This is a genomic window from Klebsiella sp. WP3-W18-ESBL-02 (assembly GCF_014168815.1).
Classification (GTDB): Bacteria; Pseudomonadota; Gammaproteobacteria; order Enterobacterales; family Enterobacteriaceae; genus Kluyvera; species Kluyvera ascorbata_B.
This window is the reverse complement of sequence record NZ_AP021972.1, coordinates 5,051,159-5,107,898: the sequence shown is the minus strand read 5'-3', so window position 1 is coordinate 5,107,898 and position 56,740 is coordinate 5,051,159. Positions and strand designations below refer to the sequence as shown.

General features: G+C 53.4%; 54 protein-coding genes and 3 rRNA genes (2 of these 57 cut by a window edge). 33 read left to right on the top strand and 24 right to left on the bottom strand.

Annotation, left to right across the window (positions count from 1 at the left end; genetic code table 11):
• On the bottom strand, window positions 1-419 hold the 5' portion of the coding sequence (locus H7R56_RS24515; protein WP_106930073.1) for a FadR/GntR family transcriptional regulator. It extends 286 nt beyond the left edge of the window; the window shows 419 of its 705 coding nt (coding positions 1-419); it begins with the start codon at window positions 417-419; its stop codon lies off the left edge, out of view.
• A gap of 474 nt (window positions 420-893) precedes the next feature.
• Here H7R56_RS24515 and H7R56_RS24510 point away from each other — a divergent pair.
• The 3 genes from H7R56_RS24510 to rrf all read left to right on the top strand — a co-directional run bounded on the left by H7R56_RS24510 (window position 894) and on the right by rrf (window position 5,783).
• Window positions 894-2,433: ribosomal RNA gene (locus tag H7R56_RS24510) — 16S ribosomal RNA — on the top strand.
• Window positions 2,434-2,666: 233 nt separating this feature from the next.
• A 23S ribosomal RNA gene (locus H7R56_RS24505) occupies window positions 2,667-5,572 on the top strand.
• Window positions 5,573-5,667: 95 nt separating this feature from the next.
• Window positions 5,668-5,783: ribosomal RNA gene (gene rrf / locus H7R56_RS24500) — 5S ribosomal RNA — on the top strand.
• Together the 16S, 23S and 5S rRNA genes form the textbook arrangement of a ribosomal RNA operon.
• A 148-nt stretch (window positions 5,784-5,931) precedes the next feature.
• Here the strand turns inward: rrf and mobB are convergent.
• The gene (mobB, locus tag H7R56_RS24495) at window positions 5,932-6,441 is read right to left on the bottom strand and encodes a molybdopterin-guanine dinucleotide biosynthesis protein MobB (protein WP_106929242.1); all 510 of its coding nucleotides are present in this window, start codon (window positions 6,439-6,441) and stop codon (window positions 5,932-5,934) included.
• Complete coding sequence (gene mobA / locus H7R56_RS24490) at window positions 6,438-6,965, bottom strand: molybdenum cofactor guanylyltransferase MobA (protein WP_374956753.1); 528 nt, start codon at window positions 6,963-6,965, stop codon at window positions 6,438-6,440. The genes mobB and mobA overlap by 4 nt, the downstream gene beginning before the upstream one ends.
• A gap of 126 nt (window positions 6,966-7,091) precedes the next feature.
• Between mobA and H7R56_RS24485 the strand changes: the two genes are divergently transcribed.
• The 3 genes from H7R56_RS24485 (at window position 7,092) to dsbA (ending at window position 9,074) form a co-directional block, all read left to right on the top strand.
• Complete coding sequence (locus H7R56_RS24485) at window positions 7,092-7,361, top strand: YihD family protein (RefSeq protein ID WP_035892297.1); 270 nt, start codon at window positions 7,092-7,094, stop codon at window positions 7,359-7,361.
• A 75-nt stretch (window positions 7,362-7,436) separates the two neighbouring features.
• Window positions 7,437-8,423, top strand: a complete 987-nt coding sequence (locus tag H7R56_RS24480) for a serine/threonine protein kinase (RefSeq protein ID WP_106929246.1) — start codon at window positions 7,437-7,439, stop codon at window positions 8,421-8,423.
• A 27-nt stretch (window positions 8,424-8,450) separates the two neighbouring features.
• Complete coding sequence (dsbA, locus tag H7R56_RS24475; protein ID WP_106929248.1) at window positions 8,451-9,074, top strand: thiol:disulfide interchange protein DsbA; 624 nt, start codon at window positions 8,451-8,453, stop codon at window positions 9,072-9,074.
• A gap of 15 nt (window positions 9,075-9,089) precedes the next feature.
• On the opposite strand, the gene H7R56_RS24470 is transcribed toward dsbA, so the two are convergent.
• Window positions 9,090-9,998 (bottom strand): acyltransferase, encoded by a 909-nt coding sequence (locus H7R56_RS24470; RefSeq protein WP_106929250.1) that lies wholly within the window; start codon window positions 9,996-9,998, stop codon window positions 9,090-9,092.
• A 396-nt stretch (window positions 9,999-10,394) separates the two neighbouring features.
• Between H7R56_RS24470 and polA the strand changes: the two genes are divergently transcribed.
• The gene (polA, locus tag H7R56_RS24465) at window positions 10,395-13,190 is read left to right on the top strand and encodes a DNA polymerase I (RefSeq protein ID WP_106929252.1); all 2,796 of its coding nucleotides are present in this window, start codon (window positions 10,395-10,397) and stop codon (window positions 13,188-13,190) included.
• A 372-nt stretch (window positions 13,191-13,562) separates the two neighbouring features.
• On the opposite strand, the gene yihA is transcribed toward polA, so the two are convergent.
• Complete coding sequence (gene yihA / locus H7R56_RS24460) at window positions 13,563-14,198, bottom strand: ribosome biogenesis GTP-binding protein YihA/YsxC (protein WP_106929254.1); 636 nt, start codon at window positions 14,196-14,198, stop codon at window positions 13,563-13,565.
• Window positions 14,199-14,790: 592 nt separating this feature from the next.
• Between yihA and yihI the strand changes: the two genes are divergently transcribed.
• On the top strand, window positions 14,791-15,309 hold the full coding sequence (gene yihI, locus H7R56_RS24455) for a Der GTPase-activating protein YihI (protein ID WP_106929256.1): 519 nt from the start codon (window positions 14,791-14,793) through the stop codon (window positions 15,307-15,309).
• Window positions 15,310-15,497: 188 nt separating this feature from the next.
• Window positions 15,498-16,871: an oxygen-independent coproporphyrinogen III oxidase gene (hemN, locus tag H7R56_RS24450; RefSeq protein WP_106929260.1), complete on the top strand. Its 1,374-nt coding sequence runs from the start codon at window positions 15,498-15,500 to the stop codon at window positions 16,869-16,871.
• Between the two features lie 69 nt (window positions 16,872-16,940).
• Here hemN and H7R56_RS24445 read toward each other — a convergent pair whose 3' ends face one another.
• The 4 genes from H7R56_RS24445 to glnA all read right to left on the bottom strand — a co-directional run bounded on the left by H7R56_RS24445 (window position 16,941) and on the right by glnA (window position 21,249).
• Entirely contained in the window at window positions 16,941-17,048 is a 108-nt protein-coding gene (locus H7R56_RS24445) for a YshB family small membrane protein (protein ID WP_106929262.1), read from the bottom strand.
• A 113-nt stretch (window positions 17,049-17,161) separates the two neighbouring features.
• Window positions 17,162-18,574 carry a nitrogen regulation protein NR(I) gene (glnG, locus tag H7R56_RS24440; RefSeq protein ID WP_106929264.1) on the bottom strand — a complete coding sequence of 471 codons (1,413 nt, stop codon included), beginning with the start codon at window positions 18,572-18,574 and terminating at the stop codon, window positions 17,162-17,164.
• A gap of 9 nt (window positions 18,575-18,583) precedes the next feature.
• Window positions 18,584-19,633 (bottom strand): nitrogen regulation protein NR(II), encoded by a 1,050-nt coding sequence (gene glnL, locus H7R56_RS24435; RefSeq protein WP_106929266.1) that lies wholly within the window; start codon window positions 19,631-19,633, stop codon window positions 18,584-18,586.
• 206 nt (window positions 19,634-19,839) lie between these two features.
• Window positions 19,840-21,249 (bottom strand): glutamate--ammonia ligase, encoded by a 1,410-nt coding sequence (gene glnA, locus H7R56_RS24430; protein ID WP_064540489.1) that lies wholly within the window; start codon window positions 21,247-21,249, stop codon window positions 19,840-19,842.
• Window positions 21,250-21,629: 380 nt separating this feature from the next.
• Between glnA and typA the strand changes: the two genes are divergently transcribed.
• The 5 genes from typA to fabY all read left to right on the top strand — a co-directional run bounded on the left by typA (window position 21,630) and on the right by fabY (window position 26,466).
• Window positions 21,630-23,453: a ribosome-dependent GTPase TypA gene (gene typA / locus H7R56_RS24425; RefSeq protein WP_106929270.1), complete on the top strand. Its 1,824-nt coding sequence runs from the start codon at window positions 21,630-21,632 to the stop codon at window positions 23,451-23,453.
• 133 nt (window positions 23,454-23,586) lie between these two features.
• Window positions 23,587-24,186: a glucose-1-phosphatase gene (gene yihX / locus H7R56_RS24420; protein ID WP_106929272.1), complete on the top strand. Its 600-nt coding sequence runs from the start codon at window positions 23,587-23,589 to the stop codon at window positions 24,184-24,186.
• Window positions 24,180-25,046 carry a virulence factor BrkB family protein gene (locus H7R56_RS24415; protein WP_106929274.1) on the top strand — a complete coding sequence of 289 codons (867 nt, stop codon included), beginning with the start codon at window positions 24,180-24,182 and terminating at the stop codon, window positions 25,044-25,046. The genes yihX and H7R56_RS24415 overlap by 7 nt, the downstream gene beginning before the upstream one ends.
• On the top strand, window positions 25,043-25,480 hold the full coding sequence (dtd, locus tag H7R56_RS24410; RefSeq protein ID WP_106929276.1) for a D-aminoacyl-tRNA deacylase: 438 nt from the start codon (window positions 25,043-25,045) through the stop codon (window positions 25,478-25,480). The genes H7R56_RS24415 and dtd overlap by 4 nt, the downstream gene beginning before the upstream one ends.
• Window positions 25,481-25,524: 44 nt before the next feature.
• Window positions 25,525-26,466: a fatty acid biosynthesis protein FabY gene (gene fabY / locus H7R56_RS24405; protein ID WP_181358030.1), complete on the top strand. Its 942-nt coding sequence runs from the start codon at window positions 25,525-25,527 to the stop codon at window positions 26,464-26,466.
• Window positions 26,467-26,489: 23 nt separating this feature from the next.
• On the opposite strand, the gene H7R56_RS24400 is transcribed toward fabY, so the two are convergent.
• Window positions 26,490-27,401: an alpha/beta hydrolase gene (locus H7R56_RS24400; protein WP_106929280.1), complete on the bottom strand. Its 912-nt coding sequence runs from the start codon at window positions 27,399-27,401 to the stop codon at window positions 26,490-26,492.
• 205 nt (window positions 27,402-27,606) lie between these two features.
• On the opposite strand from H7R56_RS24400, the gene H7R56_RS24395 reads away from it, so the two are divergent.
• Complete coding sequence (locus H7R56_RS24395; RefSeq protein ID WP_181358031.1) at window positions 27,607-27,855, top strand: ribbon-helix-helix domain-containing protein; 249 nt, start codon at window positions 27,607-27,609, stop codon at window positions 27,853-27,855.
• Entirely contained in the window at window positions 27,852-28,223 is a 372-nt protein-coding gene (locus H7R56_RS24390) for a type II toxin-antitoxin system VapC family toxin (RefSeq protein WP_106929282.1), read from the top strand. The genes H7R56_RS24395 and H7R56_RS24390 overlap by 4 nt, the downstream gene beginning before the upstream one ends.
• A gap of 35 nt (window positions 28,224-28,258) precedes the next feature.
• On the opposite strand, the gene fdhE is transcribed toward H7R56_RS24390, so the two are convergent.
• From fdhE to fdnG, 4 genes are read right to left on the bottom strand one after another with little or no spacing between them, the layout of a single operon-like run.
• Window positions 28,259-29,188, bottom strand: coding sequence for a formate dehydrogenase accessory protein FdhE (gene fdhE / locus H7R56_RS24385; protein ID WP_106929284.1), 930 nt, complete (start codon window positions 29,186-29,188; stop codon window positions 28,259-28,261).
• Window positions 29,185-29,820, bottom strand: a complete 636-nt coding sequence (gene fdoI / locus H7R56_RS24380) for a formate dehydrogenase cytochrome b556 subunit (RefSeq protein WP_006179126.1) — start codon at window positions 29,818-29,820, stop codon at window positions 29,185-29,187. Before fdoI ends, fdhE begins: the two co-directional genes overlap by 4 nt.
• The gene (gene fdxH / locus H7R56_RS24375) at window positions 29,817-30,719 is read right to left on the bottom strand and encodes a formate dehydrogenase subunit beta (RefSeq protein ID WP_106929286.1); all 903 of its coding nucleotides are present in this window, start codon (window positions 30,717-30,719) and stop codon (window positions 29,817-29,819) included. The genes fdoI and fdxH overlap by 4 nt, the downstream gene beginning before the upstream one ends.
• A gap of 12 nt (window positions 30,720-30,731) precedes the next feature.
• On the bottom strand, window positions 30,732-33,782 hold the full coding sequence (gene fdnG / locus H7R56_RS24370) for a formate dehydrogenase-N subunit alpha (protein ID WP_106929288.1): 3,051 nt from the start codon (window positions 33,780-33,782) through the stop codon (window positions 30,732-30,734).
• A 458-nt stretch (window positions 33,783-34,240) separates the two neighbouring features.
• Between fdnG and fdhD the strand changes: the two genes are divergently transcribed.
• From fdhD to H7R56_RS24315, 11 genes are all read left to right on the top strand, one after another.
• On the top strand, window positions 34,241-35,035 hold the full coding sequence (fdhD, locus tag H7R56_RS24365) for a formate dehydrogenase accessory sulfurtransferase FdhD (RefSeq protein ID WP_374956754.1): 795 nt from the start codon (window positions 34,241-34,243) through the stop codon (window positions 35,033-35,035).
• 128 nt (window positions 35,036-35,163) lie between these two features.
• Complete coding sequence (locus tag H7R56_RS24360; protein ID WP_106929291.1) at window positions 35,164-35,376, top strand: YdgH/BhsA/McbA family protein; 213 nt, start codon at window positions 35,164-35,166, stop codon at window positions 35,374-35,376.
• Between the two features lie 322 nt (window positions 35,377-35,698).
• Complete coding sequence (locus tag H7R56_RS24355; protein ID WP_106929291.1) at window positions 35,699-35,911, top strand: YdgH/BhsA/McbA family protein; 213 nt, start codon at window positions 35,699-35,701, stop codon at window positions 35,909-35,911.
• A gap of 389 nt (window positions 35,912-36,300) precedes the next feature.
• Entirely contained in the window at window positions 36,301-37,281 is a 981-nt protein-coding gene (locus tag H7R56_RS24350; RefSeq protein WP_106929292.1) for a 6-phosphofructokinase, read from the top strand.
• 11 nt (window positions 37,282-37,292) lie between these two features.
• Window positions 37,293-37,607: a PTS sugar transporter subunit IIB gene (locus tag H7R56_RS24345; protein WP_106929294.1), complete on the top strand. Its 315-nt coding sequence runs from the start codon at window positions 37,293-37,295 to the stop codon at window positions 37,605-37,607.
• Window positions 37,600-38,967 (top strand): PTS sugar transporter subunit IIC, encoded by a 1,368-nt coding sequence (locus tag H7R56_RS24340; RefSeq protein ID WP_106929296.1) that lies wholly within the window; start codon window positions 37,600-37,602, stop codon window positions 38,965-38,967. Before H7R56_RS24345 ends, H7R56_RS24340 begins: the two co-directional genes overlap by 8 nt.
• A complete protein-coding gene (locus H7R56_RS24335) occupies window positions 38,954-39,796 on the top strand; it encodes a class II fructose-bisphosphate aldolase (protein ID WP_106929298.1) in 843 nt (280 codons plus the stop codon). Before H7R56_RS24340 ends, H7R56_RS24335 begins: the two co-directional genes overlap by 14 nt.
• Before the next feature lie 60 nt (window positions 39,797-39,856).
• Window positions 39,857-40,126, top strand: a complete 270-nt coding sequence (locus H7R56_RS24330) for a hypothetical protein (protein WP_106929300.1) — start codon at window positions 39,857-39,859, stop codon at window positions 40,124-40,126.
• A 9-nt stretch (window positions 40,127-40,135) separates the two neighbouring features.
• Window positions 40,136-40,573 carry a PTS sugar transporter subunit IIA gene (locus tag H7R56_RS24325; protein ID WP_106929302.1) on the top strand — a complete coding sequence of 146 codons (438 nt, stop codon included), beginning with the start codon at window positions 40,136-40,138 and terminating at the stop codon, window positions 40,571-40,573.
• Window positions 40,570-41,130 (top strand): P-loop nucleotide/nucleoside kinase family protein, encoded by a 561-nt coding sequence (locus H7R56_RS24320; protein WP_106929304.1) that lies wholly within the window; start codon window positions 40,570-40,572, stop codon window positions 41,128-41,130. The genes H7R56_RS24325 and H7R56_RS24320 overlap by 4 nt, the downstream gene beginning before the upstream one ends.
• 120 nt (window positions 41,131-41,250) lie before the next feature.
• A complete protein-coding gene (locus H7R56_RS24315) occupies window positions 41,251-41,463 on the top strand; it encodes a YdgH/BhsA/McbA family protein (RefSeq protein ID WP_106929291.1) in 213 nt (70 codons plus the stop codon).
• 41 nt (window positions 41,464-41,504) lie between these two features.
• Here the strand turns inward: H7R56_RS24315 and H7R56_RS24310 are convergent, their stop codons facing one another.
• Both H7R56_RS24310 and H7R56_RS24305 read right to left on the bottom strand, forming a co-directional pair.
• Window positions 41,505-41,828: an AzlD domain-containing protein gene (locus H7R56_RS24310; protein WP_106929306.1), complete on the bottom strand. Its 324-nt coding sequence runs from the start codon at window positions 41,826-41,828 to the stop codon at window positions 41,505-41,507.
• The gene (locus H7R56_RS24305; RefSeq protein ID WP_374956755.1) at window positions 41,828-42,478 is read right to left on the bottom strand and encodes an AzlC family ABC transporter permease; all 651 of its coding nucleotides are present in this window, start codon (window positions 42,476-42,478) and stop codon (window positions 41,828-41,830) included. Before H7R56_RS24305 ends, H7R56_RS24310 begins: the two co-directional genes overlap by 1 nt.
• Before the next feature lie 114 nt (window positions 42,479-42,592).
• On the opposite strand from H7R56_RS24305, the gene H7R56_RS24300 reads away from it, so the two are divergent.
• On the top strand, window positions 42,593-43,141 hold the full coding sequence (locus tag H7R56_RS24300) for a helix-turn-helix domain-containing protein (protein ID WP_106929309.1): 549 nt from the start codon (window positions 42,593-42,595) through the stop codon (window positions 43,139-43,141).
• 354 nt (window positions 43,142-43,495) lie between these two features.
• Complete coding sequence (locus H7R56_RS24295; protein ID WP_106929311.1) at window positions 43,496-44,893, top strand: carbohydrate porin; 1,398 nt, start codon at window positions 43,496-43,498, stop codon at window positions 44,891-44,893.
• A 162-nt stretch (window positions 44,894-45,055) separates the two neighbouring features.
• On the opposite strand, the gene rhaM is transcribed toward H7R56_RS24295, so the two are convergent.
• The 5 genes from rhaM to rhaB form a co-directional block, all read right to left on the bottom strand.
• Window positions 45,056-45,370: an L-rhamnose mutarotase gene (rhaM, locus tag H7R56_RS24290; protein ID WP_106929315.1), complete on the bottom strand. Its 315-nt coding sequence runs from the start codon at window positions 45,368-45,370 to the stop codon at window positions 45,056-45,058.
• The gene (gene fucO / locus H7R56_RS24285) at window positions 45,367-46,515 is read right to left on the bottom strand and encodes a lactaldehyde reductase (protein ID WP_106929317.1); all 1,149 of its coding nucleotides are present in this window, start codon (window positions 46,513-46,515) and stop codon (window positions 45,367-45,369) included. Before fucO ends, rhaM begins: the two co-directional genes overlap by 4 nt.
• A gap of 197 nt (window positions 46,516-46,712) precedes the next feature.
• Entirely contained in the window at window positions 46,713-47,543 is an 831-nt protein-coding gene (rhaD, locus tag H7R56_RS24280; protein ID WP_106929319.1) for a rhamnulose-1-phosphate aldolase, read from the bottom strand.
• Between the two features lie 115 nt (window positions 47,544-47,658).
• On the bottom strand, window positions 47,659-48,918 hold the full coding sequence (gene rhaA / locus H7R56_RS24275; protein ID WP_106929321.1) for an L-rhamnose isomerase: 1,260 nt from the start codon (window positions 48,916-48,918) through the stop codon (window positions 47,659-47,661).
• Window positions 48,915-50,384: a rhamnulokinase gene (rhaB, locus tag H7R56_RS24270; RefSeq protein WP_106929323.1), complete on the bottom strand. Its 1,470-nt coding sequence runs from the start codon at window positions 50,382-50,384 to the stop codon at window positions 48,915-48,917. Before rhaB ends, rhaA begins: the two co-directional genes overlap by 4 nt.
• 304 nt (window positions 50,385-50,688) lie before the next feature.
• Here rhaB and rhaS point away from each other — a divergent pair, with 304 nt between their 5' ends.
• Window positions 50,689-51,525 (top strand): HTH-type transcriptional activator RhaS, encoded by an 837-nt coding sequence (gene rhaS / locus H7R56_RS24265; RefSeq protein ID WP_106929326.1) that lies wholly within the window; start codon window positions 50,689-50,691, stop codon window positions 51,523-51,525.
• Between the two features lie 72 nt (window positions 51,526-51,597).
• The gene (gene rhaR, locus H7R56_RS24260) at window positions 51,598-52,446 is read left to right on the top strand and encodes an HTH-type transcriptional activator RhaR (RefSeq protein ID WP_106929328.1); all 849 of its coding nucleotides are present in this window, start codon (window positions 51,598-51,600) and stop codon (window positions 52,444-52,446) included.
• 42 nt (window positions 52,447-52,488) lie between these two features.
• Here the strand turns inward: rhaR and H7R56_RS24255 are convergent, their stop codons facing one another.
• Genes H7R56_RS24255 through H7R56_RS24245 form a run of 3 tightly spaced genes read right to left on the bottom strand, consistent with a single transcriptional unit; the run spans window position 52,489 to window position 55,292 of the window.
• Window positions 52,489-53,796: a TRAP transporter large permease gene (locus H7R56_RS24255; RefSeq protein WP_106929329.1), complete on the bottom strand. Its 1,308-nt coding sequence runs from the start codon at window positions 53,794-53,796 to the stop codon at window positions 52,489-52,491.
• 1 nt (window position 53,797) lies between these two features.
• Window positions 53,798-54,295, bottom strand: a complete 498-nt coding sequence (locus tag H7R56_RS24250) for a TRAP transporter small permease (RefSeq protein ID WP_106929331.1) — start codon at window positions 54,293-54,295, stop codon at window positions 53,798-53,800.
• Between the two features lie 16 nt (window positions 54,296-54,311).
• Window positions 54,312-55,292: a TRAP transporter substrate-binding protein gene (locus H7R56_RS24245; RefSeq protein ID WP_106929333.1), complete on the bottom strand. Its 981-nt coding sequence runs from the start codon at window positions 55,290-55,292 to the stop codon at window positions 54,312-54,314.
• Window positions 55,293-55,610: 318 nt separating this feature from the next.
• Between H7R56_RS24245 and sodA the strand changes: the two genes are divergently transcribed.
• Both sodA and yiiM read left to right on the top strand, forming a co-directional pair.
• Complete coding sequence (gene sodA, locus H7R56_RS24240) at window positions 55,611-56,231, top strand: superoxide dismutase [Mn] (RefSeq protein ID WP_106929335.1); 621 nt, start codon at window positions 55,611-55,613, stop codon at window positions 56,229-56,231.
• A gap of 6 nt (window positions 56,232-56,237) precedes the next feature.
• A protein-coding gene (gene yiiM / locus H7R56_RS24235; RefSeq protein ID WP_106929337.1) for a 6-hydroxyaminopurine reductase crosses the window boundary here: on the top strand, window positions 56,238-56,740 show its 5' portion. The gene runs 241 nt beyond the window's last position; the window shows 503 of its 744 coding nt (coding positions 1-503); its start codon is at window positions 56,238-56,240; its stop codon lies off the right edge, out of view.

Here is a 56,740-nt window from a genome sequence, read left to right as displayed (position 1 = left end):
TCCGCCATTAAGGTGTTCAGCTGCGCTTTCTGTTCGGCGGTGCCGAGCGTGGCGGCCAGCATACACGCCTGTGGTTCCAGGCTGCGGCGCAGCACCAGGAAGTGCTTCATGACGGCCTGGAAGTTATCGGTGGTTAGCCACCAGGAGATTAGCTCGGTATCAAGGAAGTTCCAGTGCGCCTGAGGCATTACGCGTGTGCCGATGCGCGGGCGCGGAAGCAGCATACCTTTTGCCGAGAGCGTTTTTACCGCCTCACGGACGGCGGTGCGGCTTACGCCGAATATCTCACCCAGCTCCATTTCACCGGGGAGGATGCTTTCCGGTGGATATTCACCGGTTAATATCTTCTGGGCTATTTTTTCCGCCAGGACCCAGGAGATGTTTTTTTGGGCTGCAAGTTGCTGTGCGCTAAGAGACATAAAGGCCATTCCTATTATTTATCTTTCTTTAGTATGCCATTTGACGTACTGGATCGGTGTTAAAAACAGCAGTCTGGGCTTTTTACGCTGTATTGATACACAATTTGGTGAAAAAAAAAGCGAGCGATAAATTATTTTGAATTTACGCTTGTCAGCCAGAATAAACTCCCTATAATGCGCCTCCACTGACACGGAACAACGGATTACAAGCCGCCGGGTCAGCGAGGTTCTCCTGAGAATCTCGGCAGAGAAAAGCGAAATTAAACGCTTGACTCTGAAAGAGGAAAGCGTAGTATACGCCACCTCAGCGACAGGCGCTAAAGCGCGTCGCAACTGCTCTTTAACAATTTATCAGACAATCTGTGTGGGCACTCGAAGATACGGATTCTTAACGTCGCAAGACGAAAAATGAATACCAAGTCTCTGAGTGAACACGTAATTCATTACGAAGTTTAATTCACGAGCATCAAACTTAAATTGAAGAGTTTGATCATGGCTCAGATTGAACGCTGGCGGCAGGCCTAACACATGCAAGTCGAACGGTAGCACAGAGAGCTTGCTCTTGGGTGACGAGTGGCGGACGGGTGAGTAATGTCTGGGAAACTGCCCGATGGAGGGGGATAACTACTGGAAACGGTAGCTAATACCGCATAACGTCGCAAGACCAAAGTGGGGGACCTTCGGGCCTCACACCATCGGATGTGCCCAGATGGGATTAGCTAGTAGGTGGGGTAACGGCTCACCTAGGCGACGATCCCTAGCTGGTCTGAGAGGATGACCAGCCACACTGGAACTGAGACACGGTCCAGACTCCTACGGGAGGCAGCAGTGGGGAATATTGCACAATGGGCGCAAGCCTGATGCAGCCATGCCGCGTGTATGAAGAAGGCCTTCGGGTTGTAAAGTACTTTCAGCGAGGAGGAAGGCATTAAGGTTAATAACCTTAGTGATTGACGTTACTCGCAGAAGAAGCACCGGCTAACTCCGTGCCAGCAGCCGCGGTAATACGGAGGGTGCAAGCGTTAATCGGAATTACTGGGCGTAAAGCGCACGCAGGCGGTTTGTTAAGTCAGATGTGAAATCCCCGGGCTCAACCTGGGAACTGCATTTGAAACTGGCAAGCTTGAGTCTCGTAGAGGGGGGTAGAATTCCAGGTGTAGCGGTGAAATGCGTAGAGATCTGGAGGAATACCGGTGGCGAAGGCGGCCCCCTGGACGAAGACTGACGCTCAGGTGCGAAAGCGTGGGGAGCAAACAGGATTAGATACCCTGGTAGTCCACGCCGTAAACGATGTCTATTTGGAGGTTGTTCCCTTGAGGAGTGGCTTCCGGAGCTAACGCGTTAAATAGACCGCCTGGGGAGTACGGCCGCAAGGTTAAAACTCAAATGAATTGACGGGGGCCCGCACAAGCGGTGGAGCATGTGGTTTAATTCGATGCAACGCGAAGAACCTTACCTACTCTTGACATCCAGAGAACTTAGCAGAGATGCTTTGGTGCCTTCGGGAACTCTGAGACAGGTGCTGCATGGCTGTCGTCAGCTCGTGTTGTGAAATGTTGGGTTAAGTCCCGCAACGAGCGCAACCCTTATCCTTTGTTGCCAGCGGTTCGGCCGGGAACTCAAAGGAGACTGCCAGTGATAAACTGGAGGAAGGTGGGGATGACGTCAAGTCATCATGGCCCTTACGAGTAGGGCTACACACGTGCTACAATGGCATATACAAAGAGAAGCGACCTCGCGAGAGCAAGCGGACCTCATAAAGTATGTCGTAGTCCGGATTGGAGTCTGCAACTCGACTCCATGAAGTCGGAATCGCTAGTAATCGTAGATCAGAATGCTACGGTGAATACGTTCCCGGGCCTTGTACACACCGCCCGTCACACCATGGGAGTGGGTTGCAAAAGAAGTAGGTAGCTTAACCTTCGGGAGGGCGCTTACCACTTTGTGATTCATGACTGGGGTGAAGTCGTAACAAGGTAACCGTAGGGGAACCTGCGGTTGGATCACCTCCTTACCTTAAAGAAGCGTTCTTTGAAGTGCTCACACAAATTGTCTGGTAAATGATGAACTTCTGAATGTACTTTCGAGTGCATTAAGAAGTTTTGCTCTTTAAAAATCTGGATCAAGCTGAAAATTGAAACGACACACTGTGTCTGTTCTCCGTAATAAGAGCAGATAAGCGGTGTGTTCGAGTCTCTCAAATTTTCGCAACACGATGGTGTTTTACGAAACATCTTCGGGTTGTGAGGTTAAGCGACTAAGCGTACACGGTGGATGCCCTGGCAGTCAGAGGCGATGAAGGACGTGCTAATCTGCGATAAGCGTCGGTAAGGTGATATGAACCGTTATAACCGGCGATTTCCGAATGGGGAAACCCAGTGTGATTCGTCACACTATCATTACGTGAATACATAGCGTAATGAAGCGAACCGGGGGAACTGAAACATCTAAGTACCCCGAGGAAAAGAAATCAACCGAGATTCCCCCAGTAGCGGCGAGCGAACGGGGAGCAGCCCAGAGTCTGAATCAGCTTGTGTGTTAGTGGAACGGTCTGGAAAGTCCGACGGTACAGGGTGATAGTCCCGTACACCAAAATGCACAGGTTGTGAACTCGAAGAGTAGGGCGGGACACGTGGTATCCTGTCTGAATATGGGGGGACCATCCTCCAAGGCTAAATACTCCTGACTGACCGATAGTGAACCAGTACCGTGAGGGAAAGGCGAAAAGAACCCCGGCGAGGGGAGTGAAAAAGAACCTGAAACCGTGTACGTACAAGCAGTGGGAGCCTCTTTATGGGGTGACTGCGTACCTTTTGTATAATGGGTCAGCGACTTATATTCTGTAGCAAGGTTAACCGAATAGGGGAGCCGAAGGGAAACCGAGTCTTAACTGGGCGTTAAGTTGCAGGGTATAGACCCGAAACCCGGTGATCTAGCCATGGGCAGGTTGAAGGTTGGGTAACACTAACTGGAGGACCGAACCGACTAATGTTGAAAAATTAGCGGATGACTTGTGGCTGGGGGTGAAAGGCCAATCAAACCGGGAGATAGCTGGTTCTCCCCGAAAGCTATTTAGGTAGCGCCTCGTGAATTCATCTTCGGGGTAGAGCACTGTTTCGGCTAGGGGGTCATCCCGACTTACCAACCCGATGCAAACTGCGAATACCGAAGAATGTTATCACGGGAGACACACGGCGGGTGCTAACGTCCGTCGTGAAGAGGGAAACAACCCAGACCGCCAGCTAAGGTCCCAAAGTCACAGTTAAGTGGGAAACGATGTGGGAAGGCTCAGACAGCCAGGATGTTGGCTTAGAAGCAGCCATCATTTAAAGAAAGCGTAATAGCTCACTGGTCGAGTCGGCCTGCGCGGAAGATGTAACGGGGCTAAACTGTGCACCGAAGCTGCGGCAGCGACACTATGTGTTGTTGGGTAGGGGAGCGTTCTGTAAGCCTGCGAAGGTGGCCTGTGAGGGTTGCTGGAGGTATCAGAAGTGCGAATGCTGACATAAGTAACGATAATGCGGGTGAAAAACCCGCACGCCGGAAGACCAAGGGTTCCTGTCCAACGTTAATCGGGGCAGGGTGAGTCGACCCCTAAGGCGAGGCCGAAAGGCGTAGTCGATGGGAAACAGGTTAATATTCCTGTACTTGGTGTTACTGCGAAGGGGGGACGGAGAAGGCTATGTTAGCCGGGCGACGGTTGTCCCGGTTTAAGCATGTAGGCGGGAAGTTTAGGTAAATCCGGACTTCTTTTAACGCTGAGGTGTGATGACGAGGCACTACGGTGCTGAAGTAACAAATGCCCTGCTTCCAGGAAAAGCCTCTAAGCATCAGGTAACATCAAATCGTACCCCAAACCGACACAGGTGGTCAGGTAGAGAATACCAAGGCGCTTGAGAGAACTCGGGTGAAGGAACTAGGCAAAATGGTGCCGTAACTTCGGGAGAAGGCACGCTGATATGTAGGTGAAGTGGTTTACCCATGGAGCTGAAATCAGTCGAAGATACCAGCTGGCTGCAACTGTTTATTAAAAACACAGCACTGTGCAAACACGAAAGTGGACGTATACGGTGTGACGCCTGCCCGGTGCCGGAAGGTTAATTGATGGGGTTAGCGGCAACGCGAAGCTCTTGATCGAAGCCCCGGTAAACGGCGGCCGTAACTATAACGGTCCTAAGGTAGCGAAATTCCTTGTCGGGTAAGTTCCGACCTGCACGAATGGCGTAATGATGGCCAGGCTGTCTCCACCCGAGACTCAGTGAAATTGAACTCGCTGTGAAGATGCAGTGTACCCGCGGCAAGACGGAAAGACCCCGTGAACCTTTACTATAGCTTGACACTGAACACTGGTCCTTGATGTGTAGGATAGGTGGGAGGCTTTGAAGCGCGGACGCCAGTTCGTGTGGAGCCAACCTTGAAATACCACCCTTTAATGGCTGGTGTTCTAACGTAGACCCGTGATCCGGGTTGCGGACAGTGTCTGGTGGGTAGTTTGACTGGGGCGGTCTCCTCCTAAAGAGTAACGGAGGAGCACGAAGGTTAGCTAATCCTGGTCGGACATCAGGAGGTTAGTGCAAAGGCATAAGCTAGCTTGACTGCGAGAGTGACGGCTCGAGCAGGTGCGAAAGCAGGTCTTAGTGATCCGGTGGTTCTGAATGGAAGGGCCATCGCTCAACGGATAAAAGGTACTCCGGGGATAACAGGCTGATACCGCCCAAGAGTTCATATCGACGGCGGTGTTTGGCACCTCGATGTCGGCTCATCACATCCTGGGGCTGAAGTAGGTCCCAAGGGTATGGCTGTTCGCCATTTAAAGTGGTACGCGAGCTGGGTTTAGAACGTCGTGAGACAGTTCGGTCCCTATCTGCCGTGGGCGCTGGAGAATTGAGGGGGGCTGCTCCTAGTACGAGAGGACCGGAGTGGACGCATCACTGGTGTTCGGGTTGTCATGCCAATGGCATTGCCCGGTAGCTAAATGCGGAAGAGATAAGTGCTGAAAGCATCTAAGCACGAAACTTGCCCCGAGATGAGTTCTCCCTGACTCCCTGAGAGTCCTGAAGGAACGTTGAAGACGACGACGTTGATAGGTCGGGTGTGTAAGTGTAGCGATACATTGAGCTAACCGATACTAATGAACCGTGAGGCTTAACCTTACAACGCCGAAGCTGTTTTGGCGAAATTGAGACGATTTTCAGCATTGATTACAGATTACATTAACCGGCGAAAAGCGGGTTAATAACAGAATTTGCCTGGCGGCCGTAGCGCGGTGGTCCCACCTGACCCCATGCCGAACTCAGAAGTGAAACGCCGTAGCGCCGATGGTAGTGTGGGGCCTCCCCATGCGAGAGTAGGGAACTGCCAGGCATCAATTAAGTGAAGAAGCCCATCCTGACGGATGGGCTTTTTTGCGTCTGTATTTCCGGATAATCATGCTGCAGGCGCTGATAAGCGCAGCGCCCTCAGGCACACCTGGCGCACATCGCCGGATGGCGGCGTGAACGCCTTATCCGGCCTACGATTTTGCTTCCAGCCACGCCACAATAAACGCGACTATTTCCGGCACATTATTCAAATTCAGTACCGGCACACCAACGTTCAGCGGAATATCGCTGGCCACTGCAATCGTATGTTCATCGATCGTCAACTCGCTTACTGCATGTCCAGCATCCTGGCGAAACAGTAAAATCTTAGCGACGGCTTCGTGCTTAAACCCCTCCACCAGCACCAGATCCAGCGTTGATGCGTCCATCCTGCTGACCAGAAAAGCCAGGTCCAGCTCCGTTTCTTCAGGAGTTTCGGTCATTAGCGCCCAGCGTTGCCTGCTCGCAACCAACGTCTGTGCAGCACCTGCCTTACGGAGCTCATAACTATCCTTACCGGGTTTATCAACATCCATATTGTGATGGGTATGCTTAATAAGACCTGGACGAATACCGCGTAGACAAAGCTCCGGTATGAGCTTTTTCAACAGCGTTGTTTTTCCCGTACCGCTCCATGCGGCAATTGCTAACAATGGGATCATGTTCTTTCCTGATGGGTCTGCAGATCTTCCAGCGTATTAATATTGCGGAATGCGGCTTTCATGTCGCTAAAATCGACGGAATGCCCGCCAACCTGGCGCATAAACACCATTACGCGACGTTCTCCGCGGGCAAGATAATCCTCAATCAACGGGGCCAGGCTGCGATGAGCCAGCGCCACGGCAGGGTGATCGCGATCGCCATCATGAACCCAAACTACGGGGGCATGGTGACGCTGTGTGACCAGCCGTTCGACGAGCCGAGCAGGAATAAAGGGCGTATCACAGGGGCAAAATAAAAACCATTCAGCGGAAGTTTGCTGCATAGCCGATAACAGCCCAGCCAGTGGACCCGGGAAGTCTGATAGCGTATCAGTTATGACGGTCAAACCGCTCTGATGATAGATATCCAGATTACGATTCGCACTGATGATCATGTTGTTCACCTGTGGGCGCAGACAATCAGCCACATGTTGCCACAGTGGCTTCCCGTTAAGCAGCATTAAGCCTTTATCCTGCCCGCCCATTCTGGAGGCCTTACCCCCTGCCAGCACCACGCCGGTTATCTGGCTCTCTGCATTCACCAATATCGCCTCTTTTATTGTGGGGATTACCCTGCTAACGTGTCTCTATCAAGCGTAAGGAGCACGACCATGAAATGTAAACGTCTGAATGAAGTTATTGAACTCCTCCAGCCGGCCTGGCAGAAAGAGCCAGAGCTGAATTTACTGCAATTTTTGCAGAAACTGGCGAAGGAGTCAGGCTATGACGGCGAATTGGCCGATTTAACGGATGATATTCTGATCTACCATCTGAAAATGCGTGATTCCGCGAAAGATGCGGTCATTCCGGGTATTCAGAAAGATTACGAAGAAGACTTTAAAACGGCGCTGCTGCGCGCGCGCGGCGTGATTAAAGAGTAAAAGGTTGTAAGCAGAGCCGCTGAAATCCGCATGAAATGATATCCTGAACCATTCGTATCGTTATCGGATGCCAGGATGAACGACAAGGCTTTCACTTTCCAGACCCTCCACCCGGATACCATTATCGATGCTCTTTTTGAACAGGGCATCCGGGTGGACTCTGGTCTCACCCCACTTAACAGCTACGAGAATCGGGTTTATCAGTTCCAGGACGAAGACCGCCGCCGGATGGTGGTCAAGTTTTATCGCCCGGAACGCTGGTCGGCCGCGCAGATTCTTGAAGAGCACCAGTTTGCGCTGGAGCTGGCTCAAGATGAGGTGCCCGTTGCAGCCCCGCTCATCTTTAATGACCAAACCTTACTGACCCACGAAGGCTTCTACTTTGCCGTTTTCCCAAGCCTGGGAGGGCGTCAGTTTGAGTCAGATAATCTGGATCAAATGGAATGGGTGGGGCGTTACCTCGGGCGTCTGCATCAAACCGGGCGCAAATCCCGCTTTACCGCTCGTCCGTCGATTGGCGTGAAAGAGTACCTGATTGAGCCGCGCGCGGTGTTTGAGCAGTCGGCGTTGATCCCTGCTGGTTTAAAAGACCGTTTCCTGAAGGCTACCGACGATCTTATTGATGCCGTTATGGGCCTCTGGCACGGCCGGTTCGATGCGCTGCGCCTGCACGGTGATTGCCATGCCGGAAATATCCTCTGGCGCGATGGCCCGCTGTTTGTCGATCTCGACGATGCGCGCAACGGCCCGGCGGTACAGGATTTATGGATGCTGCTTAACGGCTCCCTTGCCGAGAGACGTATGCAGCTAGAGACAATTGTTGAGGCTTATGAAGAGTTCAGCCGCTTTAATTCAGACGAATTGCCGCTGATCGAGCCTTTACGTGCAATGCGGTTGGTTTATTATCTTGCCTGGATAATCAGGCGGTGGGATGACCCTGCATTTCCGAAAAATTTTCCCTGGTTAACCGGGGAAGATTTCTGGCATCGGCAGATCGCTACTTTTGTGGAGCAGGTGAAAGTCCTCCAGGAACCGCCGCTTCAGTTAACGCCAATGTATTAATTCAACACAGTCAGGAGAGAGTGAGTTATGAAAAAGGTTTGGCTTGCGCTGGCAGGTATGATTCTGGCATTCAGCGCATCCGCTGCACAGATTACCGACGGCAAACAGTATATTACGATCGATAAGCCGGTTGCAGGCGAGCCGCAGGTGCTGGAGTTCTTCTCCTTCTACTGCCCGCATTGCTATCAGTTTGAAGAGGTTCTGCACGTTTCTGACAACGTGAAGAAAAAGCTGCCTGAAGGCACCAAAATGACCAAATACCACGTTGAGTTCCTGGGCCCGCTGGGCAAAGACCTGACGCAGGCGTGGGCAGTGGCGATGGCACTGGGCGTTGAAGATCAGATCACCGCGCCAATGTTTGAAGCCGTGCAGAAAAACCAGACCGTGCAGACCGTGGCGGATATCCGCAAAGTGTTCACCGATGCGGGCGTGAAGGGCGAGGATTATGACGCCGCCTGGAACAGCTTCGTGGTGAAATCGCTGGTCGCACAGCAGGAAAAAGCCGCGTCCGACCTGCAGCTGCAGGGCGTGCCGGCGATGTTTGTTAACGGTAAATATCAGCTGAACCCGCAGGGTATGGACACCAGCAATATGGATGTCTTTGTGGCGCAGTACGCGGATACCGTGAAACAGCTGGTTGAGAAGAAGTAAAAATAAAAACGCCGGTCAGTGACCGGCGTTTTTATATTCTGCTTTGATTGTTTTTATCTGCTGGTCTTTCTCTTCCCATATGCCGTTCAGCCAAAGCTGGAAGCGACGTTTAAAGTTCTTATCCCCAACGTAGTCACCGTGCAGTTCTGAATCGATAGGGCGCAGATTAACGCGCACCACGATACGCGTCAGCCTGCCGCTCAACATATCGTAAAACGGCGTCTTGTCGTTTTCCGGATAGCACAGCGTGACATCCAGCATCTTATCAAACTGCGACCCCAACACGTTCAAGGCCATCGCAATCCCTGCGGCCTTCGGCGGCAGCAAATGCTGATACGGTGAGCGCGTCTGACGGCGTTTCTCCGGTGTGAAGCGTGAACCTTCAACAAAGTTAACGATAGTCGTCGGGTGCGCGCGGAATTTCTCACATGAACGACGGGTTGTTTCCACGTCTTTACCGCGACGCTCGGGGTGGCGAATCAGGTAGCTGCGCGAGTAGCGGCGCATAAACGGCATATCCAGCGCCCAACATGCCAGGCCCATAAACGGCACCCAGGCCAGCTGCTGTTTGAGAAAGTATTTGTTCATTGGGATGTGCTTACGGAAGAGCACGCACAGGACAACGATATCGGCCCAGCTATGATGATTGCAGATCAGCAGATACCAGTTTTTCTTGCTGAGCGATTCAAGCCCCTGAATATCCCACTTTAGCCAGGGGTTGAGATGCAGAAGCGCGGCTAACCCTTCACACCAGCAGTACATCATGAAATTGCAGAACACCGAGACCGAGCGCCAGATAACCGGGATGGGTAAAATGAGTTTTATGAGCCCGGCGATAATAATCGGCACGGAGCATAAAATCGTCACTAAAATGGTGAGTGCGATACTGATGGGTAGCGTTATCGCCGCGAGCAATCTCGACATAGTGTTTCTATTCAGATAGTTAGTTGTTTAACGTGCACGCATAAAAGGGCACAAGGGGCTGATTTTATCAGAAAACGCACCAAATGACGGGTCTTACTGAAACAGAAAAATCACCGGCATCTCTATCCACACAGTGTGAATTATCACCAGATCGCACTCTTAGCCTGCGATCTTTTCATAATGCATTGAAAATTAATAATTAATTTTTATTTAACCGACGGTTATATATCATTTGTTATCAGTAAAATAAAACTATTCACAAAGTTATCCACAATTTTATTTGCGTGCGATCGTGAAGATCTCTAAATCTTTTCGCGTTATTTTGGCGAAAAATTCATGTTTTCATGCCGTCTGTGGCATCCTTTACCCATAATCTGATAAACAGGCACGGAAATTATGGTTCAGATCCCAGAAAACCCCCTTATCCTCGTTGATGGATCCTCTTATCTCTACCGGGCATACCACGCGTTCCCACCGCTGACTAACCGGGCGGGCGAGCCGACAGGCGCTATGTACGGGGTGCTGAACATGCTGCGCAGCTTGATCCTGCAATACCAGCCGACGCATGCCGCGGTGGTGTTTGATGCGAAGGGGAAAACCTTCCGTGATGAACTGTTTGAGGACTACAAATCCCACCGGCCGCCGATGCCGGACGATCTGCGCGCGCAGATTGAACCGCTGCATACCATGGTGAAAGCGATGGGTCTGCCGCTGCTGGCCGTTTCCGGCGTGGAAGCGGACGACGTCATCGGTACGCTGGCGCGCGAAGCTGAAAAAGCAGGCCGTCCGGTGCTTATCAGCACCGGTGATAAAGATATGGCGCAGCTCGTCACGCCGGGTATTACGCTTATCAACACCATGACCAACACGATCCTTGGCCCAGACGAAGTGGTTACCAAATACGGTGTGCCGCCGGAGCTGATTATCGACTTCCTCGCGCTGATGGGCGACTCCTCGGATAACATCCCTGGCGTACCTGGCGTGGGTGAGAAAACCGCGCAGGCGCTGCTACAAGGGCTTGGTGGCCTGGACACGTTGTACGGTGAACCGGAAAAAATTGCCGGGCTTACTTTCCGCGGCGCAAAAACGATGGCGGCGAAGCTCGAGCAAAATAAAGATCTGGCTTATCTCTCTTACAAACTGGCGACCATTAAAACTGACGTTGAGCTGGAGCTTGGCTGTGAACAGCTGACCGTTGCGCAGCCGGCGGCGGATGAGCTGCTGGCGCTGTTTAAGAAATACGAGTTTAAACGCTGGATCACCGACGTTGAGTCCGGCACCTGGATGCAGGCTAAAGGCGCTAAACCGGCATCGAAACCCGCAGGTAAAGCGGTCGTTGCGGACGTTGAGGTTGAGGTTGAAGAAACGGCGGCAACGCTCTCGGCGGAGAACTACGTCACTATCCTCGATGAAGCGATGCTGGTGAGCTGGATTGAAAAGCTGAAGAAAGCGCCGCTGTTTGCTTTTGATACGGAAACCGACAGCCTCGACAATATTTCCGCCAATATGGTGGGCCTGTCGTTCGCCATCGAGCCAGGGGTAGCGGCTTATGTACCTGTGGCCCATGACTATCTGGATGCGCCAGAGCAAATCTCGCGGGAGCGAGTACTTGAGCTGCTCAAGCCGCTGCTGGAAGATGACTCGCTGCTGAAGGTGGGGCAAAACCTGAAGTACGACCGCGGTATTCTGGCCAATTACGGCATTGAACTGCGCGGTATTGCTTATGACACGATGCTGGAATCTTACACGCTGGATAGCGTCGCCGGGCGTCACGATATGGACAGCCTCTCCGACCGCTGGCTGAAGCACAAGACGATCACCTTTGAAGAGATTGCCGGCAAAGGTAAGAACCAGCTCACCTTCAACCAGATTGCGCTGGAAGAAGCCGGGCGCTATGCGGCGGAAGATGCTGACGTAACGCTACAGCTACACCTGAAGATGTGGCCGAAGCTGCAAAAGAACGAAGGCCCTCTGCGTATCTTTAACGAAATTGAAATGCCGCTGGTGCCGGTTCTCTCCCGCATCGAGCGTAACGGCGTGAAGATCGATCCCGCCGTGCTGCACGCGCATTCGCAGGAGATTGCCAAACGTCTGGTTGAGCTGGAGCAGAAAGCCTACGAGATTGCTGGCGAAGAGTTTAATCTCTCCTCACCGAAACAGCTGCAAACTATTCTGTTTGAAAAACAAGGCATTAAGCCACTGAAAAAAACGCCGGGCGGCGCGCCGTCCACGTCGGAAGAGGTGCTGGAAGAGCTGGCGCTGGACTACCCGCTGCCGAAGGTGATCCTTGAATACCGCGGGCTAGCGAAGCTGAAATCAACCTATACCGATAAGCTGCCGCTGATGATCAACCCGAAAACCGGCCGCGTGCACACCTCTTATCACCAGGCGGTTACCGCTACCGGGCGCTTGTCATCAACCGATCCGAACCTGCAAAACATTCCGGTACGTAACGACGAAGGGCGCCGTATTCGCCAGGCGTTTATTGCGCCGGAAGATTACGTCATTGTCTCCGCCGACTACTCGCAGATTGAGCTGCGTATTATGGCGCACCTGTCGCGCGACGCAGGCCTGCTGAAGGCCTTTGCCGAAGGGAAAGACATTCACCGCGCCACCGCAGCAGAAGTCTTCGGCCTGCCGCTGGAGAGCGTGACCGGCGAACAGCGCCGTAGCGCCAAGGCGATCAACTTTGGTCTGATCTATGGTATGAGTGCCTTTGGCCTTGCTCGCCAGCTGAACATTCCGCGTAAAGAAGCGCAGAAGTATATGGATCTCTACTTCGAACGTTATCCTGGCGTGCTGGACTATATGGAGCGTACGCGTGCGCAGGCGAAAGAGCAGGGCTATGTCGCTACGCTTGATGGCCGTCGTCTTTACTTGCCGGATATTCAAGCCAGCAATGCCGCACGTCGTGCTGGTGCAGAGCGCGCGGCGATAAATGCCCCAATGCAGGGGACCGCTGCGGATATCATTAAGCGGGCGATGATTGCCGTTGACGGCTGGCTGGAAGCTGAGAAACCGCGCGTGCGAATGATTATGCAGGTGCACGATGAACTGGTCTTTGAAGTGCATAAAGACGATGTTGAGGCGGTGTCGAAGAAGGTGCATGAGCTCATGGAAAACAGCACCACGCTGGACGTACCGTTACTGGTGGAAGTGGGCAGCGGTGAAAACTGGGATCAAGCTCATTAAGTGTTCAATGAATAACGGCGCTTTATGTAAGTAAGCAACATAACTTATCTAATTTTGTGATGAACATTAGAATTTGTTATGTAACAACTGAAAAAAAACTACAAAAAGTGCTTTCTGTCGGCCGTAAAAAAGAGTAGAGTTAATCGCGTAGGGTACAGAGGTAAGATGTTCTATCTTTCAGACCTTTTACTTCACGTAATCGGATTTGGCTGAATATTTTAGCCGCCCCAGTCAGTAATGACTGGGGCGTTTTTTATTGGGCGAAAGAAATGTTTTGCCACAGTTGGCCTGGCGTGAAAAAGACGGGTAGGGACGAAAGAGAATGTGCCCGGAACAGGGCGCCAGGCGCCGCAATCCGGGACATAGAGCGGGTTACTCTGCGGCTGCTTCCGTTTCTTCCTGCGGAGGAATGTCGTTAAACCAGCTGTCCAGTTTCTGACGCAGTTTATCCACGCCCTGCTTTTTCAGTGAAGAAAATGCTTCGACCTGCACATCGCCGTTAAAGGCAATTGCCGCCTCGCGCACCAGATTCAGCTGCGCTTTACGCGCGCCGCTGGCCAGCTTGTCTGCCTTGGTTAACAGCACCAGAACCGGGATTTCGCTGGCGACGGCCCACTCGATCATCTGCTGGTCGAGGTCCTTCAGCGGATGGCGGATATCCATCAGCACCACTAATCCTTTCAGGCACAGACGTTTTTCCAGGTATTCACCCAGCGCACGCTGCCACTTGATTTTCATCTCTTCCGGTACCTGGGCGTAGCCATAACCCGGCAGGTCGACAAGGCGTTTGCCGTCGGCGACTTCAAACAGGTTAATCAGCTGCGTACGACCCGGCGTCTTTGAGGTGCGGGCCAGGCTTTTCTGGTTGGTCAGCGTATTCAGGGCGCTGGATTTCCCCGCGTTGGAGCGTCCGGCGAAGGCCACTTCGATTCCGGTATCGGAAGGCAAGTGGCGGATATCTGGCGCGCTGGTGACAAAGTGCGTCAGTTGATAGTTCCAGTTAGTCAAAACGGTCGTCTCCGTTAAATCAGGCAATGGGGGCGATTATACCCGATCGGCAAAAAAAGGCTGGATTTCCTCCACTCCCCTCAACTGTAAGCCAATGCCCTTACGTTTGTAAGACATTTGCTCTATTCGCTATGGGACATTGAGGAGAAAATATTGCTTATATTATGTTCAAATTATTTAAAATCATAATATTACATGCGAGCAATAATCTCATTTGTCAGACTTTCACTCATTTGTTGCTTGTTAGTTTAACTCAACGCGGTAAAGTAGCACCCATCGGCAAGGGTGCCAGAAGGATTTAGACTCAGGATGAGGGGTCAGGAACGCCAGGAGGCGAAGACCTACGGAATCTGTCAGGATGACCAACGTCTGGAGACGTTACGCAAGGAAAGGGAACAATAACAGGGACTGTTATAGAGCTAACGGATAAACAGGGTGCGTTGAAAGCAAACACGGAATGTAGAACCCGTAATGGGTTGTGAGTCAGGAAAAAAGGCGACAGATTACTCTGTCGCCTTTTTTCTTTGTTTGCTTTCTGCTAGATTCCGCCTCAATTCTATACTGAATAAAACGGCTTAAAAGATCAGACATCATGAAAAAACCAACCTCTGCGCCGCGCAGTAAAGCGCCAGGCAAACAGCGTCGCAAAACGCGTGAAGAGCTGAACCAGGAAGCTCGCGACCGTAAACGTGACAAAAAGCACCGTGGCCATGCGCCGGGCAGCCGCGCCAGCGGCAGTGACGGTGCATCGGGCTCCAATAAACAGAAGCAGCAAAAAGATCCTCGTATTGGTAGTAAAAAACCGATCGCACTGGGCGTCACCGACGCGCCGGTCGTTAAGCAGCACAAACCGAAGAGCGAGAAACCTATGCTTTCACCGCAGGCTGAGCTGGATATGCTGGAGACCGATGAGCGCCTGGACGCGCTGCTGGAACGTCTGGAAGAAGGCGAAACCCTGACTGCTGAAGAGCAAACCTGGGTTGACGCGAAGCTGGACCGCATTGATGAACTGATGCAGCAACTCGGCCTCTCTTATGATGATGACGAAGAAGAAGAAGAGGAAGAGGAAGAGAAAGAAGACATGATGCGTCTGCTGCGAGGCGGAAAGTAACGTTTGCACCCGATTGGCCTGCCCGTCCTGCTTATAACCCTTTTGGTTATATGTTATCTGGGGTGGTTATTCGTTAAACTACGACGGTTGTCGCGGCGTCAAAACTGGCTGCGCAACCGGCTAACGCTGCGTCATGCGGCCAGGCCGGCAAGCCGTCGTCGTTCTCGACACCATCGCAAGGAGTGAGCATGTCTGTGCAGTTAATCGACTGGGATCTGGCCCTGATCCAGAAATATAACTATTCCGGGCCACGCTATACCTCGTACCCGACGGCGCTGGAATTCTCAGACGCCTTTGGCGAAGCGGAGTTTCAGGACGCCGTTGCGCGTTACCCAGAGCGGCCGCTGTCGCTGTACGTACATATCCCGTTCTGCCATAAGCTCTGCTACTTCTGCGGCTGTAATAAAATCGTCACCCGCCAGCAGCATAAAGCTGACCAGTATCTCGACGTTCTGGAGCAGGAGATTCGCCAGCGTGCGCCGCTGTTTACCGGCCGCCACGTCAGCCAGCTGCACTGGGGCGGCGGCACGCCAACCTATCTGAATAAGGCGCAAATCAGCCGCCTGATGACGTTACTGCGCGCGCATTTTCACTTTGATGCTGACGCCGAGATCTCCATTGAAGTCGACCCGCGAGAAATTGAACTCGATGTGATTGACCATCTGCGTGCTGAAGGTTTTAACCGCCTGAGCATGGGCGTCCAGGACTTCAATAAAGAGGTACAGCGGCTAGTGAATCGCGAGCAAGATGAAGATTTCATCTTTGCGCTGCTCAATCACGCCCGTGATATCGGCTTTACCTCGACCAACATTGACCTGATTTACGGCCTGCCGAAGCAGACGCCGGAGAGCTTTGCCTTTACCCTCAAGCGCGTGGCTGAGCTGAACCCGGATCGGCTGAGCGTGTTTAACTACGCGCATCTGCCGACGCTGTTTGCCGCCCAACGCAAGATTAAAGATGCCGATCTGCCGTCGGCGCAGCAGAAGCTGGATATCCTGCAAGAGACCATCGCCTCGCTGACGCAGGCAGGCTATCAGTTCATTGGCATGGATCACTTTGCGCGCCCGGACAACGAGCTGGCCGTGGCACAGCGGGAAGGCGTACTGCACCGCAACTTCCAGGGCTATACCACCCAGGGCGATACCGACCTGCTGGGCATGGGTGTTTCTGCCATCAGCATGATTGGCGACTGCTACGCGCAGAACCAAAAAGAGCTGAAGCTGTATTATCAGCAGGTGGCTGAGCAGGGGAATGCCCTGTGGCGCGGTATTGCTTTAACCCGCGATGACTGTATCCGTCGTGACGTGATTAAGGCGCTAATCTGCAATTTCAGCCTTGATTTCGCGGCAGTAGAAACACGATGGGATCTGAATTTCGGCGACTACTTCGCCGAGGATCTGGCGCTGCTGGCTCCGCTGGCGAAAGATGGGCTGGTGGATATCGATGAAAAGGGCATTCAGGTAACCGCTAAAGGCCGGCTGTTGATTCGCAACATCTGCATGTGCTTTGACGCTTATCTGCGCCAGAAGGCGCGTATGCAGCAGTTCTCGCGGGTGATTTAGTGTTGATATCGCCCGGTGGCGCTACGCTTACCGGGCCTACAGGCCGGATAAGCGCTAGCGCCATCCGGCTTAGCTGAACAGCCCTACCAGCGCCGCGCACAGCACGGCGGCCATCGCCGTTTGCGGTGAGTGGCTGGCCGCACCGCTCGATACCAGATTAATCAATGACTCAAGCATTTTCGTCCCCCCGTGGATTGCCGGGCAGCATAATACTTAACTCATCGGAACAGTAAAGTATAAAATTGCAGCAACTTGCGCCAATCGCGCAATATTTACACTTCACCCTGTTCTTACTCCATTCCGAGCTCTTTCAGCTTACGCGTCAGGGTATTACGCCCCCAGCCGAGCAGGCGTGCGGCTTCCTGTTTATGCCCCTGCGTATGGCGTAACGCGGTGGTCAGCAACGTGCGTTCCATTTCAGGCTGAGCTTCTGAAAGCAGGTTTTGATGACCGGAGCGCAGCGCGCGATCGGCCCACTGCGCCAGCAGCGTCGCCCAGCTATCCGGCAACGAGGAGGCGTTAGTGCTGTCGGGCAGGCTCGCTTCAAACAGCTCGCCCGGCAGATCCTGAATCAGCACCTCTTGCCCGGCGGCCATCACCGTCAGCCAGCGGCAGGTGTTTTCCAACTGGCGTACGTTGCCGGGCCAGGCCAGACGCGTTAAGGCCGCTTCGGTTTCCGGATGCAGCAGTTTAGCTTCCACGCCCAGCTCACGGGCGGCGACCTGCAGGAAATGGTGCGCCAGGCGCGGAATATCTTCCCGACGCTCGCGCAGCGGCGGCAGATGGACGCGAATAACGTTCAGACGGTGGAACAAATCCTCGCGGAACTTGCCTTCCTGCACGCGTTGCTCAAGGTTCTGGTGGGTGGCGGCAATAATACGCACGTCGACCTTCACCGGGGCGTAGCCGCCGACGCGATAGAACTGGCCGTCTGCCAGCACGCGCAGCAGACGGGTCTGGACGTCCATTGGCATATCGCCAATTTCATCGAGAAACAGCGTGCCGCCGTCGGCCTGCTCAAAGCGGCCCTGGCGCACGGTATTGGCGCCGGTGAAGGCCCCTTTTTCGTGACCAAAGAGCTCGGACTCTATCAGATCTTTTGGAATGGCCGCCATGTTCAGCGCGATAAATGGTGCCTTAACGCGGGGGCTATGGCGGTGCAGGGCATGAGCGACCAGCTCTTTACCGGTACCCGATTCGCCGTTAATCAACACGCTGATGGAAGAACGTGAAAGGCGACCAATGATGCGGAATACGTCCTGCATCGCCGGGGCTTCGCCGATGATATCGGTGGTCGGGCCGTCAACCTGAACGTTGCGCGGCTGCTGCTGTTCCTGATAGTGGCTGATGGCGCGTTCAACCAGCGCCACCGCCTCATCAATATCGAACGGTTTTGGCAGGTAGTCGAAGGCACCTTGCTGATAGGCGCTGACGGCGGCGTCCAGATCGGAGTGTGCCGTCATTATGATGACCGGAAGCATCGGATGGCGCTGCTTGATTTGCGTCAACAGCGCCAGGCCGTCCATGCCGGGCATACGAATATCGGACATCAGTACGTCGGGGGTTTTGCTGGCCAGCGCGTCCAGCACCTCTTTCCCGCCTTCAAATGTCGTGCAGGTTAGCCCTGCGCCGGTGAGCGCGCGTTCAAGCACCCAACGGATGGAGCTATCGTCATCAACAACCCAGACTATCCCTCGTTGCATAAACACACCTTATTTTTTAATTGGCAGGAAAACCGAAAACTCGGTATGGCCTGGCCAACTGGTAAATTCAATTTTGCCGGAGTGCTGGTCGATCAGGCTGCGCGCGATCGACAGACCCAGCCCGGTGCCACCTTCGCGCCCGCTGACCATCGGATAAAACAGCGTATCCTGCAAATGTGATGGAATGCCGGGGCCGTTATCTTCGACATCAATGCGGGCGGCCAGGCGGTAGCGAACGCCGTGCAGCGTTAACTGAAAAGCAGTACGGGTGCGCAGGACAATTTCGCCGCCTTCTGGCCCCAATGCCTGAAGGGCATTACGCACGATATTAAGCAAAACTTGCTCAATCTGGTCGGGATCGTGCGGTAATTCCGGCAAGCTTGGATCGTAGTCGCGCACCAGCTTGACGTTTTCCGGCAGCTCCATCGACACCAGCTTCACTACCCGTTCGGCCACTTTATGAATGCTCTCGGTCACATGCGTACCGGGATGCTGGGGGCCAAGCAGGCGATCGACCAGATTACGCAGGCGGTCGGCCTGTTCGATAATCACGTTGGTGTATTCGGTGAGCGCTGGATCGGGTAGCGCTTTGCTGAGCAGCTGCGCTGCGCCGCGCAGGCCGCCAAGCGGGTTTTTAATCTCGTGTGCCAGCCCGCGGACCAGATCGCGTGCGGCAATCTGCTGGGCGTGCTGGAGCTGTTCCTGGCTCAGGCGACGCTGATTATCCATGGGTGCCATCTCCAGCAAAATAAAGCCGTCAGGCAGCCGCTGGGCGGTGAGCGAAAGAATGTGCGAACGACCGTCGATGACCAGTGTCACTTCGTTATCGGTGAACCCCTGGCCGGTTTGCAGGCTCTCCTGCATTAAACCGACGTTAAGCGAGAAATAGCTCAACAGTTCGGGAAGCGGAGTACCGAAAAGTTTACGCGCGCTCTGCGCCAGCAGCTGCTGCGCCGCCGGATTGGCGTAGTGAACGGCGAGGTCGTCATCGACCAACAAAATGCTGTTGATTAACGAGTTAAGGATCTGCCCAGCATCGGGCAGTGCGCCTGTTGCCATTTAGCAGTCTCCTGAAAAGGCTTGCACTGTTTTAGTGCAGTATAGCTTTTTACGGATAAAAAGCGCGGAAGATCAGGTTGTTGGTGGAGAAAAAAGCCCATCCTGAGATGGGCTGAAAGTTTCCACGGCAACTCAATTCCAGATTGTCGCGCCAGCGCCCATCGGCAATGACGCGACCTCATCCAGACAGTACAACTCAAAACGTCTTAGACGCTGTAGTACAGTTCGAACTCAACCGGGTGCGGAGTCATGCGTACGCGGTCGTTTTCTTCCGTGCGCAGCGTGATGTAAGCGTCGATAGCTTCATCAGTGAATACGCCGCCAGCCGTCAGGAACTCGCGATCTGCGTCCAGTGCCTGCAGCGCTTCTTCCAGAGAGCCTGCAACCTGTGGGATCTCTTTCGCTTCTTCCGGCGGCAGGTCGTACAGGTTTTTATCCATGGCTTCGCCCGGATGGATTTTGTTCTTGATACCGTCAAGGCCAGCCATCAGCAGCGCGGCGAAGCACAGGTACGGGTTAGCCGCCGGGTCCGGGAAGCGCACTTCGATACGACGCGCTTTCGGAGATGCAACCACCGGAATACGGATGGAAGCAGAACGGTTACGCGCAGAGTAAGCCAGCATAACCGGCGCTTCGTAACCCGGGACCAGACGCTTGTAGGAGTTGGTGGTCGGGTTCGCCAGGGCGTTGATCGCTTTCGCGTGTTTGATGACGCCGCCGATGTAGTACAGCGCCTGCTCAGACAGACCCGCATATTTGTCACCGGAGAACAGGTTTACGCCGTTCTTGGACAGGGACATGTGGCAGTGCATGCCGGAACCGTTATCGCCAAACATTGGTTTTGGCATAAAGGTCGCGGTTTTACCGAAACGGTGCGCAACGTTGTGCACAACGTATTTGTAGATCTGAATTTCGTCCGCTTTCTTGGTCATGGTGTTGAAGCGGGTCGCGATTTCGTTCTGGCCAGCGGTTGCCACTTCGTGGTGATGCGCTTCAACCACCAGGCCCATCTCTTCCATGATCAGACACATGGTAGAACGGATGTCCTGTGAGGAATCAACCGGAGGAACCGGGAAGTAACCGCCTTTCACGCCAGGACGGTGACCTTTGTTACCGCCTTCGTATTTGGTGGAGGAGTTCCATGCGCCTTCGATATCGTCGATAGCCACGTGGGAACCGGAGATAGATGCGCCGAAGCGGATGTCATCAAACAGGAAGAATTCTGGCTCTGGCCCGAACAGAACGGTGTCTGCGATGCCGGTAGCGCGCAGGTACTCTTCAGCGCGTTTCGCGATAGAGCGCGGGTCGCGGTCGTAGCCCTGCAGGGTGCCTGGTTCCAGGATGTCACAACGAATAATCAGGGTAGACTCTTCAAAGAACGGGTCGATGAGAGCGGTAGATGCGTCCGGCATCAGAACCATGTCTGATTCGTTAATGCCTTTCCAGCCGCCGATGGAGGAGCCGTCAAACATTTTGCCTTCTTCGAAGAATTCGGCATTAACCTGATGGGCAGGAATAGTGACGTGCTGTTCTTTACCTTTGGTATCGGTAAAGCGCAGATCGACAAACTTCACTTCATGCTCATTCAGCATCGTCAAAACGTGTTCAGCGGACATACTTTACATCTCCCGGATTTGTCATTGTCGTCGTGGTAACGAGGTCTTCAATCACTGCTTAAAAGTGGCGGTGTTGCCGTGAAAAATATAAAGCGAAATCTGTGCCAACTTTTAAATCACCCCCAAAAGGCGTTATCATGCGCACCATAGTGCAAAATGGCTGCACCATGATAGTCTTTTTGCACCATTATAGTGCTTACACGCGAGCGTTGAGCACCATATTGGTGCAAATTGTGATTAGGTGCCCTTTTTATGCTCCGTGAAAGCGATCACAAAGAAACTCTGCGATACTTGTTTGCGGAGGATCTCTGTGATCCTGTTTTGTAGTGCGATTAATCCGTGTACAATAACGCGCTATTTCTAATGCCCGAGGCAAAGTTGTGATCGAAAATTTGCGTAACATCGCCATCATTGCTCACGTTGACCATGGTAAAACGACCCTGGTTGACAAGCTGCTGCAGCAATCCGGTACGTTCGACGAACGTGCTGAAACTCAAGAGCGTGTGATGGACTCCAACGATTTGGAGAAAGAGCGTGGGATTACCATCCTCGCAAAAAACACCGCTATCAAATGGAATGACTACCGTATCAACATCGTTGATACCCCGGGGCACGCCGACTTCGGTGGTGAAGTTGAGCGCGTTATGTCCATGGTTGACTCCGTGCTGCTGGTAGTTGATGCCTTCGATGGCCCGATGCCGCAAACGCGCTTCGTGACCAAAAAAGCATTTGCCCACGGCCTGAAACCGATTGTTGTTATCAACAAGGTTGACCGTCCGGGCGCGCGTCCTGACTGGGTTGTTGATCAGGTCTTCGACCTGTTCGTTAACCTCGACGCGACCGACGAACAGCTGGACTTCCCGATCATCTACGCTTCGGCGCTGAACGGTATTGCCGGTCTGGATCACGAAGACATGGCTGAAGACATGACCCCGCTGTATCAGGCGATTGTTGACCATGTACCGGCTCCGGACGTTGACCTTGACGGTCCGTTCCAGATGCAGATCTCCCAGCTGGACTACAACAACTACGTTGGCGTCATCGGTATCGGCCGCATCAAACGCGGTAAAGTGAAACCGAACCAGCAGATCACTATCATCGATAGCGAAGGCAAAACCCGTAACGGTAAAGTCGGTAAAGTCCTGACCCACCTGGGTCTGGAACGTATTGACAGCACCCTCGCGGAAGCGGGCGATATCATCGCGATCACCGGTCTGGGTGAGCTGAACATCTCCGACACCATCTGCGATCCGCAGAACGTCGAAGCGCTGCCGGCACTGTCCGTCGATGAGCCGACCGTTTCTATGTTCTTCTGCGTTAACACCTCTCCGTTCTGTGGTAAAGAAGGTAAATTCGTTACCTCTCGTCAGATCCTTGACCGCCTGAACAAAGAGCTGGTGCACAACGTAGCGCTGCGCGTTGACGAAACCGAAGACGCTGATGCGTTCCGCGTTTCTGGCCGTGGTGAACTGCACCTGTCCGTTCTGATTGAAAACATGCGTCGTGAAGGTTTCGAACTGGCGGTTTCCCGTCCGAAAGTTATCTTCCGTGAAATCGACGGCCGCAAACAAGAGCCGTACGAAAACGTCACGCTGGACGTCGAAGAGCAGCACCAGGGTTCTGTCATGCAGGCACTGGGCGAGCGTAAAGGCGACCTGAAAAACATGAATCCAGACGGTAAAGGCCGCGTACGTCTCGACTACGTGATCCCGAGCCGTGGTCTGATCGGCTTCCGTTCAGAGTTCATGACCATGACTTCCGGTACCGGTCTGCTGTACTCCACCTTCAGCCACTACGACGATATTCGTCAGGGTGAAGTGGGCCAGCGTCAGAATGGCGTACTGATCTCCAACGGCCAGGGTAAAGCAGTTGCGTTCGCACTGTTCAGCCTGCAGGACCGCGGTAAGCTGTTCCTGGGTCACGGTGCTGAAGTTTATGAAGGCCAGATCATCGGTATTCACAGCCGTTCTAACGACCTGACTGTAAACTGCCTGACCGGTAAGAAACTGACCAACATGCGCGCATCCGGTACGGATGAAGCTGTTGTTCTGGTTCCGCCAATTCGTATGACTCTGGAACAAGCTCTGGAATTCATCGATGATGACGAACTGGTTGAAGTGACGCCGCAGTCTATTCGTATCCGTAAACGTCACCTGACGGAAAACGATCGTCGTCGCGCAATGCGCGGTGCAAAAGAAGAGTAATCTCGCTTTTGTCACGACCTGAAACCCCGCCTTATGGCGGGGTTTTTCTTTTTGAAATAGAGAGCGTTTGTTCATAGTCAAAGCCCGACTTTCCCGCTAGAGTGAAATTTCCACGGCGCGAACGGAGGCAAAAATGCTCTATATCTTTGATTTAGGTAATGTGATTGTCGACATTGATTTCAACCGTGTTTTGGGCACGTGGAGCGATCTTGCCCGCGTACCGCTGGCCCGGCTGAAGCAGAACTTCACCATGGGGGAAGCATTTCACCAGCACGAACGCGGTGAAATATCAGATGAAGCTTTCGCAAAGGCAATGTGCCATGACATGGATTTGCCGCTCAGCTATGAACAGTTTGCTCACGGCTGGCAGGCGGTATTTGTTGAACTCCGTCCTGAAGTCATCGATATCATGAAAACGCTGCGGGAACAGGGGCATCGTGTGGTCGTACTCTCCAATACGAACGCGCTGCACACCACGTTCTGGCCGGATGAATATCCGCAAATCTATGCCGCTGCCGACCATGTTTATCTTTCTCAGGAGATGGGCATGCGTAAACCGGAAGCGCGTATTTATCAACGGGTACTTGAGCTGGAAGGTTTTTCTGCCGCCGATGCGGTCTTTTTTGACGATAACGCCGATAATATAGAGGGTGCTAACCAGTTGGGTATTACCAGCGTGCTGGTCACAGGGAGAGAAACCCTGCCCGACTATTTTATGAAGTCGTTATGTTAAAAACCGTTCATCAAAAATGTATTCATCATACCCGGCCGCTGGTGGCGTGGAGTAAATTCCTCTGGCGGCGTATCGAAGAAGATAATATGACGACGCTGGCGGGCAATCTGGCCTACGTGTCGTTGCTTTCGCTCGTGCCGCTGGTGGCGGTCATTTTTGCCCTGTTTGCGGCGTTCCCGATGTTTTCTGAAGTGAGTTTGCAGATTCGTCACTTCGTGTTTGCTAACTTTCTTCCCGCGACGGGCGACGTCATTCAGCGCTATATCGAGCAGTTCGTCGCCAACTCGAATCGCATGACCGCCGTGGGCGCCTGCGGGCTGATTGTTACCGCGCTGCTGCTGATGTATTCCATCGACAGCGCGCTGAATACCATCTGGCGCAGCAAGCGCGTACGGCCAAAAGTATATTCTTTTGCCGTTTACTGGATGATCCTTACGCTCGGGCCGCTGTTGGCCGGGGTCAGTCTGGCAATCAGCTCTTATTTACTGTCGCTGCGCTGGGCCAGCGAACTGCACGGCGTTATCGATAATGTGCTGCGCGTATTTCCGCTGCTGCTGTCCTGGCTCTCTTTCTGGCTGCTTTACAGCATCGTGCCAACGACCCAGGTACCGAACCGCGATGCGGTTATTGGGGCACTGGTCGCCGCGCTGTTGCACGAACTGGGTAAGAAGGCCTTCTCCCTGTACATCACCGCGTTCCCCTCGTACCAGCTGATTTATGGCGTGCTGGCGGTGATCCCCATTTTGTTTGTCTGGGTCTACTGGACGTGGTGTATCGTCTTGCTTGGCGCAGAAATAACTGTCACTCTCGGTGAATACCGAAAACTGAAAACAGAACAACAAGAAGCAGACGAACCATGATTGCATTAATTCAGCGCGTTACCCGCGCCAGCGTGAGCGTGGCGGATGAGGTCACGGGGGAAATAGGTCCAGGGCTACTGGTGCTCCTCGGCGTAGAGAAAGATGACGATGAACAGAAAGCCAATCGTCTGTGCGAGCGAGTGCTTGGCTACCGTATCTTCAGCGATGCCGAAGGTAAAATGAATCTGAACGTTCAGCAGGCAGGAGGCAGCGTGCTGGTGGTGTCACAGTTTACGCTGGCGGCCGATACTGAACGCGGTATGCGGCCGAGCTTTTCTAAAGGCGCTGCGCCGGACCGCGCCGAAGCGCTCTATGAGTACTTTGTGCAGCGCTGTCGCCAGCAGGAGATGCACACGCAAACGGGACGATTTGCTGCGGATATGCAGGTGTCGCTGGTCAATGATGGCCCCGTGACATTCTGGTTACAGGTATGAACCCACTTCCCGGTAGAGCGCGGGGGGCAAAAGAGAGCGCGATTATGTACCATCTCCGAGTACCGCAAACGGCAGAAGAGTTAGACGAGTACTATCAGTTTCGCTGGGAAATGCTGCGTAAACCGCTGCACCAGCCAAAAGGCTCCGAACGCGACGCCTGGGATGCCATGGCGCACCATCAGATGGTGGTCGATGAACAGGGAAAGCTGGTCGCCGTCGGGCGGTTATACATTAATGCGGATAACGAAGCGTCTATCCGCTTTATGGCCGTACATCCCGACGTGCAGGATAAAGGGCTGGGAACGCTGATTGCGATGACCCTGGAGTCCGTTGCGCGTCAGGAAGGGGTTAAACGCGTCACCTGTAGCGCACGTGAAGATGCCGTGCCGTTCTTTTCCAAGCTAGGATTCAAGAACGAAGGGGAGATTACTACCCCGCAGACCACCCCCGTTCGCCATTTCCTGATGATTAAACCCGTTGCCTCGCTGGACGATATTCTGCACCGCGGCGACTGGTGTGCACAGCTACAGCAGGCCTGGTACGATCATATTCCGCTCAGCGAGAAGATGGGCGTGCGCATCCAGCAGTACACCGGGCAGAAATTCATTACCACCATGCCGGAAACTGGCAACCAGAACCCGCACCATACGCTGTTTGCTGGCAGCCTCTTTTCGCTGGCAACACTCACCGGCTGGGGGCTTATCTGGCTGATGCTGCGTGAGCGCCACCTGGGCGGCACTATTATTCTGGCCGATGCTCATATCCGCTATCGAAAACCTATCGCCGGTAAACCGACCGCCATTGCCGACCTCGGCTCGCTTAGCGGCGACCTGGACCGACTGGCCCGAGGACGCAAAGCGCGTGTGCAGATGCAGGTTGAGCTGTTCGGCGATGACACCCCCGGTGTGGTGTTCGAGGGGACCTATATCGTGCTGCCTGCGAAGCCATTCGGGTCGTACGAAGAAGGCGGTAACGAAGAGGAGTAGGGTATCTCCCAGCCTCGCTATCTTCAGTGGCCTGCCACCCTGCGGGCCACATCCTCCATTGCATCCCGCGCCGCCTGGCTCACGCCGCCAAGCTGGAAAAATCCGTGAATAACGCCATGATAGCGCAGGCAGGTGCAGGTCACGCCCTGTCGGGTTAGCCGTTCATACAGCGCCTCACCTTCATCGCGGAGCGGATCGTATTCGGCGGTAATGATATGCACCGGCGGAAGGCCGTTAAAATCGTCACGCCAGAGTGGGCTAGCTTCCTGGTCCAGTGGATCGTTTCCCTGCAGATACATCTCAAAACCTGAAAGTAGCGTATCGCGAGTAATAATGTAGTCCTGGCCATTGCTGATGTAGCTGGCAAAGCTGGCGGTAGCGTCGAGCATTGGGTAAATCAGCATAAGCTTTGACGGCGTCCATGCCGCGTTGGCTTTTAGGCGTAGCGCGGTGACCAGTGCCAGATGGCCGCCAGCGCTATCGCCAGCGAGCGTGATATGCTGGCGGTCGATACCAAGCTGCTGAGCATATTTATAAACCAGGTTCGCGCCACGCTCGGCGTCATCGTGAGCGGCGGGGAAAGTGTGTTCTGGTGCCAGACTATACTGCACCGCAATCACCCGGCATCCACTGTGCCAGGCAAGCTGACGTAGCTGATTGTCGTGCGTGATAAACCCACCGCTGACAAAACAGCCGCCATGAAAGTAGATAATGCAGGGGAGTGATGAGGTTGAATTTAGCGGCGAAATGACGCGAAATGTCATCCCTTCCAGCACGATATCTTCTGATTTGACGCGAATCTCTTTCTCGCCTGCCAGCGCCGTGCTGGCAATATACCCCTTTCTCCGGTCATCAATATTCTGCTCGCGTGAAGAAGGGCGACCGGCCGCAATAAACTCAGCAACTAGCTGCGCCATACCGTTTTCCAATGCCATGATGATGTCCTTTTCGCTGTATAAACATACAGTTTTATAGCCTGGTTTATCGCGAATGGAAACGGGAAATTGGGTGGGATAGTGATTGTGGATAGCGGCTCGCAAAAACGAACGATTTCTTAATGTCAGTCTATAACCATATTTAAAGTGTGTGTATCTTGTTCGCTTATTGAGCATGGATGATATACTTGAGGCATATATGAGCATGATGGTGGAAAGGGACATGGGCAGAATACTTCTCGATTTGTCGGACGAGGTGATTAAGCGCCTCGACATACTTAAACAGCAGCGAAATCTGCCTCGTGCGGAACTGCTGCGTGAAGCCGTTGAGCAATATCTTGAAAAGCAGAGTCAGGCTGAGCTCACTATTTCTGGCGCGCTTGGCATCTGGCAAGGGTGTGAAGAAGATGGCGTTGAGTATGAAAGAAAACTTCGGGAAGAGTGGCAGCGATGAAAAGACCCGTTCTTTTTGATACCAATATTTTAATCGATCTCTTCAGCGGGCGGATGGAGGCGAAGCGGGCGATGGATTCCTACCCTCCGCAACATGCGATAAGCCTGATCACCTGGATGGAGGTCATGATAGGGGCAAAGCGCTTTCATCAGGAGCAGCGAACGCGAATAGCCTTGAGCGCATTCGAAATTATTGGTGTGACAGAAGAAATTGCTGAGCAGAGTGTGAATCTACGGCAGGAGTACGGCATGAAGCTGCCCGATGCGATTATTCTGGCCACTGCGCATGTTCATCGCCGGGAACTGGTGACGCGTAATACAAAGGATTTTGCGAGGCTTCCGGGCGTGATTTTACCCTACGCGCTGTAAACCGGGCCAAAAACAGCCCGGTTTAACGCGGGAAATTACTCCCCTTCACCCGGGAACAGGAACGGGTTGATAGAACTACGGGCGAACCCTTCTTGTTCCATCCGCGCGTCCAGCACCAGTGAGGCGAGGTCGTCGGCTACGGCTTCCACTTTCGGGTCTTTTTCCTGATACAGAATCTTCAGGTAAGTCCCGCAGTCGCCGCAGCTTTCGGCTTTAATGGCCGCCTGCTCGTTATCCAGCGACCAATAGTGGAGGTCACGGCTCTGCTCGCAGTTGCTGCACTTCACGCGCACCACGTGCCACTCGGTTTCACACAGGTTGCAGTGCAGGTAGCGCAGCCCCTGGGTGGTGCCGATTTGCACCATGCTGGAAACCGGCATCGAACCGCATACCGGGCAGTACTGGCGTTGTTCGCCGTATTCCGCACGGGCTTTACCCGGAATGAGGCTGGCCATCTGCGCCCAGTACAGCGACAGCGCAGCCCAGATAAACGGCGCTTTATCGCTGCTGACGGAAGAGAAGTCAGAGGCAAACAGCGCGCTGGCCATTTGCTCCAGCTCCTGTTCGGAGGCTTTTTCCAGGTTCTCGATAACCGCCAGCGCCGGGCCGCTCATTTCCGGCTTCAGTTCGGCAATCATGGACTGCAGCAGCGTGTGCCAGTGCTTGTCGCGCGGCAGAACGTGAATATCCAGCGGCGGCTTGCCCTGGTCATTCGCTTCTTTGAGGCGCGCGGTGAGATCCATTTTCAGCGGGTGGTCGTACAGCACCACTTCCTGAGCGTGGGCAATCAGCGCGGCAAAGCGCAGGTAATCACCCAGCGGGTTGTTCTCTGCCAGCTCGCGCAGACGCTCTGCGCGGCGGTTGTAGAGGTTTTTGAGTCTGGGGAACAATAACGGCGGAATGACTTCCGCCGTACGTTTCTCGCTCGAACCCAGCTCATCTTGCGGGATTATGCGAATACTCATTCAGATGACTTTTCCTGTTTCTGGCGGACTTCACGGTACCAGCGCGGGTGATGTTTCTTCGCCCACGTTTTGGTAACCCATCCCTCCACCATCGCGGTAATGGTGCCTTTCACCCAAAGGGCGGCGTAGATATGCACCATGATAACCACAATTAACGCCACTGCGGCAAATGAATGCAGCATGAGCGCAAATCGGATCACCGGGATTGAGAAAGCAGGCGCAAAGTACGGACGCCAGATAATCACGCCGCTCACCAGCAGCAGCACCAGGAAGATAATCGCCGCCCAGAATACGCATTTCTGGCCGAAGTTATAACGCCCGGTGTCACCTACTTCCTCGTTGACGACGATCTTACGAATATTCTTCGCCCAAAAGATATCATCCCGATTGATTAGATTGTGGTGCCAATAGCGGAAAAACATGATGATAAACGACGCAAACATGATAACGCCGACAAACGGGTGCAGAATACGCGCCAGCTGTGGTGTGCCCATGATTTGCATTAACCAGTTGAAGGATGGGAAGAAAAATCCCAGCCCGCTTATCGCCGCCAGCATGAAGCAGAAGGCGGTGACCCAGTGGTTGATGCGTTCCGGCGCCGTATAGCGCACGATGGTGTCACGTCTTTTCATTTGCGCACCTCGTCGTCTTTTTCATGCAGATTGTCTTCTTCCTCTTCCGCACGGTTCGGACCGACCCCGACGTAGTGGAAGATGCTCGCGGCGAACGTAGCAGCAAAGCCGATAGCGGCCAGCGGTTTCCAGACGCCTTTCCAGAACTTCACGGTGGCGCTGATTTCCGGGTTTTCCGGCAGGCCGTGGTACAGGTTCGGCTTGTCGGCATGGTGCAGAACGTACATTACGTGTGTTCCGCCTACGCCCGCCGGATCGTACAGACCTGCGTTATCATAGCCACGGGTTTTCAGCTCGGCGACGCGCTCGCCCGCCAGCGTTTTCATATCCTCTTTGGAGCCAAAGTGGATAGCGCCGGTTGGGCACGTTTTCACGCAGGCCGGCTCTTGCCCGACGGTTACGCGATCGACGCATAGCGTACACTTGTAGACGCGGTTGTCTTCCGGGTTCAGTCGCGGCACGTTGAACGGACAGCCGGCGATGCAGTAGCCGCAGCCAATGCACTGTTCAGACTGGAAGTCGACGATGCCGTTGGCGTACTGAATGATTGCACCTTCCGACGGGCACGCCTTCAGGCAGCCCGGATCGGCACAGTGCATACAGCCGTCTTTGCGGATGAGCCATTCCAGTTTGTCGTTCTGTTCCACTTCCGAGAAACGCATCACCGTCCAGGATTTGGCGGTCAGATCGGCGGGGTTGTCGTACACCCCGACGTTGCTGCCGATTTCATCACGGATATCGTTCCACTCCGAACACGCCACCTGACAGGCCTTACAGCCGATACAGGTGGTGACGTCGATGAGCTTCGCCACCTCTTCCTGGTGATCCCGCGCCTGAGGCGCGGGGGTGAAACCGTTAGTGGCGGAACGACGGATAATGTCTTGCGATTGATAAGCCATAGGTCGTCTCCGTTACACCTTTTCCACGTTCACGAGGAAGGACTTAAATTCCGGCGTCTGCGTGTTCGCATCACCGACGAATGGCGTTAACGTGTTGGCAATAAAGCCTTTCTTCGCCACGCCTTCGTAGCCCCAGTGAATTGGAATACCGATGGTATCGATATCCTTGCCGTCTACTTTCAGCGTGCGGATACGCTTGGTCACCACCGCCTTGGCTTTAATATAGCCGCGGTTAGAGGAGACCTTCACGGTATCGCCATGGGCGATGCCGAGCTTATCTGCCAGCTTTTCACCGATTTCCACAAACTGCTCCGGCTGGGCGATGGCGTTAAGCAACGCATGCTTGGTCCAGTAGTGGAAGTGCTCGGTCAGACGATAAGTGGTGCCGACATACGGGAATTTCTCCGCTTTGCCCAACGCTTCCTTGTCGCCTTTAAAGATACGGGCGGCAGGGTTAGAAACCACGTTCGGGTGCAGTGGGTTAGTTCCCAGCGGTGTTTCAAACGGCTCGTAGTGTTCCGGGAACGGACCTTCGGCCATCTTATCGAGGGCGAACAGACGCCCCATCCCTTCCGGCTGCATGATGAACGGCCCGACGTTGCTGCCCGGCGCCGCGGTACTGTAGTCCGGAATGTCCACGCCGCCCCATTTCGCACCGTCCCATTTCAGGAGCTGGCGTTTTGGATCCCACGGGTTGCCCTGCGGGTCAGCGGAAGCACGGTTATAGAGAATACGGCGGTTAAGCGGCCAGGCCCAGGCCCAGCCCAGCGTGTTACCCAGGCCTGACGGGTCGGCGTTATCGCGACGCGCCATCTGGTTACCTTCCGGCGTCCAGCTACCGGCAAAGATCCAGCAGCCGCTAGCGGTCGTACCGTCATCGCGAAGCTGTGCGAACGAGCTCAGTTGCTGCCCTTTTTTGACGATAACCGCACCGGTCGCCGGGTCGATAATATCGGCCAGCGCTTTACCGTTGCTCTCCATCGCCACTTCCTCAGACGCAGGTTCTTCCGGCGTTGAGTAGTTCCAACTCATGTTGAGAACCTGCTCAGGAACCGGGCCGCCTTCTTCGGCGTACATCTTACGCAGGCGCAAGAAAATACCGGCCAGGATCTCACCGTCAGTCACCGCATCCCCCGGGGCATCGGCGCCTTTCCAGTGCCACTGCAGCCAGCGACCGGAGTTGACGATAGAACCGTTCTCCTCAGCGAAGCAGGTCGATGGCAAACGGAACACTTCCGTCTGAATTTTCGATGGATCGACATCGTTCGATTCACCGTGGTTCTGCCAGAAGGTTGATGTCTCGGTATTGAGCGGATCGATAGTCACCAGGAACTTCAGTTTCGACAGTGACGCGACGATCTTATTCTTGTTCGGGAATGAGGCGACCGGGTTAAAGCCCTGGCAGATATAGCCGTTGACCTTGCCCTGGTTCATCATCTCGAAGTACTGCAGCACGTCGTACCCTTTGTCCCACTTCGGCAGCCAGTCAAAGCCCCAGCTATTTTCCGCCGTTGCTTTATCACCGTAGAAGGTCTTCATCATTGAGACGAAGAATTTCGGGTAGTTGCCCCAGTAGTTCACCTGCCCGTCCAGCAGCGGTTTTGGCGTGTTGGCGGCGAGGTAGGTTTGCAGGTCGGCCTGTTTCTCGCTTGGCAGCGTCATATAGCCCGGCAGGCTTTGTGACAGCAGGCCCAGGTCAGTCAGGCCCTGAATGTTGGAGTGGCCGCGCAGGGCGTTCACGCCGCCGCCTGCCATCCCCATGTTGCCGAGCAGCAGCTGAATCATCGCCATGGTGCGAATGTTCTGCGCGCCGACGGAGTGCTGCGTCCAGCCCAATGCATACAGGAACGAGGCGGTTTTATCGTGAGCGCTGGTTTCTGCGATGTATTCACAGACTTTCAGGAAGTCCGCTTTCGGCGTACCGCAAATCTGCTCAACTACGTCAGGCGTATAGCGGGAAATATGCTGTTTCAGCAGGTTCCAGACGCAGCGCGGGTGGGTGAGGGTGGTATCGCGTTTGGCGTGACCGTTTTCGTCCAGCTCGTAGTTCCACGACGTTTTATCGTACTTACGGGCTTCCGGGTCATAGCCGCTGAACAGACCATCATCGAAGCTAAAATCTTCGCGCACGATAAGGCCGGCGTTGGTATAGGCCTCGGTGTATTCGCGGTTGAATTTTTCGTTATTCAGCAGGTACAGCATGACGCCTGACAGGAAAGTAATGTCAGTACCGGAGCGAATAGGGGCGTAGAAATCCGCCACTGATGCGGTTCGCGTAAAACGAGGATCGATCACAATCAGCTTCGCGCCGTTGTGAATTTTGGCTTCCATCGCCCAGCGGAACCCGACCGGGTGTGCTTCTGCGGCATTACCGCCCATCACCACGATGAGGTTGGCGTTCTTGATGTCGACCCAGTGGTTGGTCATCGCACCGCGACCAAATGTTGGAGCAAGACTTGCTACCGTTGGTCCGTGTCAGACACGCGCCTGGTTGTCGACCGCGAGCATACCCAGCGCGCGGGTGAATTTCTGCGTTAAAAAACCGGTTTCGTTACTGGATGCAGAGGCGCACAGCATACCGGTGGTCAGCCAACGGTTGACGGTGGTGCCGGCATCGTTTTTCTCAATAAAGTTGGCGTCACGGTCGGCTTTCATCAGCTTCGCGATGCGATCGAACGCGTCGTCCCAGCTGATTTTCTGCCATTTGTCGGAGCCTGGCGCGCGATATTCAGGATATTTTAAACGGCTTTCTGAATGGATAAAGTCCACCAGACCTGCGCCTTTCGGGCACAGCGCACCGCGGTTTACCGGGTGATCCGGATCCCCTTCGATGTGGAAAATTGAGGCCTTCGCGTTTTTTGCGCCGTCGCCGAGGCTATACATTAAAAGCCCACAGCCGACAGAGCAGTAAGTGCAGGTGTTACGGGTTTCACGGGTACGCAGCAATTTATACTGCCGTGTTTCCGCGAGTGCGATGCCTGGGGCAAAGCCCAGGGCTGCTGCCGTGGTTCCTGCCATACCGCCAGCGCAGATCTTAAAGAACTGCCTTCTGCTGACCTGCATGGTTAGCTCCTTGTTTCGACATTGTCATTGCTTGTAGTTGTTCTTCGCCAACGAGTGGCAAAGATGCTGAATAATGCGATGCCCTCAGTTCCTGGAGGGCTTTAAATCAGAATACCACAATATCGGTAGGCTTGTTCCAATGCGGTTAATGACAGGTGAATGGATTTTGCTGGCATTAACAATGAACCGTGATGTTGATCACGATTTCATCTAAATATAAACGGATTTTTTCGCGGCGCTAACGGCGATAACTACAAGGGGTTAGTTCTGGTTTTGTCCGGCAATTTGTAGCAATATGCGGCGAAATAATATGAGGCTGAGCGTTTTTGCAGCACAAAGTTGATCCATAATAAGCCTCAATTCCCTCATGTTGTGATGGAATAGACGTCCCTTATTTTTCGCCGTTCAGAGTATTTGCCGTGTTTAATGTTAATGAAGAAGTCGACACCTCGTTGCAGCTGGTTGGCGCAGCCGAGCGTACCGTCTTCAGAAGGCCACAGATTATGCAACCCACCATGGATATTCTTGCTGAAGAAGTTCCCGTTGCGCTGGTCTACAACGGCATTTCACACGTGGTCATGATGGCGACGCCAAAAGATCTGGAAGCATTCGCCATTGGCTTTTCGCTGTCGGAAGGCATCATTGAACATCCGCGTGAAATCTTCGGTATGGATGTCGTGCCCGCTTGTAACGGTATGGAGGTTCGCATCGAGCTCTCCAGCCGTCGCTTTATGGGGCTAAAAGAGCGCCGCCGCGCGTTGGCCGGGCGCACAGGCTGCGGCGTGTGCGGCGTCGAACAGCTCAACGATATCGGCAAACCTATCAAGCCGCTGCCGTTTAGTCAGACTTTCGATCTGGCCCATCTCGATTGGGCGCTAAGGCACTTAAATGACGTTCAGCCGGTAGGCCGTGAAACGGGCTGTACTCACGCGGCTGCGTGGGTGATGCCGTCCGGTGAGCTGGTGGGCGGCCATGAAGATGTTGGCCGCCACGTTGCGCTGGATAAACTGCTGGGCCATCGGGCAAAAGAAGGGGCGCTTTGGCAGAAGGGGGCGGCGCTCGTTTCCAGTCGCGCCAGCTATGAAATGGTGCAGAAATCCGCCATGTGCGGCGTTGAAATTCTGTTTGCCGTTTCTGCCGCCACCACGCTGGCGGTCGAAGTGGCCGAGCGCTGCAACCTGACATTGGTAGGGTTCTGTAAGCCGGGAAGGGCAACGATTTATACCCATCCGCAGCGTTTAATTGGTGGTTAAATATTAATCAGTATTTTTGAGTGAGAACAACAAATCCTTCCGCTTTTTGTTGATCAAGATGTGACCTATTATTTATCACATCAAGGCACAACGCCTTATCCAAACAACTAAGTGAAAGGGTTTATATCATGAAAAGCATCAAAACTTTTGTCGCAGTTATGGCTCTTGCCGCTTCCTTTGGTACTTTTGCTGCTCAGACCGTTACCGCAACCGCCTCCACCATCGACGGTGCTGAAGCAAAAATTGCGGCTCAGGCTGAACAGGCAGGTGCAAGCTCATACAAAATTACCCAGGCATACACCGGTAATCGCGTGCATATGACGGCAGAACTGACCAAATAAGCGATACGCCACAGTCGAAAGAGCGCCCTCGGGGCGCTTTTTTTGTTTCTGACGGGGCGTTATGCAAATGACCCGGGCGCTTTTGGCCTGCGGTTGAAAATGATTAAGCCCAGCTTGTGCCACCGACAGTCGCTTGCCGTCCGTCGACAAGGGGGGTTGGAAGTGAAGATGTTAACTAATAGTTCGATGTGTGAAAATAAATCAATTAATTTGAATGAGAACAGCAAATCATTCCGCTTTTTGTTGATCAAGATGTGACCTATTATTTATCACATCAAGGCACAACGCCTTATCCAAACAACTAAGTGAAAGGGTTTATATCATGAAAAGCATCAAAACTTTTGTCGCAGTTATGGCTCTTGCCGCTTCCTTCGGTACTTTTGCTGCCCAGACCGTTACCGCAACCGCTTCCACCATCGACGGTGCTGAAGCAAAAATTGCGGCTCAGGCTGAACAGGCAGGTGCAAGCTCATACAAAATTACCCAAGCATACACCGGTAATCGCGTGCACATGACGGCAGAACTGACCAAATAAGCGATATGCCACAGTCGAAAGAGCGCCCCCGGGGCGCTTTTTTCTTTTTTAGCGTCATGCAGGCGCTTGTCTCCTCCTCCTTTGCGTAAAAAAAAGCGATATTTATCACATTTCCTTTATCGCATATTTCCCCTTCAGGTTTGCTAAATCATTGCGCAAATAATGGTTATTATCTGAAAAAACAACTCATTGATAATTAAAGATTTAAAATAATAACTGTTAAAAAGATCTCACTTTTAAAATGAGATTTTAATCACAAAAATAATCTCCATTGAGCGCACGTCAATGTTTGAGTAGGTCTAAATTATCCTTATTTTGTGATCTTCATTGCAAATAAGAACCTTGAAGTCAGGGAAAAATGTTTTCACGGGAAAGCGTGAGGGCAGAAGATGAAAATTGGTATTGTCATTAGCGGTGGAGATGTCTCTGGTATTAATAATTTTATTTTCCAGATTGCCAGGCTCGCCAATGCGCAGATCACGCTATTTAATGGCGGGATACCCGGTCTGCTAGAAAAAAATCATCATGAGATTGCCTTGCGCGACCTGATTGATTTCTCTATCGCGTCCATTCCAATTATTGCTTCTGGGCGAACCAGTCGTAAGCTTCAGCGTAGTGAATATGAGGTTATTGCCAGAAAAATAAAATCATTACGTCTTGATGTGCTGATCATGGCTGGAGGCGATGGAAGTTTGCAATTTCTCAATACGCTAAGCGAGTTTGATATTAACTGCTTTGGCGTTGGCATGACTATCGATAATGATGTTTACGGTAGTGACTATACGATCGGCTTCTCCACTGCCTGTGAGCAGATTATTAAGGAGGTTTCACGACTGCGAAACACCGGAAGAGCACTTCCTGGCCGAGTATTTATGGTCGAAATATTAGGGGGCTACTGTGGTGAATTAACCTTACAGTCTGCAATTAAAAGTAATGCTGATATCGCTCTAATTCCGGAGTCACAAATACCACTGGATGTGCTCGCCGAGCGCGTGAAGCAAAAGCTGGTAGAGCAGAATAGCGTCATTATTTTATGCTCCGAAGGCTACACGCGGGAGTACTCCCCCGGATTTCAGGGCGCCATTGATACGATGATCAAGCAGCTTGAACCACGTATTGGCGTACGCGTTCGTAAGACGATTGTCGGCTACGGCTTGCGTAACGGCGATCCTACCTGTGAAGAAATTTATCAGGGTACGATTATGGCCAGCGAGGTGGTACGTTGCATTCAATCAGGGATGAAAAATAAAGCCATTATTATTAACTCCAGCAATAAACCTATTCCGATCGATCTTCTTAGTATGAAAAAACGTCTGGTTGATACCGAAGGACACTATTACAAACTTGCCAAACAACTCAATATTATTTGAGGAGACCCTACATGCTTAAAATTCTTTGCGTATGTGGCTGCGGCCTCGGTTCAAGCTTTGCTATTGAAATGACGGCGAAAGCTGTCTTAAAAAAACTGGAAATTCCTGCACATATTGAACATACCACTGTTTCTGAGGCTGGTGCATTTAAGTCTGACATGATCCTGACCCAGAAAACGTTTGCTGATATTTTAACGGCTGACGCCAGTGAGGAAGAGATCAAACGAGTCGTAATATTAAATAAATTGACTGACAAAGATGAGGTTGAGAGAAAGATTGTTGCTTTTTTAAATGAGCGTAATTTACAGGTAGCCGATTATGAATAGTTTCGTTGAGTTTATCGTTAAAGATTTGCTCGGCCAGGCTTCGATACTGATCGCCTTTATTGCAATGCTGGGTCTGATCTTACAGAAAAAATCGCCGGGCAAGACGGCGGAAGGGACGTTTAAAACGCTGTTAGGTTTTTTAATTATGATGGCGGGAATAAACATTATTGTCGCCACGTTAACGTTCCTGAATGATATTTTCACCCAGGGTTTTGGCATGAAAGGCTATATCACCGATGTTGCCGCCATTGCCGGTCTGGCGAATCGTGAGCTTGGGTCCGAAGTCGCATTGACGTTAATGGTTATTTTTGCCGTTAACATCATTATTGCGCGCCTGACGCCGCTGAAATATATCTTCCTGACCGGCCAGGCCCTGCTGTGGATGGCGACCATCGGCGCGGTGATTGGCTATAAGGCCGGCCTGACGGGGCTACCGTTGATTCTGACCGGCGGCATTTTTGGCGGCGTGATGGCGGTATTAATGCCAGCGCTGGCACAGCCGGTAGTCAGGCGTATTACCGGCTCAGACGACGTGGCGCTGGGGCATTTCTGTACTATCGGCTATCTGGTCCAGGCCGCGGTGGCGAAGGTCGTTGGGAAAGGCTCGCGTTCTACCGAAGACCTTGAGCTGCCTGATAACTTCAAATTTTTACAGGATACTTACCTCGCCATGGCGGTGGTCATGGTACCGATGTACCTCATCCCTGCGCTGGCGGCGGGTCCTGACTATATCGCTCAGTTTTCCAACGGCATTAACTATCTGATGTATGCCTTTATGCAGTCCATTCAGTTTGTTGCTGGGGTCTTTGTTCTCTACAGCGGCGTGCGCTTACTTCTCAATGAGCTGGTGCCTGCGTTTCGCGGCATTGCGATGCGTATCGTCCCGGATGCCAAGCCTGCACTTGATTGTCCGGTGCTGTTTCCTTATGCGCCTAATGCGGTGATTGTTGGCTTCCTGGCGACGACGGTTGGCTCCATCATCGGCATGCTGGTCTTCCCGATGTTTGGCCTGGCGATGATTTTACCCGGCCTGCTGACCAACTTTTTCGCCGGAGGAACGGCGGGAGTGTTTGGTAATGCGCTGGGGGGACGCCGTGGTGCCATGATTGGCGGCGTTGTACACGGCCTGTTTATCACCTTCCTGCCCGCCATTCTGGTACCGATGCTGGAGAGTTATGGTTTCACCGGCGTGACCTTCAGCGATTCTGATGTGATCAGTTCAGGGCTGGTGCTAGGCCATGCTTTCCAGAATAACTGGTTGTTTGTTGCACTGTTTATTGTCTTCGTCGCCGCACTGGCATGGTTCGTAAACGGCAAATCAGCTAAGCCGAAAGGGGAAAATGTTCATGAGTCTGTATAACTTCAACGATATCCTGAAAATTGCGCAGGAACGAAATTTCAAAGCAATTGGCTCTTTTAACCTGCATTGCATTGAAATGCTGCCGGCCTTCTTCAAGGCGGCCCAAAAGAGTCATAGCCCGTTAATGATTCAAATATCAACCGGTACCGCAGAATATCTTGGCTACCGCTTATTGGTTGATGCCGTTGTTTCGCTGGCGGAAAGTGAAAACGTGCCTACCTGCCTGCATCTGGATCACTGTTCGGATATCAGCGCGATTGAAACCGCCATGGATGCGGGGTTTTCTTCGGTTATGTACGACGGTTCGCACCTTGATCTTGAAGAAAATATTGGCAATACGCGGATAGTCGTGGAGATGGCGCGACCGCGAAATATCACCGTCGAGGGTGAACTGGGCGCAATAGGCGGCTCTGAAGACGGCAAAGCCGTTGCGGCGGAGGATATCTGCTTTACCACGGTGGAAGATGCTAAACGCTTTGCCGAGGAAACCCGCGTCGATATGCTGGCGGTATCCGTCGGCACTGTGCACGGTCTCTATACGGGCAAAGCTGAGATTCAACATCAGCGCCTGAAAGAAATAAGCGCAGCCACCGGCGTGCCCCTGGTGTTGCACGGCGGTACGGGGGTGAGTGATGAAGATATGCGGCTCGCCGTCACTGAAGGGATCAATAAAGTAAACGTAGGAACGGAAATGAACGTTCAATGGGTTGATCAATGTAAGAACACGTTCGAAAAAGGCAAGGTTAACGATAGCGTGAGGAAGTTTTTAATCCCGGCAAATAATGCCGTTACACAGGTATTGATGGAAAAAATCGCTTTATTTAAATAACGCCTTATTCTTTGGTTAACTATTCTTATTGCCCTGTAGTTCGTCAGGGGGGAGCTCGCTATGTTTGAATCTTTGAAAACGTTGTGGAAAAAAGAAAATAGCCCGCCGCAGGATTATGATGAACAGTCTCACCAGCTGGCAGCAGAAATAAACCGGCTGGAGGATGAACTACAGGGCCACCCTGATAATGGCGAAATACAAAAAGCACTTATGTTAGTTTATAACCGGGCGCTACCGATATATGCGAAAAGTCAATCACACCGTAATCAGATAGATTCACTTTTTATTCGCATCGATAATTTACGGAATATTATTCGTCGGAATATTTAGGGAGTGGCTATGACGATCAAAGAACTCTTAATTGAGGCGGATGCCATACAGGTTGGCGTGACGGAGTCGGACTGGCAGCAGGTCATCCGCCTGGCCGCTGGCCCGCTGGAGACAAAAGGCTATATTTCGGCTGATTATGGCCAGGCCGTTATTGATAATACTCTTAGCCATGGTGCGTATTATGTGTTTGAGGAAGGCGTAGCCATTCCCCATGCCCGCCCGGAATGCGGAGTGAAGCGTAACTGTTTTAGCCTGGTCGTACTGGAAAAACCCATTCGTTTCGCTGACAGCGACGCTGCCGACATTGTGATTATGTTTGGTGCTCAGGACAGTAATGCGCATATTGAAGAGGGGATTCGGGCAATTGTGGCGCTGCTGGATAACGACGAGCGAATGGCGAGACTGCGTTCGTCACATTCGAAAGAAGAGGTGATTGCGCTGTTATGAAAAGAGCTCTTATACCCCATGCTAAAACGGTGATTCTGGTTAATGGCGTTCCCGCTTCGGGGAAAAGCACGCTGACTCGCCAGCTCTCAGAAACGTTTGGGTTGCCGCTGCTGACTATCGACGGTATCAAAGAACCCTTTATGGCACGCTTTACCGATATCGATCGGCCTTTTAATCGCCAGTTGGGTTGTGCGGCTTATGAAGCGATGTGGTCGATAGTCGGGCAATCTCCCGCCAGCTGCATCTGGTTGATGGATGCCTGGTTTGGTTTTCAGCCAAGGGAGGTTTTGCAGCATCTGACGCAGCAGGCCGGGGTAGAAAAGATATTAGAAATCTGGAACGCGATCTCTCCTGAGCAGGTGGTTTCGCGCTATGCGCAGCGGCTACAGCAACGTCTTTCTGGCCACCCTGGCGAAGAGTATCTACCGGAACTGGCGCAACTGGCTGCGCGCGCTGAGCCCATGAGGCTGGGGGCGGTATTGACCGTCGATCAGCAAAAGCCGCTGGATATTGAAGAAGTTAACCAATGGATCGAACGTGAGGCGTGTAAAATTTAATCAATTAATTTGAATGATATCAGCAAATCCTTCCGCTATTAGTTGGGCAAGATGTGGCCTACTATTATCACATCAAGGCACAACGCCTTATCCAAACAACTAAGTGAAAGGGTTTATATCATGAAAAGCATCAAAACTTTTGTCGCAGTTATGGCTCTTGCCGCTTCCTTCGGTACTTTTGCTGCCCAGACCGTTACCGCGACCGCCTCCACCATCGACGGTGCTGAAGCAAAAATTGCGGCTCAGGCTGAACAGGCAGGTGCAAGCTCATACAAAATTACCCAGGCATACACCGGTAATCGCGTGCACATGACGGCAGAACTGACCAAATAAGCGATTTGCCACAGTCGAAAGAGCGCCCTCGGGGCGCTTTTTTAGTTTATACCTGCCAGACGTAGCAGCGCGGTGGCCGCGGCTGCGGCAATAATCACTACGATCAACGGTGCTTTACGCCAGGCCAGAAATACCGCAAGCCCAACCCCTAAAACCCGCGCCATGCCGGCGAAATGCTCACCTTCATAGAAGGTGGTGGCCAGCGCGACCGAGAAAAGCAGCACCGTCGCAGCATCAGAAAGCAGCGCCTGCGAGCGTTCGGAAAAGGCCAGGCGGCTGCCCAGCTTTGCGCCTCCCAGGCGCATCAAATAGGTGCCAATGGAAAGCACGGCGATACCGGTGATAAACAGTGTCATATTGCCCATTATTTCTTCCTCGCCAGCAGACCGAATAGTGAAAGCAGCACCGGGAGCCCCACCGGGGCGAAAGGAACGCAGGCGAGCGAGATAACCGCGCCGCTGCAGGCGCGAATCAACGTGGTGCGATTCTTAAACGCGGAAATAACCAGTGCCAGCAAAATGGCCGGGAACACGGCATCAAGGCCGATTGTTTCCGGGGCGGGCAGCAGTTTGCCTACTGCGGCGCCGAAAAGTGCACCCAGCGGCCAGAATAGCGCAACGCCCATTCCACATAGCCAGAAAGCCGCTTTTCGCTGTTCGGGCGTGGGCTGAGACAGCCCAAACACCACGCTTTCATCGTTCATAATATGGCATCCGATAAAACCGGCGGCGCGGCGGCCAACCAGATCGCGCACGGTGACGCCAAATGGAATATGCCGGGCGTTGACCAACAGCCCTGCTGCGGCCGCGGCCAGCGGGTTACCGCCGCTGGCCACAATACCGATGAACATAAATTCAGAGGCGCCCGCAAGTACGGAAACGGAGAGCAGCAGTGGAACCCACAGCGGAAAACCGTATGCCATCGCGAGCGAGCCGTAAGATACGCCCACGACGCCGACCGCCAGACAGACCAGAAAAATGGCTTTCACCGTGCTGCTTTTCAGGCAGGAGAACATTTTTACAGACATGTAAATTTACCATATCGAACGATATATCCATTATAATGAACGAATCAAGGTGGTAGTTCAAGGCGAACGTTACGTTCGATATATAAAACGATGGAGTTGTGTATGACACAGCCAATCAGCGTGATTGCAAAAAGCCTGGTGCGCGAGCGGGCCAGAACCGGCCTGTCGTTGGCCGAAATCGCCCGCCGTGCCGGTATTGCCAAATCTACGCTTTCGCAGCTTGAAGCAGGCAACGGTAACCCAAGTCTGGAGACCCTATGGGCGCTTTGCGTCGCGCTGGATATTCCGTTTGCGCGGCTGCTGGAGCCGCAGCCGAATAAAACGCAGGTTATTCGGCGGGGTGAGGGTACCAAAGTGATTGCCGAGCAGGCTAACTATCAGGCGACGCTGCTGGCGACCTGCCCGCCGGGCGCACGGCGTGATATTTACCTGCTGACTACGCAGCCGGGTGCCGATCGCGTCTCTCATCCTCATCCTCCGGGCTCAATTGAGCATATTATCGTAACGCAGGGAAGGGCGCTGGTGGGGTTAACCTCCGGGCCGGAGGAGCTGAATGCGGGGGACTACATTTGCTATCCCGCAGATGAAGAGCACCTGTTTAAGGCGCTGGAGCCCGATACGATGGCTATTCTGGTCGCTGAGCAGAACTGATGTCGTCTCTATGCAGTAATACATGTTACTGCATAGATATTAAATAAATACATTGTGAAAATAATGCATTGTTTTTATTTTTAAATTTAATAAATAATTTTCTATTATATTTCTTTCCGTCTTGTTTATTTTCTTCATTTTCAGTGTTATCTCGCTCACGATCTTTTAATGCCCGTTATTTACGGACTAAACTTTATTAGCTAGTGTTCTCGTGCTTGTCATGGAATGTGTTTTATTTGCGAAGCATTTCCTTTGGTAATTAAATTATAAAAAACATTCATCGCGGTAATACAAGTGCGCACGAAATCTCTTCTGGGGTTTTGGAGTGAGTCTTTATTTCAAGGAAAGTAAATAATGAAGAAATCAACATTAGCAATTGCTATTGGATTATTATTAGTGGCCAATACCGGTTTTGCTAAAACAACGAAAGTGACGTTGGAACAGCGGCTGGAGCAGTTAGAATCTCGCCTGGAAGCGGCGGAGAGCCGCGCTGACCAGGCCGAGCAGAAAGTGCAGGATATGCAGGTTCAGCAGGCGGCTGAAATCAAAGAAATTAAGGACGCTCAAGGCAATACGCCGGTTAATGGTCAAACGTCAGCTGATGAAACCAAGAAAAATGCCGCAATGCCTAACCTTCAGTTAACGGGTTATGGCGATCTGAAAATCTATGGCGACGTGGAATTTAACATGGACGGTGAAAGCCGCCGCGGCACGCTCACCAAGCTGAATGAAGATAAATCCATCGGAACGTGGGATATGGACGGTCGTATCCTGATTGGCTTCGACGGTAAGCGTAAGATGGATAACGGCCAGTTCGCGGGCTTCTCTATCCAGCCGCTGGCGGATATGTACGGCAGCATGAATCTTGATGATGCGCGCTTTAACTTCGGTCAGGAAAATGACTGGAAAATTGAAATCGGTCGCTTCGAAGCCGCCGATATGTTCCCGCTTAATCAGGATACCTTCGTTGAGCACTCCGGGAACACCGCCAACGACCTGTACACCGATGGCCAGGGTTACATCTATATGATGAAAGAAGGCCGCGGTCGTTCCGATGCGGGCGGTAACTTCCTGATGAGTAAGCAGGTTGACGACTGGTACTTCGAACTGAACTCGTTGATTGAAGACGGCACCACTCTGTTTTCCGATGGTGACAACGTAAAAGTCGATGGCCGTACCTACCACGGTCGTAAGATGGAACAGGAGAAAAACGTTGTTTATCTGCGTCCGGTAGTGAACTGGAAGCCGACGTCTGAACTTTCCTTCTCTGCGGCGATGGAAGCAAACGTTGTGAACAACGCCTACGGCTATACCAACAGTAAGGGTGAGTTTGTCGATCAGTCCGACCGTACCGGCTATGGTTTAACCATGACCTGGGATAATACCAAAGGCGATCCGGATAACGGCGTTATCTTTAACCTGAACACCGCTTACTTAGACGCGAACAACGAAGATGACTTTACTGCCGCCACCAACATCTGGTGGAAAAACTTCGAAGTGGGTTATATCTACGCACATAACAAGATTAGCGATTTTGCAGGCGTAGTTTGTGAGAATAGCTGCATTATTCAGGAGGAAGGCACTTACGATATTCATACCGTGCATGCCTCCTACTGGATTAAAAACGTCATGAATATGCAGAACTTCAACATTTACCTGGGGACCTATTACTCTAAAATTCAGAGTGACCAGGAAATCTCCACCGACGACGATCGCTACGGCGCGCGCGTTCGCTTCAAATACTACTTCTAAAAAACAAAGGCCTCTGCTTGCAGAGGCCTACCGAAGAAAAAGGCCTCTGCAAGCAGAGGCCTTTTTCTTCGGTAGGCCTGATAAGCCTGGCGCCATCAGGCTCTTTAGCGCACATTGCCGGAGGGCGGCTAGCGCCTTATCCGGCCTACAAATAGCGCTAACTTACGCCAGGTAAAACACGTCCTTCAGCTCTGCGCTGACCGGGCTATTATCCGGGTTCGACGGCATGACATCGGTCATGTATTTCCACCAACGCTGGCACACGTCGGTATTCGCTACCGCATTCCAGCGCTCTTCAGACTCGATTTCCACAGTTGCGAACAGCAGGCTGCGCGCTTCATCGAGATAAATGGCGTAATGGTGTGCGCCGTGTGATTTCAACGCGGCTTCCAGTTCCGGCCAGATTGGGTTATGGCGACGCTGGTACTCTTCGTGTGCGTTGGCGTTTACCTGCATCACAAAGGCTTTGCGAATCATAATGCCTCCAGATACAGCTCACGAACCTCTTCGCGGCTGGCGGTACGCGGGTTGCATGGTGCGCACGGGTCGGCCAGCGCTTTATCCAGCCATCCCTCGATGTCGTCTTTGGTCACGCCTAGCGCACTGAAGCCCTGCGGAATACCTACGCGGGCGCTGAGCTGACGGATAGCATTAATGGCTTCCATACTGGCCGCTTCATCGCTCATGTTGCGGGTATCGACGCCCATCGCCTGCGCGACGCGAGCAAAACGCGCTACCGCGTTCGGGCGGTTAAAGTTTTCGATGATCGGCAGCAGGATGGCGTTACACACGCCGTGCGGCAGGTTGTGGGTCGCGCCAGGCTGGTGTGCCAGCGCATGCACCAGGCCCAGACCGGCGCTGTTGAACGCTATGCCCGCCAGGTACTGACCAAAGGCCATTTGCTCGCGCGCTTCCAGGTTATGCCCGTCATCAACGGCTTTCGGCAGCCACAGCGTAATCAGGCGGATAGCCTCCAGCGCATTGGCGTCGGTCAGCGGGTGCGCGCCAACGGAAACGTACGCTTCAACCGCGTGGGTCAGCGCATCCATGCCGGTTGCTGCGGTAACAGAGGCGGGGATATCAAGCATCACGCTGGCGTCATCCACGGCGATGTCCGGAATGATATTGGAATCGATAATGACTTCTTTCACCTGGCGCACGGTGTCGATGATCACCGCGTTGCTGGTCATCTCGGCGGCGGTACCGGCGGTGGTGTTGATGGCTACCAGATGTACGCCCGCGTTCAGCACTTTGCCCACGCCGGAGTAAGCGGTAGACGGGCCCGGGTTGGCGGTAAGAATTTTAATCGCTTTCGCGGTGTCGATCGGGCTGCCGCCGCCAAAGGCGATGATGTAATCACAGCCTTCGGCCTGATAGGCTGCATAACCTTTCTGCACCAGTTCTTCCGTGGGGTTTGGAAAAACCTCGTCAAACAGGTGATAAGACATTTTATGGCCGTCCAGCGCGGCAAACAGGCTGTCCAGCAGGCCCAGCTTAACCAACTGGCCGTCCGTGACGATCAGCGCCTTGCCCCACTGTTTACCCGCGACCAGATTAACCATATCGGCAATCGCGCCCGCACCGTGCAGGCTGATTTTTGGCAGTGCTAACATAAAACTCATGGTGTTTCTCCTTGATACCTATTTTGTTAAATTCAGCGTCCCTTCAGCATGATTGGCGTTGTCTTTCTGGCGGAGAAAATAAGTAAGAGTCATGCCACTGGGGATGAAAACCTATCCCATTAGCTCAGCATGAAAGCCATTTCTAATGGGATGAGCTCTGGCGCCTGACCCCTGTAGCGGGAGGTCAGGCGATGTGCTTATTTATACAGATTCAACGCGCTGGCCATCGGGGTGACGCCAAAGCGCTGGCCGAGGGCTATCAGTTCTTGCTGCGTGATGGTTTGCTTCATGCCGCCCATTGAGTACACCTTAACCAGCACTTCGGCGGATTTTTCGGCGGTATCAATCAGACCAAACGTTTCGTCGAGCGTAGGGCCGCTGCCGAAAACCCCGTGGAACGGCCACAGCACCAGAGAATGCTGACGCATTTCAACGGCGGTTGCCTGGCCGATTTCATCGGTACCCGGTACCATCCACGGCAGGATGCCAACGCCGTCCGGGAAGACCACCAGACACTCGGTGCTGCCTTCCCACAGCTTGCGGGTGATCAGCGCACTGTCATTTTCCAGCACGTAGGTCAGTGCGATCAGGTTGGTCGCGTGACAGTGCATGATGACGCGGTCTTTGCCGTTGGTTAGTTTGATACGTTCACAATGCGACAGGAAATGTGCCGGCAGCTCGGATGTGGGGACGGCTTCGTGAGTCAGCCCCCACAGAATATGGTAGCCGGCACCGTCGCTATCGACTTTCACCACGCCCAGGTTGGCGGACGGATCGAGCTGTACGTTACGGAAGAATTTGCCGGAGCCCGTGACGATAAACGGCGTGTTGGCCAGCATCGGCATCGGTTGGCTCAGGGCGATATAGCGCGGTTTTGCGTGGAAGTCAGCGGCGAACGGCGCGATATCTGCTTCGTCCAGACGCAGCGTCAGGTTGCCGCCGTTGCGTTCATCCCAACCTTTTAACCACGCGTCTGAGGTGGCTTTAATCATGCCCTGGACGAACCAGGAATCGGTAATGGTCTGCATAGTCTTGTTATCCTGTGTACTTTGCTGCCCGATGGCGCTGCGCTTATCGGGCCTATAATGGCCGTTGTTTCGTAAGCCGGATAAGGCAACGCCGCCACCCGGCAATCGCATTCGATTATTTACGCTGATTCAAAATCTCTTTCTCGTAGCTGCGCACGCTCTCCAGCCACTGGCTGCCCGCTGGCGTATCGTTACGCTGGCAGTACATTTCCCACACCGCCTGCCACGGCAGGCATTTCTGCTCTTCCAGCAGCGCCAGACGGGCGGTGTAGTCGCCGGATGCTTCCAGCTGGCGTAGCTCGGCGGTTGGCTCCAGCAGCGCGCGCAGCAGGGCTTTCTTCATGTTGCGGGTACCAATAACCCACGCGGCGATGCGGTTGATGGAGGCGTCGAAGAAATCGAGGCCGATATGTACGCGGTCGAAGAGGCCATGACGGATGATTTCGCTGGCGATAGCCTGCGTTTCGTCATCCAGCAGCACCACGTGGTCGCTGTCCCAACGTACCGGACGGCTCACGTGCAGCAGCAAACGCGGCACGTACAGCATGGCGGCGGAAATTTTGTCGGAGATCACTTCCGTTGGGTGGAAGTGGCCGGCGTCAAGGCATAGCGCGGTCTGGCGGCTGGTGGCATAGCCCATATAGAACTCGTTGGAGCCGACGGTGTAGCTTTCTGCGCCAATGCCGAACAGCTTGCTTTCAACGGCGTCAATATGGTGTGCCGGATCGAGCTTCTCGCTGATGACTTCATCCAGCGCGGCGGCCAGACGCTGGCGCGGTGCCAGGCGGTCAACGGTCACATCTTTCATCCCGTCAGGGATCCAGATGTTCATGACCGACGGCGTGCCCAACTGCTCACCGAAATAGGCGGAAATGCGACGGCTGGCTTTGCAATGGTCGATCCAGAACTGGCGGATTTTCGGGTCGGCGTGCGACAGCGTGAAGCCGTCAGCGCTCAGCGGATGCGAGAAGCAGGATGGGTTAAAATCGAGGCCAAGATGGTGTTTTTTTGCCCACTCGACCCAGTTTTTGAAGTGTTCTGGCTTAATCTCGTCACGCGCAACTGGGGTATCAGACTCCAGATAAATAGCGTGCAGGTTCAGGCGCTTTGGTCCTGGTATCAGGCTCAACGCCTGCTCCAGATCGGCACGCAGTTCGCTGGCGTTACGCGCTTTCCCCGGATAATTGCCGGTTGCCTGAATCCCACCCGTTAAATTGCCTTCTGGGTTTTCAAAACCAGCGACATCGTCGCCCTGCCAGCAGTGCATGGATACCGGTAGGCGATCCAGCTGGCGCAAGGCCTCTTCGACGTCGATACCGACGGCGGCGTAGCGCTGTTTCGCGAGTTCCCAGGCCTGGTCAAGTTGAGTGGTCATGCGCAAAGCTCCTTTGTCTGTCGTTGTTGCTGAAACTGCGCAACGTAGCGGGCAATTTCATGGTCAGGATGTGGGGTGAACGTAGTGAGGCCGTAGTTGTGGCTCACCACCTTGCGGAAATCGTCAACGTTGGCGAGTTCGTCCAGTGTCATTAATTGGATGCCGATATTGCCAAGCGTCGAGGCCTCAATCGGGCCAGCCACAACGGTGATACCGCAGGCGTCGGCGCACAGCTGGTTCAGCAGCTGGTTCTGGCAGCCGCCGCCTACGATGTGCAGCTGGCGGAACGGTCTACCGCGCAGCTGCGCCAGTTCATTGAGCACGTCGGCATACAGCAGTGCCAGGCTGTCGAAGATGCAGCGGGCCAGCTCGGCGGCGGTAACGGGAACCGGCTGTCCCGCCTCACGGCAGGCGGCCTGGATCGCCGCGCTCATGTTCTGAGGGTTGATAAAGCGATCGTCATTCGGGTTAATCAGCCAGCGGCAGGCGGGCAGTTTTGCGGTGTCGGCAATCAGCGCCGTCAGATCGCTGACGTTTTGCTCTTTCAGCACCCGCTGCAGCAGCCATAGACCCATGATGTTTTTCAGCACGCGGTAGCGCCCTTCGGCACCGCCTTCGTTGGTGATATTGGCGCGCTGCGCCCGCTCGCTGGTGTAGGGCGTTTTGCTCTCGAACCCCATCAGCGACCAGGTGCCGGAGGAGAGATAGGCGGCGTCATCACTGACCAACGGCGAAGCGATAACCGCGCTGGCGGTATCGTGGCTGGCAACCGCAACGACAGGAATGGCATTGCCTTGTGGGCAGATCCAGTGGCCAATGACGTTACCTGGATGCGTGGGTGTACCAAACCAGGATGCGGGTGCACCTGTCCAGTTGAGCAGGTCTTCATCCCAGCTATCGCTGTTGATGTTGACCAACTGAGTGGTGGTGGCGTTGGTGTATTCCCAGTTCATGTTGCCGGTCAGGCGATAGCTGAAATAATCCGGTATCAGCAGCGCGTGCGCGGCCTGTGATACCAGCTCAGGCTGCTGTTCAACCAGCGCCCGCAGCTGATAGAGGGTATTGAACGGCAGAAACTGGATACCGCTGCGGCGGTAAATATCGCCTTTGCCCAGCTGTTCCATCGCCATGGCCATGATGCCGTCGGTACGCTTGTCGCGGTAGGCGACCGGCAGGCCAACCCGCTGGCCAAGGTTATCGATCAGGACGTAGTCAACGCCCCAGGTATCGATGCCGATGCTGTCGATGCGGATGCCTTCCTCGCATACCTTATTAAGACCGGTACGAATGTCGGCTTCCAGACCGTCGATATCCCAGGTATCAAACCCGTCCTGCTGGTGCAGGCTGTTGGTGAAGCGGTGGATTTCGCGCAGTGAAAGCGAACGCTGCCGGGCGTCGTAGCGCGCCAGCATTACGCGTCCGCTTGAGGCGCCTAAATCGACGGCCACACAATGGCGAAAAGTCATGGCAAGAGTCCTTTTGAGAGTCATTGCCGCTCAGTCTAAAAAAAGCCCATTGTCACTACCTTCTCGTTACTGACAGGCGAAATTGGGCGCTGGCAAGAAAGCAAAGATGAACGTGAGAGAGTTCACAGTTTCCTGCGATACTGCGCGTTAGCGAGGGGTGTGATGGTGACCGCATTTCCCGATCTTTCCGGCTGTTTCTTGAAAAAACGACCGGGTTTGCGCGCTTTGCTGTCAAAACGTCAAGGTCAGATGTCTCAGCGGATATTACTATCCTGATAACATTTCTCATTTGGCGGGAGTCGTTATGACCGTACTACACAGCGTGGATTTCTTCTCTTCCGGTCAGTTACCCGTTGCGATCGAACCCCGGCTTCCTCAGGCTGCATTTCCTGAGCATCATCATGATTTTAATGAGATTGTTATCGTAGAGCACGGCTCGGGTATTCATGTGTTTAATGGTCAGCCGCATACTATTTGCGGAGGCACCGTTTGCTTCGTCCGCGACTTCGATCGTCATCTGTATGAGCATACCGACAATCTGTGTCTGACCAACGTGCTGTACCGCGCGCCGGATGCTTTCCAGTTCTTGTCAGGTCTTCACAAACTGCTGCCGCAGGAACAAGACGGCCACTATCCGTCGCACTGGCGGGTTAACCAGAGCACGCTACAGCAGGTGCGGGCGATTGTCGGCCAGATGGAAGCGGTCAGCGACAGCACCGATATGATGTCGCTGGCGAATCGTGAAATTCTGTTTATGCAGCTGCTGGTATTGCTGCGTAAAGGTAGCCAGGTGCAGGGGGGCGTGAATAACGATGCCCGTCTGAATCAGCTGATGGCGTGGCTGGAGGAGCACTATGCGGACGATGTGTGCTGGGAAGGGCTGGCGGAGCAATTCTCACTGTCGCTGCGTACGCTGCACCGCCAGCTGAAACACTGCACTGGCCTGACGCCACAGCGTTACCTGAACCGTCTGCGTCTGATTAAAGCCCGGCATATGCTGCGCCATAGCGATGAAAGCGTGACCGATATTGCCTATCACTGCGGTTTTGGCGACAGCAACCATTTCTCCACGCTGTTTCGCCGGGAGTTCAACTGGTCGCCGCGCGATATCCGCCAGGGGCGGGATACGATGCTTCAGTAACGCGAAGGCAGTCACCGTTTTTTGCCGCAAAACGACGAATAATAAGCGGTTGTTAGTCGTTGAGGTATTAGCGTGTCAGGCCAGCTCATTCTCCGAAAAGCCGATTTTTTTGCCAGCCCGACGCAGGCCGTGGCGGTGGCGGATCGTTATCCGCAGAACGTGTTTGCCGAGCATACGCACGAATTTTGCGAGCTGGTTCTGGTCTGGCGCGGCAATGGTCTGCATATCCTCAACGATCGCCCTTATCGGATCACCCGCGGCGATCTTTTCTATATCCGCGCCGAAGATAAACACTCCTACGCCTCAGTTAACGATCTGGTTTTACAAAACATTATTTATTGCCCAGAGCGCCTGAAGCTGAACCTGGATTGGGTTGCCCACATCCCCGGCCTGCACGGTACGCACTGGGCGCCGCACTGGCGCATTGGCAGTACCGGCATGACGCAGGCGCGGCAGATCATGACCCAACTGGAACACGAAAGCCGTAAAGATGATGCGCTGGCGAATCAGATGTCTGAGCTGCTATTTGCGCAGCTGGTGGTTTGCCTGAAGCGTTATCGCTACGCCACCGACAATCTGGCGGCCACGCAAAGTGAAGCGCTGCTCGACAAGCTGCTGACCGCGCTGGCGGGCAGCCTTAATCGCCCATTCGCGCTGGATGCCTTCTGCGAGCAGCAGGCGTGCAGCGAGCGCGCGCTGCGCCAGCAGTTCCGCAACCAGACCGGGATGACCGTCAATCATTACCTGCGTCAGCTGCGCATTTGCCACGCGCAGTATCTGTTGCAGCATACCGAACTGCTGATTGGCGAAGTGGCGATGCAGTGTGGGTTTGAGGACAGTAACTATTTCTCGGTGGTGTTCAACCGTGAGATTGGTATGACGCCGGGCCAGTGGCGGCAGCGTAGCCGGGTAGCCGCGTAACGCTATCTCCCGGCCGCGTACTGCACGGCCGGGAGGGTTGTCTTACATCACGCCCAACAGACGCGGCAGGAACAGCGTCAGCTCCGGCAGATAGGTTATCAGCAGCAGTACGCTGATTATCGCGATATAGAACGGCATCAGCGGCTTCAGCACCTCTTCCACCTTCACTTTACCTACGCTAGCCCCGACGTACAGGCCGCTACCCACCGGCGGCGTGATGGTGCCAATGGCCAGGTTGTAGATCATGATGATGCCAAAGTGCACCGGATCAACGCCCAGTTTGGTCATGATCGGTAGCAGAATCGGGGTGAAAATCAGAATGGCGGGGCCGATATCCATAAACGCACCGATGATCAGCAAGAAGACGGTAATGACCAGTAAAATCATTGCCTTGCTTTCTGAAATACCGAGAATCATCTCGCTTAGCGCGGTCGGAATATTGGTGATCGACATCGAGAAAGACATCGCTGATGAGGTCGCCAGCAGGAACATAATCACCCCGGTCATGACGACGGTTTGAATGAACACCGACGGCATATCTCTGAGCTTCAATGTCTTATAGCAAATCAGAGTCAGAAACAGGGTATAAACCACCGCTATCGCGGAGGCCTCGATGGCTGTAAAAATCCCCTTCACGATACCGCCGACGATGATGACAATCAGCAGCAGGCTAGGTATGGCCTCCAGCGTGACCTTAAGCGCCATGCCTTTTTGCAGGGTGAAAAAGACGCGGTAGTTATGACGTTTAGCCACAACCCAGGTCACCACCATACAGCCAATTCCCCACAGCACGCCAGCGACCATGCCGCCGGCAAACAGCGCCGCAATGGAGGTACCGCCGCTGGCTAAGGCATACAGAATGAAGGCGGTGGTTGGCGGTATCAGCATACCGGTTGGCGCTGAAGCGATATTGACCGCTGCGGCAAAACTACGGTTATAGCCCTCTTTGGCGCTCATCGGCACGAGTACGCCGCCGATAGACGTGGAGGCGGCGATGGCGGAACCGGAAATGGCGCCGAACATCATGTTGCCGACGATGTTGGTGTAAGACAGCGAGCCCGGCAGGCGGCCGGTAAACAGTTTGGCGAAGTTAACCAATCGTGCGGCAATGCCGCCGCTGTTCATGATGACCCCGGAAAGCACGAAGAAAGGCACCGCTAACAGCGCAAAGCTGTCCAGGCTGGAGAACATTTTCTGCGCGGTCGCGAACATCGAAATATCGAAAGGCAGCACCAGCATCATCGTGCTGCATGAGGCGATGACGATACAAATCCCAATCGGCGCACCCATCGCCAGCAGGACCACAAAAACGCCGATCAGCGTTAGCGAAGCGGTAATCGGATCTATCATGTTATTTCTCCACGTGCTGCGGGGACGGTTGCGCCATAGCGCGCAGGGAATCAATGATGTTCAGCACGCTATAGATAATGATCAGCACGCCGGCAATCGGCAGCGCGTAGTAAACCTGGCCCATGGGAATGCCCAGTGCAGGTGAGATTTGCAGCATGGAGATGGCGGAAATTTTCAGGCCGCCGATGATTAAAATCCACGTAGAAAACGCCATAAAGGTCAGCTGCAGAACGATCATCCATCCGTGACGCACCTGCGCGGAGACCTTATCGACCAGAATGGTCAGGCTGATATGCTGCTGTTTACCGGCAACGTAGGCCATGCCCAGCATCGAGATCCACACTAAAGAGAAGCGCAGCAGTTCCTCGGTAATGGTGCTTGGTTGGCCAACGATATAGCGGCTAATGACCTGCCAGCATGAAACGGCAACCATCATTGCCAGCACCAGGCAGCAGACGGCTTCCAGTAGCCGATCGAGTCCTTTTCTGATTATTTCCATTTTGAGTCCTTAGGTATCAGTGTTTCGCGGCCTGGATTTTCTGATAGAGATTATCCAGCACCGGTCGGCTTTTCAGATCGGCGTAGATGGGCTGCACGGCCTGTTGGAAGGGTTTGATATCAATTTCAAAAAACTCAACGTTGAAGTCCTTCACGGCCTGCTGTTTGGTTTTTTCGATTTCAGCGTCCCAGGCGGCTTTCTCAAATTCAATGGAGGCTTTTATCGCTTCATTGACGATGCGCTGCTGTTCGGCGGTGAGTTTTTCCAGCGTGAGCGAACTCATCAGCAGAATGTCGGGAATGCGGGTATGCATGTCGTAGGTGTAAAAACGGGCAACTTCACCGTGACGTGCGATGGTCAGGGCAAATTCGTTGTTTTCAGCGCCGTCCAGAATGCCTTGTTGCAGCGAGGTATAGACTTCGGCCTGGCCCATGGCAATAGGCGATGCGCCCAGCAGTTTCAGCGTACGGATGGCGGTGTCGCTCTGCATGACGCGGATTTTTTTGCCTTTCAGATCGTCAATGCTGCGTACCGGCGCTTTACTCATGTAGAAGTTACGGGCCCCCGAGTCGTACCAGCCTATGCCGATAAAGCCCTGTGCCTGGGTTGATTGATAAACCGGCGTCATAACGTCCGGGTTATCCATCACTTTGTAGTATTCATCGCGGTCGGCGAAGAGATAGGGAAGGGAGAACACGCCGTACATTGGCGAGAAGCTTTCCATCAGTCCGGATGAGACTTTGGTGATGTCCACGACGCCGACCTGGGTCAGCTCAACCAGCTCGCGCTCACCTCCCAACTGGCCGTCCGGGAAATACATCACCTTGATATCGCCGTGCGTTTTCTCCTCGATCTGGTCACCCAGGAATCGCAGCGCATCTTTCACCGGCTGGCTGTTCTCGGCATAAGCGAGGCGGAGTACCGTCCCGGCATGCGAAAATGCAGGCAGCGAAAGGCAGCACAACAGAAGTATTTTGACTGTCCGTAGTAATTTCATATTGCCCTCAACGTTTGATAGTTCCGGGGCGAAATTACCTGTTAAAAACGTGAAAGACCTTGTGGTTATTGCCAGCGTCTGGCTTCAGGTGGCAATAACGACGTAGTTGTATTGGGCGAGGTCAAAGTGTGAAATTTTCAGAATTCATCAAGATGATTAACCGAAAGCACACAGAATATCAGGAACATAACAATTCGTTATATCCATATAAAAACTACGGCATTGATAATCATTTTCAATATCATTTAATTAACTATAATGAACCAACTGATTACGCGGCGTTTACAGGTTTGCCGCCCGACAATAATGGAGATGATTATGAGCTATACCCTGCCATCACTGCCTTATGCGTACGATGCCCTGGAACCGCACTTCGACAAACAGACGATGGAAATCCATCACAGCAAGCACCACCAGGCCTACGTGAACAACGCTAATGCAGCGCTGGAAAGCCTGCCGGAGTTCGCTTCTCTGTCTGCAGAAGAGCTGATCACCAAACTGGATCAGCTGCCGGCCGACAAGAAAACCGTTCTGCGTAACAACGCTGGCGGCCACGCGAACCACAGCTTCTTCTGGAAAGGCCTGAAAAAAGGCACCACCCTGCAGGGTGATCTGAAAGCGGCTATCGAGCGCGATTTCGGTTCCGTTGACAACTTCAAAGCTGAATTTGAAAAAGCAGCAGCGACCCGTTTCGGCTCCGGCTGGGCGTGGCTGGTGCTGAAAGGCGACAAACTGGCCGTGGTTTCTACCGCTAACCAGGATTCCCCGCTGATGGGTGAAGCCGTTTCTGGCGCTTCCGGCTTCCCTATCGTGGGTCTGGACGTGTGGGAACACGCTTACTACCTGAAATTCCAGAACCGCCGCCCGGACTACATCAAAGAGTTCTGGAACGTGGTGAACTGGGACGAAGCAGCAGCGCGTTTCGCCGCTAAAAAATAATTTGCATTGCACGTCCTGAGAAGCGAGTCTGATGACTCGCTTTTTTTGTATCCGCCTAAGGAGCAGCAGATGCATTATCCGGTTGACGTGTTTATTGGCAAAATCCGTGATTATGACGGTAGCCGTCCCAGCGCGATTGCCAAAGTACAGATTGACGGTGAGCTGGAGCTGACCGAGCGGGGACTGCTCGGCGATGAACAGGCCGAGAAAAAAATCCACGGTGGGCCCGATCGCGCGCTGTGCCAGTACCCCCGCGAACATTACGAAACGCTGATTCGTGAATTTCCTGAACAGGCCGCTCTGTTTTGCCCCCCTGCATTTGGTGAAAACCTGTCGACGGAAGGAATGACCGAGCACAACGTGTTTATCGGTGATATTTACCGCTGGGGCGAGACGTTAATTCAGGTCACTCAGCCGCGCTCGCCGTGCTTCAAACTTAATTTCCACTTTGCGATTAGCGACATGGCTTCCCTGATGCAGAACAGCGGTCAGGTGGGGTGGCTGTATCG

Coding starts and splice junctions, on each gene's coding strand:
- mobB (WP_106929242.1), bottom strand. CDS start 6,441: ATGATCCCATTGTTAGCAATTGCCGCATGGAGCGGTACGGGAAAAACA.
- mobA (WP_374956753.1), bottom strand. CDS start 6,965: ATGGGCGGGCAGGATAAAGGCTTAATGCTGCTTAACGGGAAGCCACTG.
- H7R56_RS24485 (WP_035892297.1), top strand. CDS start 7,092: ATGAAATGTAAACGTCTGAATGAAGTTATTGAACTCCTCCAGCCGGCC.
- H7R56_RS24480 (WP_106929246.1), top strand. CDS start 7,437: ATGAACGACAAGGCTTTCACTTTCCAGACCCTCCACCCGGATACCATT.
- dsbA (WP_106929248.1), top strand. CDS start 8,451: ATGAAAAAGGTTTGGCTTGCGCTGGCAGGTATGATTCTGGCATTCAGC.
- H7R56_RS24470 (WP_106929250.1), bottom strand. CDS start 9,998: ATGTCGAGATTGCTCGCGGCGATAACGCTACCCATCAGTATCGCACTC.
- polA (WP_106929252.1), top strand. CDS start 10,395: ATGGTTCAGATCCCAGAAAACCCCCTTATCCTCGTTGATGGATCCTCT.
- yihI (WP_106929256.1), top strand. CDS start 14,791: ATGAAAAAACCAACCTCTGCGCCGCGCAGTAAAGCGCCAGGCAAACAG.
- hemN (WP_106929260.1), top strand. CDS start 15,498: ATGTCTGTGCAGTTAATCGACTGGGATCTGGCCCTGATCCAGAAATAT.
- H7R56_RS24445 (WP_106929262.1), bottom strand. CDS start 17,048: ATGCTTGAGTCATTGATTAATCTGGTATCGAGCGGTGCGGCCAGCCAC.
- glnG (WP_106929264.1), bottom strand. CDS start 18,574: ATGCAACGAGGGATAGTCTGGGTTGTTGATGACGATAGCTCCATCCGT.
- glnL (WP_106929266.1), bottom strand. CDS start 19,633: ATGGCAACAGGCGCACTGCCCGATGCTGGGCAGATCCTTAACTCGTTA.
- glnA (WP_064540489.1), bottom strand. CDS start 21,249: ATGTCCGCTGAACACGTTTTGACGATGCTGAATGAGCATGAAGTGAAG.
- yihX (WP_106929272.1), top strand. CDS start 23,587: ATGCTCTATATCTTTGATTTAGGTAATGTGATTGTCGACATTGATTTC.
- H7R56_RS24415 (WP_106929274.1), top strand. CDS start 24,180: ATGTTAAAAACCGTTCATCAAAAATGTATTCATCATACCCGGCCGCTG.
- dtd (WP_106929276.1), top strand. CDS start 25,043: ATGATTGCATTAATTCAGCGCGTTACCCGCGCCAGCGTGAGCGTGGCG.
- fabY (WP_181358030.1), top strand. CDS start 25,525: ATGTACCATCTCCGAGTACCGCAAACGGCAGAAGAGTTAGACGAGTAC.
- H7R56_RS24400 (WP_106929280.1), bottom strand. CDS start 27,401: ATGGCATTGGAAAACGGTATGGCGCAGCTAGTTGCTGAGTTTATTGCG.
- H7R56_RS24395 (WP_181358031.1), top strand. CDS start 27,607: ATGATGGTGGAAAGGGACATGGGCAGAATACTTCTCGATTTGTCGGAC.
- H7R56_RS24390 (WP_106929282.1), top strand. CDS start 27,852: ATGAAAAGACCCGTTCTTTTTGATACCAATATTTTAATCGATCTCTTC.
- fdhE (WP_106929284.1), bottom strand. CDS start 29,188: ATGAGTATTCGCATAATCCCGCAAGATGAGCTGGGTTCGAGCGAGAAA.
- fdoI (WP_006179126.1), bottom strand. CDS start 29,820: ATGAAAAGACGTGACACCATCGTGCGCTATACGGCGCCGGAACGCATC.
- fdxH (WP_106929286.1), bottom strand. CDS start 30,719: ATGGCTTATCAATCGCAAGACATTATCCGTCGTTCCGCCACTAACGGT.
- H7R56_RS24360 (WP_106929291.1), top strand. CDS start 35,164: ATGAAAAGCATCAAAACTTTTGTCGCAGTTATGGCTCTTGCCGCTTCC.
- H7R56_RS24355 (WP_106929291.1), top strand. CDS start 35,699: ATGAAAAGCATCAAAACTTTTGTCGCAGTTATGGCTCTTGCCGCTTCC.
- H7R56_RS24350 (WP_106929292.1), top strand. CDS start 36,301: ATGAAAATTGGTATTGTCATTAGCGGTGGAGATGTCTCTGGTATTAAT.
- H7R56_RS24345 (WP_106929294.1), top strand. CDS start 37,293: ATGCTTAAAATTCTTTGCGTATGTGGCTGCGGCCTCGGTTCAAGCTTT.
- H7R56_RS24340 (WP_106929296.1), top strand. CDS start 37,600: ATGAATAGTTTCGTTGAGTTTATCGTTAAAGATTTGCTCGGCCAGGCT.
- H7R56_RS24335 (WP_106929298.1), top strand. CDS start 38,954: ATGAGTCTGTATAACTTCAACGATATCCTGAAAATTGCGCAGGAACGA.
- H7R56_RS24330 (WP_106929300.1), top strand. CDS start 39,857: ATGTTTGAATCTTTGAAAACGTTGTGGAAAAAAGAAAATAGCCCGCCG.
- H7R56_RS24325 (WP_106929302.1), top strand. CDS start 40,136: ATGACGATCAAAGAACTCTTAATTGAGGCGGATGCCATACAGGTTGGC.
- H7R56_RS24320 (WP_106929304.1), top strand. CDS start 40,570: ATGAAAAGAGCTCTTATACCCCATGCTAAAACGGTGATTCTGGTTAAT.
- H7R56_RS24315 (WP_106929291.1), top strand. CDS start 41,251: ATGAAAAGCATCAAAACTTTTGTCGCAGTTATGGCTCTTGCCGCTTCC.
- H7R56_RS24310 (WP_106929306.1), bottom strand. CDS start 41,828: ATGGGCAATATGACACTGTTTATCACCGGTATCGCCGTGCTTTCCATT.
- H7R56_RS24305 (WP_374956755.1), bottom strand. CDS start 42,478: ATGTTCTCCTGCCTGAAAAGCAGCACGGTGAAAGCCATTTTTCTGGTC.
- H7R56_RS24300 (WP_106929309.1), top strand. CDS start 42,593: ATGACACAGCCAATCAGCGTGATTGCAAAAAGCCTGGTGCGCGAGCGG.
- H7R56_RS24295 (WP_106929311.1), top strand. CDS start 43,496: ATGAAGAAATCAACATTAGCAATTGCTATTGGATTATTATTAGTGGCC.
- rhaM (WP_106929315.1), bottom strand. CDS start 45,370: ATGATTCGCAAAGCCTTTGTGATGCAGGTAAACGCCAACGCACACGAA.
- fucO (WP_106929317.1), bottom strand. CDS start 46,515: ATGAGTTTTATGTTAGCACTGCCAAAAATCAGCCTGCACGGTGCGGGC.
- rhaD (WP_106929319.1), bottom strand. CDS start 47,543: ATGCAGACCATTACCGATTCCTGGTTCGTCCAGGGCATGATTAAAGCC.
- rhaA (WP_106929321.1), bottom strand. CDS start 48,918: ATGACCACTCAACTTGACCAGGCCTGGGAACTCGCGAAACAGCGCTAC.
- rhaB (WP_106929323.1), bottom strand. CDS start 50,384: ATGACTTTTCGCCATTGTGTGGCCGTCGATTTAGGCGCCTCAAGCGGA.
- rhaS (WP_106929326.1), top strand. CDS start 50,689: ATGACCGTACTACACAGCGTGGATTTCTTCTCTTCCGGTCAGTTACCC.
- H7R56_RS24255 (WP_106929329.1), bottom strand. CDS start 53,796: ATGATAGATCCGATTACCGCTTCGCTAACGCTGATCGGCGTTTTTGTG.
- H7R56_RS24250 (WP_106929331.1), bottom strand. CDS start 54,295: ATGGAAATAATCAGAAAAGGACTCGATCGGCTACTGGAAGCCGTCTGC.
- H7R56_RS24245 (WP_106929333.1), bottom strand. CDS start 55,292: ATGAAATTACTACGGACAGTCAAAATACTTCTGTTGTGCTGCCTTTCG.
- sodA (WP_106929335.1), top strand. CDS start 55,611: ATGAGCTATACCCTGCCATCACTGCCTTATGCGTACGATGCCCTGGAA.